This window comes from Pseudomonas sp. D1-1 (assembly GCF_051132225.1).
Classification (GTDB): domain Bacteria; phylum Pseudomonadota; class Gammaproteobacteria; order Pseudomonadales; family Pseudomonadaceae; genus Aquipseudomonas.
The window spans coordinates 1,867,817-1,925,487 of sequence record NZ_CP071676.1 but is presented as its reverse complement, the minus strand read 5'-3'; the positions used below and the strand labels follow the sequence as shown (position 1 = coordinate 1,925,487).

28 protein-coding genes, 2 tRNA genes and 3 rRNA genes (2 of these 33 running past the window's edge) are annotated in these 57,671 nt (G+C 62.2%); 14 read left to right on the top strand and 19 right to left on the bottom strand.

Translation table 11 applies throughout. The annotated features are described in order from the left end of the window. The 5 genes from J3P86_RS08715 to J3P86_RS08695 all read right to left on the bottom strand — a co-directional run. On the bottom strand, window positions 1–822 hold the 5' end (the start) of the coding sequence (locus J3P86_RS08715) for a TonB-dependent siderophore receptor (protein ID WP_434625004.1). It extends 1,641 nt beyond the left edge of the window; 822 of the gene's 2,463 nt are visible here — the first part of the coding sequence; the start codon lies at window positions 820–822; its stop codon lies off the left edge, out of view. A gap of 334 nt (window positions 823–1,156) precedes the next feature. Further along, window positions 1,157–4,348 (bottom strand): non-ribosomal peptide synthetase, encoded by a 3,192-nt coding sequence (locus J3P86_RS08710; protein WP_434699956.1) that lies wholly within the window; start codon window positions 4,346–4,348, stop codon window positions 1,157–1,159. After that, window positions 4,345–17,937 (bottom strand): non-ribosomal peptide synthase/polyketide synthase, encoded by a 13,593-nt coding sequence (locus J3P86_RS08705; protein ID WP_434699955.1) that lies wholly within the window; start codon window positions 17,935–17,937, stop codon window positions 4,345–4,347. The genes J3P86_RS08710 and J3P86_RS08705 overlap by 4 nt, the downstream gene beginning before the upstream one ends. Next, window positions 17,937–30,386 (bottom strand): non-ribosomal peptide synthase/polyketide synthase, encoded by a 12,450-nt coding sequence (locus tag J3P86_RS08700; protein WP_434699954.1) that lies wholly within the window; start codon window positions 30,384–30,386, stop codon window positions 17,937–17,939. The genes J3P86_RS08705 and J3P86_RS08700 overlap by 1 nt, the downstream gene beginning before the upstream one ends. A 536-nt stretch (window positions 30,387–30,922) precedes the next feature. Continuing rightward, window positions 30,923–31,657 (bottom strand): thioesterase II family protein, encoded by a 735-nt coding sequence (locus tag J3P86_RS08695; RefSeq protein ID WP_434699953.1) that lies wholly within the window; start codon window positions 31,655–31,657, stop codon window positions 30,923–30,925. Window positions 31,658–31,789: 132 nt separating this feature from the next. Between J3P86_RS08695 and tam the strand changes: the two genes are divergently transcribed. After that, the gene (gene tam / locus J3P86_RS08690; RefSeq protein ID WP_434699952.1) at window positions 31,790–32,560 is read left to right on the top strand and encodes a trans-aconitate 2-methyltransferase; all 771 of its coding nucleotides are present in this window, start codon (window positions 31,790–31,792) and stop codon (window positions 32,558–32,560) included. 82 nt (window positions 32,561–32,642) lie between these two features. Further along, window positions 32,643–33,776 (top strand): cupin-like domain-containing protein, encoded by a 1,134-nt coding sequence (locus J3P86_RS08685; RefSeq protein ID WP_434699951.1) that lies wholly within the window; start codon window positions 32,643–32,645, stop codon window positions 33,774–33,776. Between the two features lie 169 nt (window positions 33,777–33,945). Here the strand turns inward: J3P86_RS08685 and J3P86_RS08680 are convergent, their stop codons facing one another. Beyond that, window positions 33,946–35,118, bottom strand: coding sequence for an MFS transporter (locus J3P86_RS08680; RefSeq protein ID WP_434603390.1), 1,173 nt, complete (start codon window positions 35,116–35,118; stop codon window positions 33,946–33,948). 158 nt (window positions 35,119–35,276) lie between these two features. Between J3P86_RS08680 and J3P86_RS08675 the strand changes: the two genes are divergently transcribed. Together J3P86_RS08675 and J3P86_RS08670 are read left to right on the top strand one after the other, a co-directional pair. Further along, window positions 35,277–36,077, top strand: a complete 801-nt coding sequence (locus J3P86_RS08675) for an SDR family oxidoreductase (RefSeq protein ID WP_434695433.1) — start codon at window positions 35,277–35,279, stop codon at window positions 36,075–36,077. Beyond that, complete coding sequence (locus J3P86_RS08670; protein ID WP_434699950.1) at window positions 36,070–37,893, top strand: glycoside hydrolase family 15 protein; 1,824 nt, start codon at window positions 36,070–36,072, stop codon at window positions 37,891–37,893. The genes J3P86_RS08675 and J3P86_RS08670 overlap by 8 nt, the downstream gene beginning before the upstream one ends. A 66-nt stretch (window positions 37,894–37,959) precedes the next feature. On the opposite strand, the gene J3P86_RS08665 is transcribed toward J3P86_RS08670, so the two are convergent. Beyond that, complete coding sequence (locus J3P86_RS08665; protein WP_434699948.1) at window positions 37,960–38,256, bottom strand: DUF6124 family protein; 297 nt, start codon at window positions 38,254–38,256, stop codon at window positions 37,960–37,962. Between the two features lie 582 nt (window positions 38,257–38,838). Between J3P86_RS08665 and J3P86_RS08660 the strand changes: the two genes are divergently transcribed. Together J3P86_RS08660 and J3P86_RS08655 are read left to right on the top strand one after the other, a co-directional pair. Beyond that, on the top strand, window positions 38,839–39,216 hold the full coding sequence (locus J3P86_RS08660; protein WP_434699946.1) for a hypothetical protein: 378 nt from the start codon (window positions 38,839–38,841) through the stop codon (window positions 39,214–39,216). Window positions 39,217–39,244: 28 nt separating this feature from the next. Further along, the gene (locus tag J3P86_RS08655) at window positions 39,245–40,147 is read left to right on the top strand and encodes an alpha/beta fold hydrolase (protein WP_434699945.1); all 903 of its coding nucleotides are present in this window, start codon (window positions 39,245–39,247) and stop codon (window positions 40,145–40,147) included. Here the strand turns inward: J3P86_RS08655 and J3P86_RS08650 are convergent. Next, window positions 40,116–41,108: a GlxA family transcriptional regulator gene (locus J3P86_RS08650; protein WP_434699944.1), complete on the bottom strand. Its 993-nt coding sequence runs from the start codon at window positions 41,106–41,108 to the stop codon at window positions 40,116–40,118. The genes J3P86_RS08655 and J3P86_RS08650 overlap by 32 nt on opposite strands. A 101-nt stretch (window positions 41,109–41,209) precedes the next feature. Between J3P86_RS08650 and inhA the strand changes: the two genes are divergently transcribed. After that, window positions 41,210–41,896, top strand: a complete 687-nt coding sequence (gene inhA / locus J3P86_RS08645) for an isonitrile hydratase (protein WP_434699943.1) — start codon at window positions 41,210–41,212, stop codon at window positions 41,894–41,896. 47 nt (window positions 41,897–41,943) lie between these two features. Here the strand turns inward: inhA and J3P86_RS08640 are convergent, their stop codons facing one another. Next, window positions 41,944–42,201 (bottom strand): Atu4866 domain-containing protein, encoded by a 258-nt coding sequence (locus J3P86_RS08640; RefSeq protein ID WP_434569274.1) that lies wholly within the window; start codon window positions 42,199–42,201, stop codon window positions 41,944–41,946. Window positions 42,202–42,228: 27 nt separating this feature from the next. Beyond that, entirely contained in the window at window positions 42,229–42,966 is a 738-nt protein-coding gene (locus J3P86_RS08635; protein WP_434699942.1) for an SDR family oxidoreductase, read from the bottom strand. Window positions 42,967–43,165: 199 nt separating this feature from the next. On the opposite strand from J3P86_RS08635, the gene J3P86_RS08630 reads away from it, so the two are divergent. Then, window positions 43,166–44,113, top strand: a complete 948-nt coding sequence (locus tag J3P86_RS08630) for an AraC family transcriptional regulator (protein WP_305495957.1) — start codon at window positions 43,166–43,168, stop codon at window positions 44,111–44,113. 179 nt (window positions 44,114–44,292) lie between these two features. Next, window positions 44,293–44,502, top strand: a complete 210-nt coding sequence (locus J3P86_RS08625) for a hypothetical protein (protein ID WP_434699941.1) — start codon at window positions 44,293–44,295, stop codon at window positions 44,500–44,502. A 476-nt stretch (window positions 44,503–44,978) separates the two neighbouring features. On the opposite strand, the gene J3P86_RS08620 is transcribed toward J3P86_RS08625, so the two are convergent. After that, window positions 44,979–45,437, bottom strand: coding sequence for an SRPBCC family protein (locus J3P86_RS08620; RefSeq protein ID WP_434603372.1), 459 nt, complete (start codon window positions 45,435–45,437; stop codon window positions 44,979–44,981). 124 nt (window positions 45,438–45,561) lie between these two features. Between J3P86_RS08620 and J3P86_RS08615 the strand changes: the two genes are divergently transcribed. Beyond that, window positions 45,562–45,963, top strand: a complete 402-nt coding sequence (locus J3P86_RS08615; RefSeq protein ID WP_434574251.1) for a lysozyme inhibitor LprI family protein — start codon at window positions 45,562–45,564, stop codon at window positions 45,961–45,963. A gap of 94 nt (window positions 45,964–46,057) precedes the next feature. Here the strand turns inward: J3P86_RS08615 and rrf are convergent. From rrf to J3P86_RS08590, 5 genes are all read right to left on the bottom strand, one after another. After that, window positions 46,058–46,173, bottom strand: a 5S ribosomal RNA gene (gene rrf / locus J3P86_RS08610). Window positions 46,174–46,322: 149 nt separating this feature from the next. Then, window positions 46,323–49,214 (bottom strand): 23S ribosomal RNA (locus J3P86_RS08605). Window positions 49,215–49,465: 251 nt separating this feature from the next. Continuing rightward, window positions 49,466–49,541: transfer RNA gene (locus J3P86_RS08600), tRNA-Ala, on the bottom strand. A gap of 27 nt (window positions 49,542–49,568) precedes the next feature. Next, window positions 49,569–49,645, bottom strand: a tRNA-Ile gene (locus J3P86_RS08595). 65 nt (window positions 49,646–49,710) lie between these two features. Beyond that, window positions 49,711–51,249: ribosomal RNA gene (locus J3P86_RS08590) — 16S ribosomal RNA — on the bottom strand. The 16S, 23S and 5S rRNA genes sit together here with 2 tRNA genes alongside, the layout of an rRNA operon. A 678-nt stretch (window positions 51,250–51,927) precedes the next feature. On the opposite strand from J3P86_RS08590, the gene rhtA reads away from it, so the two are divergent. Together rhtA and J3P86_RS08580 are read left to right on the top strand one after the other, a co-directional pair. After that, window positions 51,928–52,815: a threonine/homoserine exporter RhtA gene (gene rhtA, locus J3P86_RS08585; RefSeq protein ID WP_434699939.1), complete on the top strand. Its 888-nt coding sequence runs from the start codon at window positions 51,928–51,930 to the stop codon at window positions 52,813–52,815. Between the two features lie 167 nt (window positions 52,816–52,982). Next, window positions 52,983–53,264 (top strand): hypothetical protein, encoded by a 282-nt coding sequence (locus tag J3P86_RS08580; protein ID WP_434699937.1) that lies wholly within the window; start codon window positions 52,983–52,985, stop codon window positions 53,262–53,264. An 8-nt stretch (window positions 53,265–53,272) separates the two neighbouring features. On the opposite strand, the gene J3P86_RS08575 is transcribed toward J3P86_RS08580, so the two are convergent. Next, window positions 53,273–53,842 carry a TetR/AcrR family transcriptional regulator gene (locus tag J3P86_RS08575; protein ID WP_434625039.1) on the bottom strand — a complete coding sequence of 190 codons (570 nt, stop codon included), beginning with the start codon at window positions 53,840–53,842 and terminating at the stop codon, window positions 53,273–53,275. A gap of 89 nt (window positions 53,843–53,931) precedes the next feature. On the opposite strand from J3P86_RS08575, the gene J3P86_RS08570 reads away from it, so the two are divergent. After that, entirely contained in the window at window positions 53,932–54,660 is a 729-nt protein-coding gene (locus J3P86_RS08570) for an SDR family oxidoreductase (RefSeq protein WP_434699936.1), read from the top strand. A 32-nt stretch (window positions 54,661–54,692) separates the two neighbouring features. Next, window positions 54,693–55,283, top strand: coding sequence for a 2-hydroxychromene-2-carboxylate isomerase (locus J3P86_RS08565; protein ID WP_434603360.1), 591 nt, complete (start codon window positions 54,693–54,695; stop codon window positions 55,281–55,283). Between the two features lie 9 nt (window positions 55,284–55,292). Here the strand turns inward: J3P86_RS08565 and J3P86_RS08560 are convergent, their stop codons facing one another. Both J3P86_RS08560 and J3P86_RS08555 read right to left on the bottom strand, forming a co-directional pair. After that, window positions 55,293–57,101, bottom strand: coding sequence for an aminopeptidase P family protein (locus J3P86_RS08560; RefSeq protein ID WP_434699934.1), 1,809 nt, complete (start codon window positions 57,099–57,101; stop codon window positions 55,293–55,295). A gap of 49 nt (window positions 57,102–57,150) precedes the next feature. Next, window positions 57,151–57,671: the 3' end of an aminotransferase class V-fold PLP-dependent enzyme gene (locus tag J3P86_RS08555; RefSeq protein ID WP_434699932.1), read on the bottom strand. The gene runs 646 nt beyond the window's last position; 521 of the gene's 1,167 nt are visible here — the last part of the coding sequence; its start codon lies beyond the right edge, outside the window; its stop codon occupies window positions 57,151–57,153.

The window sequence follows — 57,671 nt, the reverse complement described above, 5'->3', positions numbered from 1 at the left end:
GGTCGGGGCGCTCTGGCCACGCTTGCGCACCAGGTTGACGGCGCCACCCGGGCTGCCGGTGCCTTGCAGCAGGCCGGATGCGCCACGGAGAATTTCCAGGCGGTCGAAGAAGATCAGGTCCTGGGTCGCCCAGTTGCCCAGCGAGTAGGTGTTACGCGGGATCGGCACACCGTCGTACTGCCAGTCGTCAATCTGGAAACCGCGCGACGAGAGGATCATGCCCTGACCAACGCCCTGCAGGCCGACGACGCCGGTGGTCTGGTTGACGGCGTCCTTGAGGCTGACCAGGTTCTGGTCATCCATCTGCTTGCGCGTCATCACCGTGATCGATTGCGGAATCTCCTTCAGGGTATGAGTGCCCTTGCCGATGGTCACCGCATTACTGGTGTACGAGTTGCTGCCTTCGGTGGTGGCCTCCGGCTGCTTCGCGTTGATGGTGGTCGCGCCCAATTCCAGGCCTGCGCCGGAGCCCTTTACCAGCATCAGGGTATTGCCCTCGAGGCTGTGGCGCACGCCGGTGCCCTTGAGCAATTCGGCGATGGCCGCTTGCGGGCTCATCTTGCCGCTGACGCGATTACTTTTCAGGCCGGCCAGTTCGTCGGCGTTATAGATCACTTGTTGGTTGGTCTGCTCGCCGAACGCTTTTAATGCCTGCGGCAGCGGTTGCGCAGGGATGTTGATGCTGACGTTTTCAGCCATCACCTGGGTGCTCAATGGCAACACGCAGACCAGACCCAGGCCCGTCAACACCCGGCGCGAACGCAGGCCGCGGGACATGACCAATGCCTTGAACAGCGGTTTCAACTCATGAATTGCCGACATCGTGCTCTCTATTATTGGTAGAAGTTAAAAGTCCATGGCGGCCGAAGGGCCTGCCGCTCGCCAGCACGGTGTACCTGCTGACCGACCCCTCCCCGGGTACGGTCATCCGGCTGGACGACAGCTAAATTTTTCCTGGACACAACCGGCGCCTGGGCAGCCCTGCCCGAGCCGATTTGCCCGCATACCTTAGTAAGACGCAGCAACTGGGAAAAACCGGAATGAGTTTATTTATCATTCGCGCAAAAGCTCAAAAAAAAGCCGATGCGAACGGGCACCGGCCTCTTGTTGATTGAAGCGATCGTTCCTACGCTCCCGCGTGGGAACGATCAAAACCTCACTTGGCCGCTTGCAGTTGCCGAGCCTGCTCGGTCAGCCGGGCCTTTTCCTCGGGACTCAGCGCTTCCATGCGCAAACGCACCTGAGCGATTTTTTCCAGTTGCCCCGGACTGCCCTCCACCGCTCGCAAGGCCATGGCCAGGGACGCCACGGTCGGATGATCGAAGACCAGCCCAGGATGGATGTCGCACTGCAACAACTTGCGAATGCCGGCCACCAGCTTGATCACCAGCAGCGAATGGCCGCCGGCGGCGAAGAAGTCGCGCTCGATGCCCAATCGTTCAAGCCCAAGCAATTGAGCCATGCGCGCGGCCAGCAGCTGCTCCAGCGCATCGCGGGGCGCGGCATCCTCCTCATCGCTGATCGCGACCGCCAACTGCTGCAGCGCCTTGCGATCGATCTTGCCGTTGGCCAGCCGAGGGAAACGTTCGATCAGTTGCAGCTGCTGCGGCACCATCACGCCGGGCAGGCGCGCGCTCAGTTCGGCGCGCACGGCGTCGAGCACGCCCGAAGACAGGCCTTGCCGGGGCACGACAAATGCCAACAAGCCCTGCTCGCCGGGCAATACCAGCGCTTCGGCCACCTGCGGTACACGTAGTAGCTCGGCCTCGATTTCCGCCAGTTCGATGCGGAACCCGCGCACCTTGACCTGTTGATCGCGGCGACCGTGCAACTGGATCCCACCGTCCGGGCGATAACGCGCCAGGTCGCCAGTGCGGTACAGGCGCTGCGCCGGGTCGAACGGGCTCGGGATGAACGTCTGCTCGTCCGCCTTGGCATTCACGTAACCCCGGCACAACTGCGCACCACCCAGGTACACCTCGCCCAGCACACCCACCGGCGCCAGGCGCCTGTCAGCGTCCAGCACGTAGACCTGGTTATTGCCCAGCACCTGGGTCAGCGCCGAACAATCATCGGCAGCACCGTCCAGCGCCAACCGATGGATCATCACTCCGACCGTGGCTTCGGTCGGCCCATAGTGGTTGAACACCCGGCAATCGCTGCGCAACCGGGCGATACGCTCGACCAGCGTTGGCGCAATCGGCTCGCCGCCAAGTACCAGGATATGCGGCAGCGTCGCCTGCTCACTGTCGAGCAACGCCGCGAGGTGCGACGGCACGATTTTCAGGCAGTCGATCTGTTGTTCTCGCAGGAGCCCGGCAAAGAGCGCGCCGTCCTGCATCTGTTCATCACTGGCCACATGCAAGGTCGCGCCATTGAACAACGCGCCAAACAGCGCCGTATTGCCCAGGTCCGCCGCCACGGTAGAGCTCAAAGCGACGTGTTTGCACTGGCTCAGCCCCAACGCCTGGCTGGCCTGGGCGGTGTAGTTGAGCAATTGCCGATGCTCGATCACCACGCCCTTGGGCACGCCGGTGGAGCCTGAGGTGAACAACACATAGGCAATGTCATTGCCCTTGGTCGTGAGGGCCGGCAACGGCGTGCTTGAAGGACGATCAAGCTCGGCGATTGCCAGCGCCTTGAAAGGCTGCGCCTGCCAGGCAGGAAAATGCGTTGCATCGGTGAGCAACACAGCGGCGCCGGCCTGCTCCAGCATCAACGCCTGACGGGCCTGGGGCCACTGGATATCCAGCGGCAGATAAGCCGCGCCGATGCGCCAGCTCGCCAGCATCGCGGTCACCAGTTCCGCCGAGCGCGGCAAGGCCAGGGCGACAATCGACCCTTCGCCCAGGCCTTGGTCCAGGAGGCCCTGGGCGACGCGCTCGACCTGATCTTTCAGTTGACCGTAGCTCAGCGATTGACCAGCCTCGCTCAGGGCGATGGCGTCCGGCGTCTGCAGCGCCAGCTCGGCGATGCGCTGCGGCAGGTAGCGGTTATCCTCCAATGCCTGCATCGCCGGGTTGATCGCCCGCAAACGCTGCTCCTCGGTGTCGCCGAGCAAGTTGAGCTGCGCCAGTGGCGTGTGCGCAGCCGCGAGGATCGAGGCCAGCAGCACCTCGTATTGTTCGAGCACGCTGCGAACCGCGGCTTGCGAATAACCCGAGCGGGCATAGCAGAGGTCGACCGCAACCAGTTGTTGGGTGTCGTCCAGTTGAATCTGCAGCAACAGTTCGGACGCATCCCGTCCAGGCAAGGGCTCAGTCGCCCACGTCAGGCCAGCGCTGCTGCGAACAGAATTCGCCGGGGCAATCGCGAAGCCATAGGCCGGATACGCCGCCTCCGACGCCAGTTCCGGCGTCCAGTATTCCTGCCAGGTGCGATGAGTTTCGAGCCGCGTCGCCAGCTCCGCCAGCCACTCGCCGAACGGCGCGTCGGCGGGCAATGGAACACAAAGCGGCAGGTTCTTTTCGAACACGCCGAAGGCATTGGCGAAGTAGTCATAGTCGCCACGGCTGTCGTGGCGCACGCCGACCAGCGCTTGCTCAAGGCCACCCAGGCGTCCCAGCAGCACCCACCATGCGCCTTGCAGCAACGTCGCCAGCGGTTGGCCGAGCTGCTCGGCCAACCGTTGCAAGGCGTCGCGTCGGGCCGGCTCGAAGATCAGCGAAATCTGCGCATCGGCTGTTCCACCACCAGTGCGACGCGCAGCCAGCCACGGCGTGTCGATCGCCGTCTGCAGGCCGTGCAAATGCTGCTGCCAGTAATTTCTTGCAGTGCCGGCATCTTCATCCAGCACCACTTCGCTGCGCCACTCCAGGTACTGGGCAAACTCGCCGGGCGCCTCTTCCTCCGCCACATCGCCGGCGTAAGCCTGCCGTAGCTGTTCAAGCAGCAGGTTCATCGACGGCGCATCCGCGCTGTGGCGGGCGACGCCCAGCAGCAGTTGCCATTGCCGAGACGCCAGACGATAAAGCACCGCCTGGACACTGGCCGATTCGCCGAGCACAAAAGCCCGGCCGAGCGTCTCGCTGATCTGCGCCCGGACTTCCTCGGCCGGTTGTTCGCTGGCTTGTATCGTCAGTGGGAAGCGTCCCGCATGGGCCACCTGACGCAAACCGTGGAAACCGCCGACCTTGGTCAGTCGCGCCAGCAACATCGGCTGCTGCGCCACCAGCGTGTCGAAGGCGACCTGCAATCGCTGCGGGTCGAGATCACCGTCGATGACCACGTTCAGCCAACGCAAGGCCTCGCCACAGGTCACCGTGCCCGACAGTTGCTCAAGTGCCCGTTGCTGTTCGGGCGTCAGGGCGAAACCCGCTTCCTGCGTGTCCATCGTCACCTCGTTCATGCTCCGCTTTCCTCGGTATTGAATGCGCCACGGACCGATCGCCCGGCGCCCGATGGACGCTCCAGGCTGGCGTGGTCGTACATATCGCCCATGGCGACGACGATCTTGCGCGGTCCCTCGTACGGGTCGCGGGCGTGGGCCACGAGCATGTTGTCCAACAGGATCACGTCACCTTTCTGCCAGTCGAAACGCACCGCGCAGGCTTCGTACAACTCACCGATACGCGCCATCACCTCGTCTTCGATCGGCGTGCCGTCGCCGTAGTACACATGCCGGGGCATGCGCTCCAGGCCGTACATCGACAACAGGTCCTGGCGCACGTCCGGCTCCAGCCAATGGATGTGATGCAGCTGCACCTGGTTGAAGAAGGATTTTTCCCCGGTGATCGGGTGCGTGATGATCGCCGGCCCCGGCGTGCGGGTCTGCAGTTCATCGTTATCGAGCCAGCGCCACTGGATGCCGCCAGCCCGGCAGCGGGCCTCCACTTCAAGGCGATCCTCGGTCTTGAAGAAGTGCTGCCACGACACGTCGAGTTTGTCGGTGAAGGTGCGCACGTACAGCAAACCCTTGTCTTCGAACTTCTCGCGAAGGTCCGTCGGCAGCTTTTCGTACATCAGGCGGCAATCCACCACCGGGGTCGCGCCGCCCACGGGTGCGGCCTGCTCGCAATAGAACATCTGCTTGCGCGGCCAGCGGTCCTGGTGGGAGCTCTCGTTGTGAAACAGGATCATCTTGCGTTCCGGGTACGGCGTGGACCGGTAGGTGTTCTTGCCGCCTTCCTTCTTCGGCAGGTCGCCGTACTGGCCGTACAGCCCCGGCTGGATCGCTTCGGCGAACGCTTCGAAGCCCTGGATACCGTCCAGTTCGAAGCCACGGAAGAGGATGCCGGCGTGTTCGGCCAGCTTCTGCTCGATCAATGGCCGGTTCTGGCGGATCCACTCGATGACGTCCAGGTGCGGCTCGCCGGGCTCCAGCATCAGCGGGAAACGCTGGGGCGTCGCCACCAGCGATTCGCGCACCAACGCCGGACGAGGCCGCGCGGCCGGGGTCGCCGAACGCTTGAGAAACTTGCCCAGTTTGTCGGCCTTGGGCCCCGGGACGTTGGCAGGCGTGGCGGCTGTCGCCACGTTGTCGACTGGCATGCTGATAGCTCCCAATTGAATGTCCTGATCAGCGACGATCTGTTCCAACAGGGCCGTCCAGGCCCGGATCAGGTACTGGATGCGCTCTTGTCCGAACAAGCTTGTGGCGAATTGCCAATTACCGCGCAATTGCCCTTCTTCTTCGTCAACGAACAATGCCATGTCGAATTTAGAATGGTTCTGCAGCGCCGGCAGGAACTCCACGCTCAAGCCGGCCATGGAACGCGTGCGCACCGGCACGTTGTTCATCACGAACAACACCTGCAGCAATGGGTTCATGCCCTTGTGCCGCGGCACGCCCGCGGCCTCGACGATCTGGTCGAACGGCAGGTCCTGATGTTCCAGCGCGCCGAGCAGATGGTCCTGGGTCTGCGCCAGGAACCGGTTGAAGCCGACATCGGCGGCAAAGTGCGAACGCAACGGCAGGACGTTGACGAAGAAGCCGATCAAGCGCTCCAGCTCGGGTTGTTCGCGCCCGGCCACGTCAGCGCCGACGACAAGATCCTGGGCGTCGCAGAGGCGATGCAACAACACCTGGAACGACGCCAGCAACGTGCTGTACAGCGTGACGCCGGCCGCGCTCGACACCCGGCGCAACGCCGCGCTCAGCCCGGCAGGCAGCTCGAACTGCAGCGCATCGCCCTCATAAGAGGCCGTCTGGCCGCGTGGATTGTCCAAAGGCAAATCAAGACGCCCGTGGTAACCGTCGAGCCGCTGCTTCCAATAATCGCCCTGGCGCGCCAGCACGCCTTGGTCTTCCAGCGCCTGCTGCCACAAGGCGAAGTCGTGGTACTGGACCTCCAGCGGCGCCAGCGGCATGGGCTCGCCGCGCAGGGACGCTTCGTAGATCTGCACCAGTTCATTGATCAACAGCCCCATCGACCAGCCATCGGAAATGATGTGGTGCATGGCGTACAACAACACGTGCTCGGTCGGCCCCAGGCGCAGGATCCGCCCGCGCAGCAATGGCGCCTGTTCCAGGTCAATCGGGGTACTGGCATTGTCCAGGATCGCCTGGGCCACTTGCTCTTGCCGGGTGCCGGGGGACAGGTCGGACAGATCGACCAGCGGGAAATCCAGCCGGACCTCATCGGCGATCAGCGCCAGCGGATCGCCTTCGTCATCCTGGACATACGCGGTGCGCAGCACGGCGTGACGGCGTGTCACTTCGGCAAAGCTGCTCATCAGCCGCTCGACGGACAACTCGCCGCACAACCGCAGCGCCATGGGCATGCCATAGGCGGAGGTGCCGCCGGCCAGCTGCTCGGCGATCCACAACCGTCGCTGCACCAGCGACAGCGGTGCCGATTGCCGTGGCCCATGGGCCTTGAGTCGGACCTGGCTGGAATCGCCGGCCCGCGCCGCGCCGTCGCCGGTCTCGCTCATCAGCGCCGCCAGTGCCTTGAGTTGCGGATGGTCGAACAAGTCGCGCAGGCTCAGCGGATGACGCGTGAGCTTGCGCAACCGGGAGATGGCCTGCGTCGCCAGCAAGGAGTGACCGCCGCGCTCGAAGAAATGGTCGTTGCGCCCGACCTGTTGCACTTCCAGCACTTCTTGCCAGATACCGGCGATCCGGTGCTCCAGCTCGCTGGCCGGCGCCTCGTAACCGCCCTGCGAAGACCCGGTTTCGATGCTCGGCAAGGCCTTGCGGTCGAGCTTGCCGTTGGGGGTCAGTGGCAGGTGATCGAGGAACAGCCAGTGGGCCGGGATCATGTGGTCGGGCAGGTGTGCCTTGAGATTGGCCTTGAGTTGATCGCGCAGAGTATTCGCGTCGGTCGAAGCAACCACGTAAGCCACCAACTGCTGCCCGCCCGGCCCTTCCTGGGCCAGCACGGCGACGTCGCTTACCTCGGCTTGCTGCAACAGCCGCGCCTCGATTTCCCCCAGCTCGATGCGGAAGCCGCGGATCTTCACCTGATGGTCGAGTCGGCCCTGGTATTCGAGCACGCCATCGGCGCGATAGCGGCACAGGTCACCGGTGCGATACAGGCGTTCGCCGGTGGTCGAGAACGGGTTCGGCACGTACTTTTCGGCGGTCATCGCCGCGCGCCCGAGATAACCCCGGGTGATGCCCGCGCCGCTCAGGTACAGCTCCGCCGAGACGCCTTGCGGCACCGGTTGCAGGTTGGCGTCGAGCAGGTAACTGGCGGTGTGCTTGAGCGGGCGACCAATGTTCGCCGTGCCGCCGGCGGTGCGGCGGGTCCAGGTGGAATAGGTGGTGTCTTCCGAGGGGCCATACAGATCATAAACATGCTCAACCCCACCGACCTGTTCACCCACCACCTGTGGGAGCGAGCTTGCTCGCGATGGCGTCCTGGCAGTTAGCCCCTCATCGACTGACCCACCGCTATCGCGAGCAAGCTCGCTCCCACAGGTTTGGGGTGTCGGGTAGAGGGCATCCACCAGACTCTGCTTCAGCGGCTCACCGGCCAGATTAATGATGCGCACGCTGTCCGGGATCTCGCCGCTGCGCTGCAACGCGGCGATCGCCGAAGGCACGCTGTTGATCAGGCGCACCTGATCGCGGGCCGGCAGGTGCGGCAGTTCCAGGGCGTTGCGGGCGATGATCAGCGAGCCGCCGTTGGCGAGGGTGACAAACAGCTCCCACACCGACAGGTCGAAGCACACCGAGGTGGAAGCAAGCACGCCCTGGATGTCGTCGCGGCTGTAGACGGTTCTGGACCAGTCGATCAGCGCCAAGACGTTGCGGTGGGCGATGGCCACGCCCTTGGGTTTGCCGGTGGAACCGGAGGTGTAGATGACGTAGGCGAGGTTGTCTGGGGTGACCGTTGTGCCCGGTGCGTTGAAGGGATATGAGCTCAACTCAATCCGGTCCAGCATCAGCACTTCGGTGCCAGCCGGAACCGTCAGCGTCTGCGCCACCGCCTGCTCGGTCAACAACACCCGCGCACGGCTGTCCTCAATCATGTAGGCCACGCGCTCGGCCGGGTAATCCGGGTCCAGCGGCACGTACGCGCCACCGGCCTTGAGCACCGCCAGCAAGGCGATCAGCAACTGCTCGGAGCGCGGCATCGCCACGCCCACCCGCACTTCCGGGCCGACGCCCAGTTCGATGAGCTTGTGGGCCAGGCGATTGGCGCGGCCGTCGAGTTCGCTGTAGCTCAGGCGCGTGTTGGCGAAGGTGACCGCCAATGCGTCAGGAGTGGATTGCGCTTGGCGGGCGATCAGTTGGTGGATGCGCAGGTCCTGTTCGAACGGCGCATCGACCGGGTTCCAGTCATGGGTCAAACGTTGATGCTCATCGAATTCCAGCATCGACAGTTCACCGAGGCAGCGCTCGCCATTGGCGCTCATCTGCCCGAGCAACTGCGCCAGATGCGCCGCCAGCCGTTCAACCGTATCCGGCGCAAAGCTCGCCCGTTGATAACTCATGTGCACCGACAACTGCCGCTCCAACCCCACCAGCAGCGTCAACGGATAGTTGGTCTGCTCCTGAGTCACTGGCGAACCAAAACGCAAACCGTCCGGCGCGCCCTGCTCCAGCGCCTGGGCAATTGGGTAGTTCTCGAACACCAGCAGGTTGTCGAACAGCGCGTCGCCGCCCTGCCCGGCCCAGCGCTGGATGTCGAGCAACGCGGTGTGCTCGAACTCGCGCAAGGCCAGGTTCTGCGCCTGCACCGCTTGCAGCCAGCTGTCCAACGTCTGCTCGGCCCGAGGACTGGCGATCACTGGCAAGGTGTTGATGAACAGACCGATCTGCTGCTCGATGCCGGGCAAGTCCGCCGGACGCCCGGCCACGGTTGCGCCGAAAGCCACGGTGGTTTTGCCGGTGTAGCGCTGCAACAGCAGCAGCCACGCGGCTTGCACCAGTGTGTTGACGGTGACTTTCGAGGCGCGGGCGAAAGCTTCCAGGCGACGGGTCGACGCTTCGTCCAGCACGTGGATATGATCGCCGTAACCACTGCCCATGTCGGCCGGTTTGGCCACCGCATCGGCCAATCGTGTCGGCGCCTCCAGCTGTTGCAGCGCCGGTTTCCAGAACGCTTCGCTGGCCGCCGCGTCCTGGCGTTGCAGCCAGGCGATGTAGTCGCGGTAGCGGCTGCCGGACACGGCAACGGGTTGACCGCTGTAGCGTTGCAGCACTTCGCCGAGCAACTGCGAATTGCTCCAGCCGTCCATCAGGATGTGATGGCTGGTATAGATCAAGTGATAACGCTCCTGCGCCACGCGCACCACCACCAACCGCAACAACGGCGCCGCATCGAGGGCAAAACCTTGCTCGCGCTGGGCCGTTGCGAGGGTGTTCAGGTGCTCAGGCAGGTCAGCCTGCGTACGTGCGTCATGCAGCTGTAACGCGACCGCTACGCGCTTGTGCACCACCTGCAATGCACGCTTGAAATCACCCTCCCAGACAAAACCGCTGCGCAGCACGTCGTGGGCGTCGGTCGCCGCTTGCCAGGCCTGGCGGAAGCGCTCGACGTCCAGCCCTTCGACATCCACGCGCATCTGGTTGATGTAGTGGCCGGCCTGCTGCTCGTACAGCGTGTGGAACAGCATGCCCTGCTGCATCGGCGACAGCGGATAGATGTCTTCCACGTCGCGCGCCACCAGCGGCAAGGCGTCCAACTGTTGCTGTTGCAATTCGGCCAGGGGGAAGTCCGACGGCGTGAACCCGTGGTGCCGCGGCTCGCAACAGTGGTCGATCAATGCCTGCAATTCCCCAGCGTAATCCTCGGCCAGCGCCTGGATCGTCGCTTCATCGAACATTTGCGAGCTGAACGTCCAGTCGATGCTCAACTCGCCGGCATAGACGCTGCCGTTGAGCGTCAGCCAGTTGTCCAGCGGCGCCAACGGACTCTGCGCCGCGCCCGCCGATTCGCTGGCCGGGACAAACAGGCCGTCGGCGTCGTCGGCAAAGCCGCTGTCGAACTGGCCCAGGTAGTTGAATGTGATGCGCGGCACCGGCAGCGCCGCGAGGGTGCGCCGCGTCGGTTCATCGCCCAGGTAACGCAACACGCCGAAGCCGAGCCCTTTGTCTGGGATCGCCCGCAGTTGCTCCTTGATGACCTTGATCGAGCCTTCGGTGGTGGCCGTCGGGCTCAAGCGCACCGGGAACAGGCTGGTGAACCAACCGACGCTGCGGCTCAGGTCAATGTGGTCATCGAACAGCGCCTCGCGGCCATGGCCCTCCAGCTGAATCAAGGTCGAGGCCTGGGAAGTCCAGCGGCCGATCACCCGGGCCAGCGCGGTCAGCAGCAGGTCGTTGACCTGGGTGCGATAAGCCGCCGGCGCTTGCTGCAGCAGGCGTCGCGTCTGGTCCTTGTCCAGCCGCGTCTGAACCTGGGTCGCGTAGCACCTGCGCAAATCGCCCCCTGGGCGGTCGCAAGGCAAGTCATGACCGGCGCCTTGCAGTTGCTCTTGCCAATACTTCAGCTGGGACTGCAACGTCGCGCTGCCGGCATGCGCCTGCAACCGTTGCGCCCAGGTCTGCGCAGCCGTGGTCTTGGCCGGCAACGCTGGCGTCTGGCCGGCCTGCAACTGCTCGTACGCCTGTTGCAGGTCCTCCAGCAGTACACGCCAGGACACGCCGTCCACCACCAGGTGATGGATCACCAGCAACAGCCGCTGGCTGCCGTCGGCCAGGCTCGCCAGCACTCCGCGCAGCAGCGCGCCATCTTGCAGGTCGAGGCTGCGTTGGGCTTGTTCGGCCAGGCGTTCAAGGGCCGGCGCATCGGCCACCTCGGCGGTCCACAACAGCGGCGAGCGCTGCCAGAGCGTGCGCTGTTCGGCCAAGGTATTGTGGCGAGCGGTCCAGGTGCCTGCCTCGCAGACGAAGGCCAGGCGCAACGCATCGTGATGCTCGACCAGAGCCTGCAACGCCTGCTCCAGATGCGCGGCATCCACGGCGCGCAAGCTCTTGAGCAACACCGACTGGTTCCAATGATGAGGCTCGGCCATGGCCTGTTCGAAGAACAACTGCTGGAACGGCAGCAATACCGTCTGCCCGACCACCGGGCCCTGATCGATGACCGGCCCGTTGTCTCCGGTCGTTGCCACCCCGGCGAGGCCCTGGATGGTCTGGTGCAGGAACAGGTCCTTGGGACTGAAATGAATCCCGGCCTGACGGGCGCGACTCACCACCTGGATGGAAATGATCGAATCGCCACCCAGCTCGAAGAAATTGTCGGTCCGCCCTACGCGTTCGCGCCCGAGCACGCTTTGCCAGATCGCGGCCAAAGTGTTTTCCACGGCGGTGACCGGGGCACTGTAGCCCTTGTGGCTGGCGCTCGGATCGGCCTTCGGCAGAGCCTTGCGCTCAAGCTTGCCGTTGGGGCTGACCGGCATTTTCTCCAGCCACACCCAGTGTTGCGGCACCATGTAGTCGGGCAGGGATTGGCTCAGATGTTCCCTGAGGCGCACTTGCAGCGCCTGGCGGACGGCGTCATCGGCGACCATCAGCTCGGCGCGCGCCGGCACCACGTAGGCCACCAGCAACGTGCCGTCCTGGGCCAGGACCACGGTTTCGCGTACCGCCTCGTGTTCGGCCAGACGCGCTTCGATTTCGCCCAACTCGATGCGCAAGCCACGGATTTTCACTTGATGGTCCATTCGGCCGGCGTATTCGATCACGCCATCAGCCCGATAACGCGCCAGGTCGCCGGTGCGATACAAGCGCTGGCCAGCGCCGAACGGCGCGGTGACGAACCGTTCGGCGGTCAACGCCGCGCGCCGATGGTAACCGCGCGCCAGCCCTTCGCCCGCCAGGTACAGCTCGCCGATCACCCCGACCGGCACCGGCGACAGCTCATCGTCGAGAATGTAGGTGCCGAGGTTGGCGATCGGCTGTCCGATCGGCACGCTGTCGCGGCCCTCCTCGACGCAGGTCCAGTGGGTCACGTCGATGGCCGCCTCGGTCGGGCCGTAGAGGTTGTACAGGCTGGCATCCGGCAGTTTGGCGAACACCTGCTGCTGGGCATCCACCGGCAGCGCTTCACCGCTGCAGACGATCCGCTTGAGGCTGGTACATTCGGCCACGCGCGGGTCCTGCACGAACGCCTGGAGCATCGACGGTACGAAGTGCAGCGTGGTGATGCGCTGCGCGGTGATCAGCTCGATCAGTTGCGCCGGGTCGCGATGGGCCCCCGGCGCGGCCACCACCAGCGTCGAGCCGGTCAGCAGCGGCCAGAAAAATTCCCACACCGACACGTCGAAACTGAACGGCGTTTTCTGCAACACACTGTCAGTCGCATCGAGGCCATAGGCCTGCTGCATCCAGCACAGCCGGTTGACCAGGGCGCAATGGCGATTGCCCGCACCCTTGGGCTTGCCGGTGGAACCGGAGGTATAAATGACATAGGCCAGGTTTTCGCCGTGCACCTTGACGTCGGGATTCTCCTCACGACTGGCATGCGACCCCTCAGCGGGCAGGTCCAGTACCAGACTGCGCAGCCCTTGCGGAATCGGCAAAGCATCAAGCAGGTGTTGCTGGGTCAGCAGCAAACCGATGCCGCTGTCTTCGAACATATAGGCCAGGCGATCCTGCGGGTACTCAGGGTCCAACGGCACGTAGGCACCGCCGGCCTTGAGGATCGCCAACAGCCCGAGCACCATCTCCACCGAACGTTCGACGGCGATGCCCACCAGCACATCGGGACCGACGCCCAGGTCGATCAAGCGATGGGCCAGGCGGTTGGCCCGGGCGTTGAGTTCGCGGTAGCTCAGGCGCTGCCCGCCAAAGACCAATGCAGGCGCATCCGGGGTCCGGCGCACCTGTTCCTCGATCAGCGCCTGGACGCTGCGGTCGAGCGGGTATTGCCGGGCCGTCGCGTTCCAGTCGATGAGCATGTGTCGACGCTCGTCCTCGTCCAGCAGCGACCATTGCGCCACCGGGCGGTGCAGGTCCTGCACCAGGCTGCGCAACAGGTTGAGCCAATGCCCGGCCATGCGTTCGATGGTCGCCGGCTCGAACAGGTCGGTGGCGTAGGTCAGGGCAGCGTACAGGCCCTGGGGACTTTCGACGGTGTCCAGGCTCAGGTCGAATTGCGCGGTGCGCTGCGTCCAGCCTACGGGTTCGACGTCGAGCCCCGGCAAGGCCTTGGCAAACACCGAGGCGGTTTCGTTGCGGTGGTTGAACATCGCCTGGAACAGCGGGCTGTGGCTCAGGTTGCGCTGCGGCTGCAGGGCATCTACCAGTTGCTCGAAGGGCAGGTCCTGGTGCATCTGCGCGGCCATGGCCGTCTGCTTGAGCTGTTGCAGCAACGCGGCGCCGGTCAGGTCGCCGGAGAACTCGCTGCGCAGGACCTGGGTATTGACGAAGAACCCGATCAAGCGCTCGGTTTCCAGCCGCTGGCGGTTGGCGATCGGCACGCCGACGCGGATGTCGGCCTGGCCGCTGTAGCGATGCAGCAATGCCTGGAACGAGCCGAGCAACAGCACGAACAGCGTGACGTTTTCTTGCCGGGCCAGGGCCTTGAGGTCATCGCTCAAGGCGCGATCCAGCACGATCGGCAGGCGTGCCCCGCGCAGGCTTTGTTGCGCTGGGCGCGGGTGGTCGGTGGGCAGTTCCAGCAGCGGCTGTTCGCCGCCCAGTTGCGCCGACCAGTAGGCGAGTTGGCGGTCGCGCTCGCCGGCCGCCATCCATTGCCGCTGCCAGACCGCGTAGTCGGCGTATTGCACCGCCAATGGCGGCAGTTGTGCCGGTTGACCCTGGATGAAAGCCGAGTACAGGCTCATCAGGTCATCGACCATCACCTGTAACGACCAGCCGTCGGAGACGATGTGATGCAGCGTCAGCACCAGCAGATGATCCTCCTCGGCCACTTCCAACAGCGCCACGCGCAGCAGCGCGTCATTCAGCAGATCGAACGGGCGTTGCGTCTGCTGTTCAAGGAAGGCCTGGATATCACGCCCTTCCAGACGCTCCTCGATATAGTCGACTTCGCCCTGCTCACAAATCACCTGGCCAGTGCGTCCATCCTCTTCCACGAATGCGGTGCGCAAGCTTTCGTGGCGCTGGACCAGTGCGGCAAAGCTCTTGCGCAGCGCGTCCTTGTCCAATGCGCCGCGCATCCGCAACGCGGTCGGTATGTTGTAGGCGGCGCCGTCGGGGTCCATTTTCCAGAGGAACCACTGGCGCTCCTGGGCAAAGGACAACGGCAGCGGCGCGTCGCGAGGCACCGGCGTCATGGCCGGGGCCTGTTCGCCTGTCGTGGTATCGAAGGCGGCGACGAACGCCTGCAACGTGCTGTGTTCAAACAGGCTGCGCAGCGGCACTTCGATGCCAAGCACCCGACGGACCCGCGAGACCACCTGGGTCACCAGCAGCGAATGCCCGCCCAGTTCGAAGAAATTGTCTTCCAGCCCCACGCGTTCAAGCTTGAGCACGTCCTGCCAGATTGCCGCGACCTGTTGCTCGACCTCGCTGCGCGGCGCCACGTAGGCCTGCTGCAAATCGCTGGCCTCGGGCGCCGGCAAGGCCTTGCGATCGATCTTGCCGTTGGGCGTCAGCGGCAGTTGCGCCAGGAACAACAGGTGCGCCGGCACCATGTATTCCGGCAACTGCGCCTTGAGGGCCGCCTTGAGTGCGGTGCGCAACGGCGCGTCCGGCTCCGGCACTGCGCCGCTGGCGGGCACCACGTAGGCAACCAATTGCGCGCCGGTCGGGCCTTGGTGGGCCACCACCACGGTTTCGCGCACGCGGTCCTGGGCCAGCAGCGCGGCTTCGATTTCCCCCAGCTCGATACGCAGGCCGCGGATCTTCACCTGATGGTCGATCCGGCCGAGGTACTCGACCACGCCTTCGGCGCGATAACGGCACAGGTCGCCGGTGCGGTACAGGCGCTCGCCCGTGGCGGAAAACGGGTCCGGCACGAAGCGTTCGGCGGTCAGCGCCGGGCGCTGGAAATAACCACGGGCCAGGCCGGCGCCCCCGATCAGCAGCTCTCCCGGCGCACCGGGCGGGTTGAGGGTCAGGTCGCCGCCAACGATGTACAGCGCGGTGTTGTCCAGCGGTTTACCGAGGAACGGACGGTCGCGCTCCAGGCTCAACGGATGCAGCGCCGACCAGATGGTGGTTTCGGTCGGGCCGTAGAGGTTCCAGACGTTCGGCGAGAGCGCCAGCAAGCGCTGCGCCAGTTCCAGCGGCAACGCTTCGCCGCCGCAGAGGAAGGTCCGCCCGGCCAGCAGCGAAGCCTGCTCATGATCGAGCAACATGCGCCAGCTCGACGGTGTGGCTTGCAGCACGCTGACAGCGTGTTGTTCGATCAGCGCCAGCACCGCTTGCGGGTCCTGGTGCACGTTCTGGCCGGTCAGCACCACGCTGGCCCCGGCTGACAGAGGTCCGTAGATTTCCAGGCCGAAAATATCGAAAGAGAACGTCGTCAATGACAGCATGCGGTCGCCGGGCGCGAGGCCCGGCTCGGCGATCATGCTGTGGATGAAATTGCTCAGGGCGCCATGGCGCACCATTACGCCCTTGGGCTTGCCGGTGGAACCGGAGGTGTAGATGACGTAGGCCAGGTGTTCGCCAGTCAGCGGCACCACCGGGCAGGTTTGCGGGGCTGCTTGCAATGCGGCGTCCGGCTGGTCCAGCAACAGAGTCCGAAGACTTGGCGGGATCGGCAAGCGCGCCTGCAAACGGGCCTGGGTCAGCAGCAGTCCGATGCCGCTGTCCTCGATCATGTAGGCCAGGCGATCCTCGGGGTACGCCGGATCCAGCGGCACATAGGCGGCGCCGGCCTTGAGGATCGCCAGCAGGCCGACAATCATCTCGACGCTGCGCTCGACCGCGATGCCCACCAACTGGCCGGGCATCACGCCCAGGTCGATCAGGCGATGGGCCAGTTGGTTGGCGCGCGCGTCCAGTTGTGCGTAGCTCAGGGCCTGGTCGTCGATGGTCAGCGCCAGCGCCTCGGGGTTGCGGCGCACCTGTTGGGCGATGCGCTGGTGCACGCAAACGGCTTCGTCAGTGTGGTCGGCCACCCGCAGCCATTGCTGCTGCGTGAGTTGCTGTTGCGCCGGGTCGAGCAGCGGCAGTTCGCCGATACGCTGGCGTGGCACATCGACGATGCCGTGCAGCAGGTTCTGCCAGTGCCCGGCCAGGCGCTCGATGGTCTGCGCATCGAACAGGTCGGTGGCGTAGGTCAGTTCCGCAGCGATGCCCTGCTCGGTTTCATAGGTGCCCAGGGTCAAGTCGAACTGGGCAGTACGCCCTTCCCATACCAGATCCTCGACCCGCAGCTGCGGCAGGTGCATCTGCCGGCTTCGAGTGGCGTCGGCGTTCTGGTGGTTGAACATGACCTGGAAAATCGGGCTGTGGCTCAGGCTGCGCTCCGGTTGCAGGGCCTCGATCAATTGCTCGAATGGCAAGTCCTGATGGGCCTGGGCCGCCATCGCCGATTGCTTGACCTGGGCGAGCAACTGATCAAACGGCAGTTGCCCATCAACGTCGGCACTGAGTACCTGGGTGTTGACGAAAAAACCGATCAGCCCTTCGGTCTCGACCCGGTTGCGGTTGGCCGTCGGCACGCCCACGCGGATCTGCGGTTGCCCGCTGTAGCGGTGCAGGAGCGCCTGGAACGAGGCCAGCAAGACCATGAACAGGCTGGCGCCTTCACGCTGGGCCAGCTGCTTGAGCGCGGTGGCCAGTTCCGCGCTCAGGGTCAAATCCAGGCGCGCGCCACGAAAGCTCTGCACCGGGGGGCGCGGATGATCGAACGGCAGTTCCAGCACCGGTTGCTCGTCACCGAGGGTCTGGACCCAATAGGCCAGTTGCCGCTCACGCTCCCCCGCCTCCAGCCAGTGCCGTTGCCAGATCGCATAATCAGCGTATTGCACCGGCAGGTCCGGCAAGGCCAGCGGCTGGCCGCCAATGTCGGCGGCGTAGTGCCGGACCAGTTCATCCACCAGCACCTGCATCGACCAGCCATCGGCAATGATGTGGTGCTGGATGAGCACCAGGACATGGTCGTCTTCGGCAATTTTCAACAGCGAAACCCGCAGCAACGGCCCTTGGCGCAGATCGAACGGACGCGCGGTTTCACCTTCGACGAAGGCCTTGATACGTTCGTCCTGGCTGACCGTAGAACCGGCGGGCAGCGCCTCGACCGCGATGCTCAAGGGCATATGTTGATGAATGATCTGCTCGGTTTGCTCGCCGTGCTCGGCGAACGTGGTGCGCAAGCTTTCGTGGCGCTCGACCACGGCATTGAAGCTGCGCTCCAGCGCCGGCACGTCCAGTTGCCCTTTGAGGCGCAAGGCGCTGGGGATGTGGTAAGCCGAGCTGTGGCGGTCCATCTGCCAGAGGAACCACTGGCGCTCCTGGGCGTAGGACAGCGGGACCTGTTCAAACCCGGAACGCACCTTGGGGATCGGCAGGTTGGCCGGCGAGACGCCCTCTTCGAGCATCTTTTCCAGGTACAGCCGGCGTTTGTCCAGCGGCAGAGTGATAAAGCGCTTGGCAACCCTCAAAGCAACACTCTTGTCCATCAGACTTCCTCCATTTCATCAAGCAGGGCGTCCAGCTTGTTCAGTTTCTGTTCGTTGATCGGCCCGTCGCCGCTGTCGAGTCGGGCGACAAAATCCTTCAGGACGGGGTGCTGGAATAACAGCTGCGGGGTCAGGCTCAACCCCAGTTCGAGAGCCATGCGCGAAACGGCGGTGACCGCCAGCAACGAGTGGCCGCCCAGCTCGAAGAAGTGATCGTGCAGGCCCACGCGCTCGACGGTGAGCACCTGGGCCCAGATCGCTGCGACTTGCTGTTCAAGGTCGCTGACCGGTGCTTCGTAAGCGTTTTCTGAGCGCCCGGCCTCGATGCTCGGCAAGGCCTTGCGGTCGAGCTTGCCATTGGGGGTCAGTGGCAGGTGGTCGAGGAACAGCCAGTGCGCCGGGATCATGTAGTCGGGCAGGTGCGCCTTGAGATTGGCCTTGAGTTGATCGCGCAGAGTATTCGCGTCGGTCGAAGCAACCACGTAAGCCACCAACTGCTGCCCGCCCGGCCCTTCCTGGGCCAGCACGGCGACGTCATTTACCTCGGCTTGCTGCAACAGCCGCGCCTCGATTTCGCCCAGCTCGATGCGAAAGCCGCGGATCTTCACCTGATGGTCGAGCCGGCCCTGGTATTCGAGCACGCCATCGGCGCGATAGCGGCACAGGTCGCCGGTGCGATACAGGCGTTCGCCGGTGGTCGAGAACGGGTTCGGCACGTACTTTTCGGCGGTCATCGCCGCGCGCCCGAGGTAACCCCGGGTGATGCCCGCGCCGCTCAGGTACAGCTCCGCCGAGACGCCTTGCGGCACCGGTTGCAGGTTGGCGTCGAGCAGGTAGCTGGCGGTGTGCTTGAGCGGGCGACCGATGTTTGCCGTGCCGCCGGCGGTGCGGCGGGTCCAGGTGGAATAGGTGGTGTCTTCCGAGGGGCCATACAGATCATAAACATGCTCAACCCCACCGACCTGTTCACCCACCACCTGTGGGAGCGAGCTTGCTCGCGATGGCGTCCTGGCAGTTAGCCCCTCATCGACTGACCCACCGCTATCGCGAGCAAGCTCGCTCCCACAGGTGATGTGTGATGGGTAGAGGGCATCCACCAGGCTCTGCTTCAGCGGCTCACCGGCCAGATTGATGATGCGCACGCTGTCCGGGATCTCGCCGCTGCGCTGCAACGCGGCGATCGCCGAAGGCACGGTGTTGATCAGGCGCACCTGATCGCGGGCCGGCAGGTGCGGCAGTTCCAGGGCGTTGCGGGCGATGATCAGCGAACCGCCGTTGGCGAGGGTGACAAACAGCTCCCACACCGACAGGTCGAAACACACCGAGGTCGATGCCAGGACGCCCTGGATGTCGTCGCGGCTGTAGACGGTTCTGGACCAGTCGATCAGCGCCAAGACGTTTCGGTGGGCGATCGCCACGCCCTTGGGTTTGCCGGTGGAACCGGAGGTGTAGATGACGTAGGCGAGGTTGTCTGGGGTGACGTCTGTAACGGGCGAGCTCAGTTGATAACGTGAAAGGTCGAGCTGATCGAGCATCAGCATTTGCGTCTCGGCCGGAACCGTCAGCGTCTGCGCCACCGCCTGCTCGGTCAGCAACACCCGCGCGCGGCTGTCCTCAAGCATGTAGGCCACGCGCTCGGCCGGGTAATCCGGGTCCAGCGGCACGTACGCGCCACCGGCCTTGAGCACCGCCAGCAAGGCGATCAGCAACTGCTCGGAACGCGGCATCGCCACGCCGACACGCACTTCCGGGCCGACGCCCAGTTCGATGAGTTTGTGGGCCAGGCGATTGGCGCGGCCGTCCAGTTCGCTGTAGCTCAGGCGCGTGTTGGCAAAAGTCACTGCCAGGGCATCCGGCGAAGCGTCGGCCTGGCGCGCAATGACTTCATGAATGCACAGGTCCTGTTCGAACGGCGCATCGACCGGGTTCCAGTCATGGGTCAAACGTTGATGCTCATCGAATTCCAGCATCGACAGTTCACCGAGGCAGCGCTCGCCATTGGCGCTCATCTGCCCGAGCAACTGCGCCAGATGCGCCGCCAGCCGTTCAACCGTATCCGGCGCAAAGCTCGCCCGCTGATAACTCATGTGTACCGACAACTGCCGCTCCAACCCCACCAGCAGCGTCAACGGATAATTGGTCTGCTCCTGAGTGACCGGCGAACCAAAACGCAAACCGTCCGGCGCGCCCTGTTCCAACGCCTGGGCGATCGGGTAGTTCTCGAACACCAGCAGGCTGTCGAACAGCGCGTCGCCGCCCTGCCCGGCCCAGCGCTGGATGTCCAGCAACGCGGTGTGCTCGAAATCGCGCAGGGCGAGGTTCTGCGCCTGCACCGCTTGCAGCCAGCTGTCCAAGGTCTGCCCGGCCCGTGGGCTGGCGATCACTGGCAAGGTGTTGATGAACAGACCGATCTGCTGCTCGATGCCGGGCAAGTCCGCCGGACGCCCGGCCACGGTCGCCCCGAAGGCCACCGTTTCTCGACCGGTGTAGCGCTGCAACAGCAGCAGCCACGCCGCTTGCACCAGGGTGTTCACCGTGACTTTCGAGGCGCGGGCGAAAGCTTCCAGGCGACGGGTCGACGCTTCGTCCAGCACGTGGACATGATCGCCGTAACCACTGCCCATGTCGGCCGGTTTGGCCACCGCATCGGCCAATCGTGTCGGCGTCTCCAGCTGTTGCAGCGCCGGTTTCCAGAACGCTTCGCTGGCCGCCGCGTCCTGGCGTTGCAGCCAGGCGATGTAGTCGCGGTAGCGGCTGCCGGACACCGCAACGGATTGACCGCTGTAGCGTTGCAGCACTTCGCCGAGCAGCTGCGAATTGCTCCAGCCGTCCATGAGGATGTGGTGGTGGCTGTAGATCAGGTGATAACGCTGTTCGTCGAGGCGCACGATCATCAGGCGTATCAGTGCCGACGCGCTCAGGTCCAGTTGCTCGCGTTCGGCATCGGCCAGGGCCTGCAAGGCCTGGTCAGGCAACGGATCGCTGCGCAGATCCTGCACGCTGTAAGGCAGCTCCAGGTATTTGCTGACCACCTGCACCGGCGCCGGCAAATCCCCTTGCCAGACGAACCGCGTGCGCAGGATGTCGTGGGCGTCCACCGCCGCTTGCCAGGCCTGGCGGAAACGCTGCGGGTCCAGCCCTTCCACGTCCAGGCGCAATTGGTTGATGTAGTCGCCGGTGGCGTCGCCATACACGCCGTGGAACAGCATGCCTTGCTGCATCGGCGACAACGGATACAGGTCGACGATCTGCGCCATCGGCAGCGCCAGCCCGTCCAGTTGCTGCTGGCTCAGGCTCGCCAGCGGGAAGTCCGATGGCGTCACACCGTGATGTCCGCCCTGGCAGCAATGCTCGATGAGCTGCTGTAACTCAAGCGCATACTCATCGGCCAAGGCCTGGATGGTCGCCTCGTTGAACTGCTCGCGGCTGAAGGTCCAGCCCAGGTCCAGTTCGCCATTGAACACCTGGCCGTTCAACGCCAGCACATTCGACAACGGTGCTTCAGCGTCCAGCTCATCGCCGGCCGCTTCGTTGGCCGGCACGAACAAGGCGCCGTCGGCTGCGTCGAAGCTGGCGTCGAACTGGCCCAGGTAGTTGAAGGTCAGGCCTGGCGTCGGCAGCCGCGCCAGACTTGCCCGCGTAGCGTCATCCGCCAGATGCGCCAAGGCACCAAAACCGAGGCCTTTGTCCGGGATCGCCCGCAGTTGTTCCTTGATCTGCTTGAGGCTATCCCCAAGATCGGCCTGCGGCGTGAGTCGGGCCGGGTACAGGCTGGTAAACCAGCCGACGGTGCGGGTCAGGTCGACGTCGTCGAACAGCGCTTCGCGGCCGTGGCCTTCGAGCTGGATCAGCGCACTGTCGGCGCCGGTCCAGCGCACCATGACCCGCGCCAAAGCCGTCAGCAGCAAGTCGTTGACCTGGGTGCGATAGGCCTTGGGCGCGTCTTGCAGCAGCTGTCGGGTCAGTGCGGCGTTCAGTCGCGTACGCACGGTCAGCGCGAGGCGGTTCTGCTGGCCGCCCTGTGGATGATCCATCGGCAAGCGCGCATCGATGTCTTCGAGCTGGGCCTGCCAGAAGGCCAATTGTTGCTGCAGCGCCGGGCTGTGGGCATGGTCTTGCAAGCGCTCGGCCCAGACCTGCGCTGAGGTGGTTTTGTCCGGTAGCTGCAACGCTGCGCCGCTGGACAGCTGTCGGTAGGCCCGTTGCAGATCCTCGAACAGGATGCGCCACGACACGCCATCGACCACCAGGTGATGCACCGCCAACAACAGACGTTGGCTGCCATCGCCCAAGGTCGCCAGTACCGCCCGCAGCAGCGGACCGTCTTGCAGACCGAGGCTGCGTTGGGCTTCGTTGGCGATGCTGTGCAAGGCCGAGGCGTCAGGCGCGTCCACGGTCCAGAGCAGGTCTTCGCAGTGAACGTCCGCAGGACGGTAGGCCGCCTTCCAGCCTTCGCCCTGCTCCGTGAAGCTCAAGCGCAGGCCATCGTGATGCAGCACCAGCGCGCTCAGCGCCTGATACAGAGTCGACGCCTCCAGAGGCTCGGTCGGCTTGAGCAGCACCGCCTGATTCCAGTGATGACGTTGCGGTATCGCTTGCTCGAAGAACAAGCGTTGCACTGGCAGCAGCGCCAGCTCACCCGTCACCGGGCCCTGATCGATGACTTGCGCAGCTTCGCCCTGGCGGGCCACGGTCGCCAGCATCTCAAGCGTCTGGTGCTGGAACAGGTCCTTGGGCGTCAAGTGAATCCCGGCCTGACGGGCGCGGCTGACCACCTGGATCGAGACGATGGAATCGCCGCCCAGTTCGAAGAAGTTATCGCGCAGGCCCACCCGCTCAAGCTTGAGCACGTCCTGCCAGACCGCCGCGAGTTGCTGTTCCAACGGGCTGCGCGGTGCCCTGTAGCTTTGCTGCAATTGGCTGGCGTCGGGCTTGGGCAGGTTCTTGCGATCGAGCTTGCCGTTGGGGGTCAGCGGCAGCCGTTCGAGCAACAGCAGATAGGCCGGGACCATGTGCGCCGGCAAGGTCGCCTTGAGTTGTTCGCGCAGATTCTCTGCGAAGTCATCCGGCACCCATTGATCAGCCACGACGTAGGCCACCAGGCGCTTGCCGCTGCCGGCAGCACCCTCCTGGGCCGCGACCACCGCTTCGCGCACGCCGTCGAGGGCTTGCAGGCTGGCTTCGATTTCCCCCAGCTCGATGCGGAAACCACGGATCTTCACCTGGTTGTCGATACGGTCGAGGTAATCGAAGGTGCCGTCGGCGCGCTGGCGCACCAGGTCGCCGGTGCGGTAGAGCAAGCCGCCGGCGCTGAACGGGTCGGCGACAAAACGCTCGGCGGTCAGCCCCGGACGGTTCAGGTAACCGCGGGCCAGGCCGCTGCCGCCCAGGTACAGCTCACCGGGCATGCCCTGTGGCAGCAGGTTCAGGTCGGCATCGAGCACGTAGGCGCTGCGGTCGCCGATGCGGCTGCCGATCGGCGCATAGGCCGCGCCACAAGCCACCTCGCGACCGGCCTTCCAGATCAGCGGGGTGACCACGGTTTCGGTCGGGCCGTAGCCGTTGATGATGTACTCAGGCTGCAAGGCGCGCTTGACCCGTTCGAAGCTGGCGTTGGCCACCGCGTCGCCGCCGAAGCAGTAGATGCGCACTTTCGGCGGGTTGCCTTCACGCTCGGCGTGCTCGGCCAGTTGTTGCAGGTACACCGGCGGGAACGCCACCACCGTCACGCCGTGCTCGCGCATGGCGTTGTAGGTTTGCTCCGGGGTCCACAGGCTGTCATCGCGAACCAGCAGCGAGGCGCCGTGGGTCAGGCTGGTGAGCCAGCGCTCATGGGCACCGTCGAAAGCGAACGACATGAAATGGAACTCGCAATCGCTGTCGCGCATTTCATAACGCTCGCCGATGGCCTGGCAGTGCATCGCCAGCGGACCGTGCGCCACGCTGACGCCCTTGGGGTTGCCGGTGGAGCCGGAGGTGTAGATGACGTAGGCAAGGTTCTGCGGATCGAGTCGCACCTGCGGCGCACTGACCGGCAGTTCGCGCAGATCGACCCGATCCAGCTCCAGCAGCGGTAGCGATTCGGCCACTGGCAATTGCGCCGCCACCGAGGTGTCACTGATCAACAAGGCCAGTCCGGCGTCTTCCATCAGGTACGCCAGGCGTTCCCGGGGATAACTGATGTCCAACGGCACGTAGGCGCCTCCGGCCTTGAGCACCGCCAGCAGCGCGACGATCACGCTTTCGCTGCGCGGCAGGGCCACGCCAACCCGGGTTTCGGCGCCGACACCACGGGCGATCAGGGCATGGGCCAACTGGTTCGCGCGCTGGTCGATTTCGCCATAGCTGAAGTGCCGGCCATCGAAGATCACCGCCGTGCGCTGCGGGCGCTCGTTCGCCAACGCGGCGATCCGCTGATGCACGGCGATGTCCACCGGATAAGGCTGCGGGTGGTTGCCGGCCTGTTGCCGCGCGTGTTCCGCGGCGCTGGCCAAGGCGATTTCGCCCAGGCTGCGTTCGGCGTCCTGGCTGAATTGCTCAAGCAGGTGCAGCAGGTGAGCGCTGATCTGGTTGATGACCTCGTCGGCGAACTGTCGACGCTCGTAGCTGTAATGCAACGCCAGTTGTTCACCGAGGGTGACCGCCACGCTCAGGGCATAGTGGGTCTGCTCAAGATTGGCCACGTCGCCAAAGGTGACATCGCTGTCGGTTCCCTGCTGCAAGGCTTGGGCGATCGGGTAGTTCTCGAACACCAGGAGGTTGTCGAACAGCGCCTCCCCGCCCTGCCCGGCCCAACGCTGGATGTCCGCTAACGGCGTGTGCTCGAAATCCCGCAGGCTCAGGTTCTGCGCCTGCACCGCTTGCAGCCACTGGCCGACCGTCTGGTCGGGGCGCGGCGTGCCGATCACCGGCAAGGTGTTGATGAACAGGCCGACCTGCTGTTCGATGCCGGGCAGATCCGCCGGCCGCCCGGCGACGGTCGCGCCAAATGCCACGGTCTGGTGCCCGGTATAGCGTTGCAGCAACAGCAGCCACGCCGCTTGTACCAGCGTGTTGACAGTGACTTTCTGCCGGCGGGCGAAGGTCTCCAGTGCCTTGGTGCGTGGCGCATCCAGCGTCAGGAAGTGATCGCCATGGCCGCTCTGGCCAGCATCACCCAAAGCCGCGCGGGCGAGCCGGGTCGGTTCTTGCAGCGCGGCCAGTTGCTCGCTCCAGAAGTCCTGGCTGAGCTGGCCGTCCTGGCGTTGCAGCCAGGCGATGTAATCGCGATAACGTCCGGCGATGCGGCCCGGCGCGTGGCCGTTGTAGCGTTGCATGACCTCGCCGAGCAATTGCGAATTGCTCCAGCCGTCCATCAGGATGTGGTGATGGGTGTAGATCAGATGCCATTGTTCAGCGCCGGTCTGCACCAGCACCAGGCGCAACAGCGGTGCCTGGCTCAGATCGAAACCTTGCGCGCGTTCTGCGTCAGCCAGCGCGGCAAGGGCCCGGGCCTGAGCCTGGCTCTGCTCGGCACGCTCGCGCCAGTCGAGCACCGTGAACGGCAACTGCACCTGCTTGTGGACAATCTGCAGCGGCTGCGGCAATTCGCCCTGCCAGACGAAGCCGCTGCGCAGGATGTCTTGCGCAGCGACGGTGGCCTGCCACGCCGCACGGAATCGCTCGGCATCCAGGCCTTGCACGTCCACCCGCAGCTGGTTGACGTACTCGCCCGCCGCCTGCTCGTACAGCGTGTGGAACAACAGGCCCTGCTGCATCGGTGACAGCGGGTAGATATCGTCGAGTTGGCCAGCCGCCACCGGCAGATGGTCGAGCTGCGCCTGGCTGATTTGCGCCAGCGGGAAGTCCGACGGCGTCGCTTGCGGCGTCGCCAGACTGACGCAATGTCGAATCAGCGCCTTGAGCGCGAGGGCGTATTGATCGGCCAGTTGCTGCACGGTCGCGCTGTCGAACATTTCACGGCTGAACCCCCAGCTCAGCGCCAGCTCGCCGCCATGCACCTGGCCTTCCACGGTCAGCCAGTTGGCCAGCGGCGCGGTCGGGTCCTGGGCGACCCCACTGCCTTCGCCGGATGGCAGCAACAGCGCCGTTTCGTCGAACTGACGGTCGAACTGGCCGAGGTAATTGAAGGTGATGCGCGGTTGCGCCAGACCGGCCAATGTCGCTTGTACCGAAGGCGCCGCCAGATGCCGCAGCACGCCATACCCCAGGCCTTTGTCCGGCACGCCGCGCAGTTGCTCCTTGACGGTCTTGATCGAACCGTCGAGGTCGTCGGTAACGGTGAGCTTCACCGGGAACAGGCTGGTCAGCCAACCGACCGTGCGGGTCAGGTCGATGTCGTCGAACAGCTCTTCGCGGCCATGGCCTTCCAGTTCCACCAGCGTGCCCGGCTGCCCGCTCCAGTGGCTGATGGTGCGGGCCAGCGCGGTCAGCAACAGGTCGTTGACCTGGGTGCGATAGGCCGCTGGGGCCTGTTGCAGCAACTGCCGGGTCAGCTCGGCGTCCAGGCGCCATTCGATCTTCGCGCCGTGGATATTTTGCAGGCTGCCCTGCGGACGATCACAAGGAATGTCCGCCGCGCCCTGGTGCTGGGCTTGCCAGTAGGCCAACTGATCGTCGAAGCGCGACGCTTCGGCACTCAGCCGCGCGGTCCAGCTCTGGAACGCGCTGGTCTTGGCCGGCAACGTGGCCGCGCCGCCCGCCGCCAGTTGTTCGTAGGCTTGCTGCAAGTCTTCCAGCAACACGCGCCACGACACACCGTCCACTACCAGGTGATGAATGATCAGCGCCAGCCGCTGGCTCCCGTCGGCCAGGTCCACCAGCATGGCGCGCAGCAGCGGACCGTCCTGCAGCTTCAGGCTGCGCTGCGCCTCGTCGCACAGTGCAGCGAGGTCTTCGATGGATCGGGCTTCGCGTTGCCAAAGATCGGCGTTTTGCACAAGCGGCCCGTGGCCCTGCCGCCAACCGTCGGCGTCTTCGACAAAGCGCAGACGCAAGGCGTCGTGGTGGTTGATGACGCAGGTCAGCGCCGCGTCGAGCCGCTGTGCATCCAGCGGCTCGCGGGCGGTCAGCAACAGCGACTGGTTCCAGTGGTCACGGGCCTGCATCGCCTGGGAGAAGAACTGCCGCTGGATCGGCCCGAGCACAGCATCGCCGGTAACTGTCGCCTGATCCACAGCACTGTGGCTGTCGCGAGTGGCGACCAGCGCCAGGCTGCGCACGGTCTGGTACTGGAACAGATCGCGGGGATGAATGCGGATACCGGCCTGCCGCGCGCGGCTCACCACCTGGATGGAAATGATCGAGTCGCCGCCCAGCTCGAAGAAGTTGTCTTCGAGGCCGACGCGCTCCACGCCGAGTACGTCCTGCCATATTTCGGCCAGGGCAACTTGCAGCGCATCCTGCGGGGCGACGAATGTTTGTCGGGGCGCGGCGTCCGGTTGTGGCAGGGCCTTGCGGTCGAGCTTGCCGTTGGCGGTGACGGGCAATCTGGCCAGCGGCATCAGATAGGTCGGCACCATGTATTCCGGCAGGCTCGCCAGCAGCCAAGCCCTGAGGTCCTGCTGCCACTGCTCGTGCGGCTCGCTGTTTTCCAGCACCAGGTAGCCCACCAGGTGCTTGCCGTCCTGGACCAGCACCACGGCCTCGCGCACCAGCGGGTGCTGCATGAGGCGGGTTTCGATTTCGCCGAGCTCGATGCGCAGGCCGCGTAGCTTGACCTGGTGATCGAGGCGGCCGAGGTATTCGATCACACCGTCGGCGCGCTGGCGCACGCGGTCACCGGTGCGGTACAGGCGTGCGCCGGCATGGAACGGGCACGGCACGAAACGCTCGGCGGTCAGCGCCGGACGCTGGTGATAACTGCGCGCCAGCCCCGTCCCGCCCAGGTACAACTCGCCCGCCACGCCCCACGGCACCGGCGACAGATCGGCGTCGAGCACATGGGTGCGCAGGTTGGCGATGGGGACACCGATCGGCACGCAATCGGCGCCTTCATCGACACAGGTCCAGTGGGTCACGTCGATGGCCGCTTCGGTCGGGCCGTAGAGGTTGTAGAGCGCGGCGTTCGGCAGCTTGGCGAAGACCTGGTGTTGCGCGTCCAACGGCAGCGCTTCACCGCTGCACACGATGCGCTTGAGACCTTCGCAGCTTTCCACGCCCGGCTCATGAATGAACGCTTGCAGCATCGACGGCACGAAGTGCAGCGTGCTGATGCGATGGCGCTTGATGGTCTCGATCAGTTGCAGCGGATCGCGGTGCACGCCCGGCGCGGCGACTACCAGCCGGGCTCCGGTCATCAGCGGCCAGAAGAATTCCCACACCGACACGTCGAAGCTGAACGGAGTTTTCTGCAACACCGCGTCGCTGCCATCCAAGGCATAGGCCTGTTGCATCCAGCACAAGCGATTGACCAGCGCCGCATGACTGTTGCCAGCGCCCTTGGGTTTGCCGGTGGAGCCAGAGGTGTAGATCACGTAGGCCAGGTTCAGCGGATCAAGCGTGATGTCGGGACGATGGTCGCTGTAGCCGTCGAGCCAGCCGGCCGCCTGGTCGAGTTCGATCACCTCGACGCCGTCGGTTGGCAGCGCCGCCGACAGCGAGCGCTGGGTCAGCAGCAAGCCGATGGCGCTGTCCTCGATCATGTAGGCCAGGCGCTCCTGCGGGTACTCAGGATCCAGCGGCACATAGGCGCCGCCGGCCTTGTGAATCGCCAGCAGGCCCACCACCATTTCCAGCGAGCGCTCGACGCAGATCCCCACCAGGCTGTCCGGCCGCACGCCGCGCTCCCGCAGCAGGTGAGCCAGTCGGTTGGCGCGGGCATCGAGCTCGGCATAGCTCAGGGTTTGCTCAGCAAACACCAGCGCCGGTGCGTCCGGGGTGCGCGCCACCTGGGCTTCAATCAGTTGATGCATGCACTGCGCGGTCGGGTAGCGTTGCGCCGTGGCGTTCCAACCGTGGACCAGGGTGGCGTGTTCGTCAGCGTCGAGCAGCGGCAGTTCGCCGATGCGCCGGGACGGATCAGCGATCATCGCGGTGAGCAGTCGCAGCCAATGCCGGGCCATGCGCGCGATGCTCGGCGCCTCGAACAGGTCGTTGGCGTAGGTCAGCGCCGCGTGCAGCGTGCCGGCCTTTTCATAAGTGTCCAGGGTCAGGTCGAACTGAGTGGTGCGCGCCTGCCATTCGATCATGCCCAGTTCCAGCCCGGACGCCGTGCGGATCGTGGTGACGTCCGCCACGTGCGGCTGATGGTTGTACATCACCTGGAACAACGGCGTATGGCTGAGGCTGCGCTCCAGCTTGAGCGCTTCGACCAGGCGTTCGAACGGCAGGTCCTGATGGGCCTGGGCGCCGAGCGCGGTTTCTTTGACCCGCCGCAGCAACTCGTCGACACGGAGCTGGCCGTCCAGTTCGGTACGCAGTACCTGGGTGTTGACGAAGAAGCCGATCAGCCCTTCGACCTCATCCCGGTTACGGTTGGCGATCGGCACGCCGACGCGGATATCGGACTGGCCGCTGTAGCGATGCAGCAGCACATTGAACGCGCCGAGCAGCAGCATGAACAGCGTGACGCCCTGCTGCTGGGCTGTGCTGCGCAGTTGCTCCGCCAATGCGGCGTCGATGGCGAATTCATAACGGCTGCCGCGATAGCTGGGCATCGCCGGGCGCGAATGGTCGGTGGGCAACTCCAGCACCGGATGTTCATCGCCCAGTTGTGCCTGCCAGTACGCCAGCTGCCGCGCCTGCTCGCCGGCCTCCAGCCAGCGACGCTGCCACAGGGCATAGTCGCTGTACTGGATCGGCAGGTCGGCCAATTGCGGGGCCACGCCTGCCTCGTGGGCGTCGTAGCAGCGGATGAACTCGTCGATCAGCACGTTCATCGACCAGCCGTCGGAGACGATGTGATGCAAGGTCAGCAGCAACACGTGCTCCTGCTGATCAAGCTTGAGCAGTTCGACCCGCAGCAAAGGGCCGCGCGACAAGTCGAAGGGGCGCATCGATTGTGCTTCGGCGGCTTGACGTACTGCCTGCTCGCGTTCGCCTGCGGGCAATGCGCTGAGGTCCTGTTGCTCGATCACCAGCGGCGCATCGGTAGGTACTTGCACCAGGCTGTCGTCGGCCTGGCGCTGGAACACTGTGCGCAGGGTTTCATGGCGGGCCACCAGGCTGGCGAAGGCCTGCTCCAGCGCCGACAGGCTCAGCGCGCCCTTGAGCCGCACCGCGCCGGGCAAGTTGTAGGCACCGCTGTCGGGGTCCAGTTGCCAGAGAAACCACATGCGGCGCTGGGCATAGGACAGGGCCTGGCGGTCGTCGGCTTCGACGCCTTGGGGAATGGGGAAACGGCTGAAATCCACGCCCTCCTTGTCCAGCGCTGCCAGGAACATCTGGCGCTTGTCCAGGGGCAACCCGATAAACCGGCGAGCAAGTTTCAAGGCGTCTTCAGCATTCATTTCTGGGGTATCCGGAATCAGTGGGCACAGAGGCACAAAGGCAAGTCGTCCCTATGAAACGAATGCAAACCGGAAAAATTAGCGATTGGGAATTTGTGTCGAGTAGCGAGGTGGAACAGGGATTTGGAGAATAATCAGCTACCCATGTGGGAGCGAGCCTGCTCGCGAAAGCGCTGGGTCAGCTGGCTGGGATGTTGAAGGTGACGACCCCTTCGCGAGCAGGCTCGCTCCCACAGGGGCTGGTGTCGGACTCGATATTTGTGTTCACCACAGATCACTTGTGGGAGCGAGCCTGCTCGCGAAAGCGCTGGGTCAGCTGGCTGGGATGTTGAAGGTGACGACCCCTTCGCGAGCAGGCTCGCTCCCACATGGGGTCTGGGGTTGGGCTCGATATTTGTATGCACCACAAATCACCTGTGGGAGCGAGCTTGCTCGCGATGGCGGCGGATCAGTCATGCATAGGCAAGCTGACAAACCGCTATCGCGAGCAAGCTCGCTCCCACAAGGGCCTGTATTGCGTGCGCTTGGAAATCGAGTCAGGCGCTGATCGCCAACCCGTGTCGCCGGTGATGCACGCTCAGCTGATCCTTGATCAGCCGCAGCACCCTGGCCTCGTGTTCATGAATGAAGAAGTGCCCGCCCGCCAGCATATCCACGGAGAAGCTGCCGCTGGTTTCGCGGCTCCAGCCGATCAACTGTTCGGTGGTGGCCTTGTCGGCGGTGCCGCCGAGCACGTGCACGGGGCAGTTGAGCGGTGACCGAAGCCTTGACTGGTAGCGGCCACAGAGCAGGAAGTCCGCGCGCAGCACCGGCAAGGTCAAAGCCATCAGCTCTTCATTGGCCAGCACCTCTTCGCTGGTACCGTTGAGGGTGCGCAACTGGTCGATCAGTTCAGCATCGGTTTTCGGCTCGGCGAAACCCCGGTCATAGTCGGCGCGCATCGTCGGCGCCGCGGTGCCCGAGGCAAACAGCGCCACCGGTTCCGGGCAGCCCAGCTCACGCAAGGCGTGGACGATTTCACAGGCCAGCAGCGCGCCCAGGCTGTGGCCGAACAGGGCGTAAGGGGCCTGGAGGGTCGGGGCCAGCTCCCGCGCCAATTGCTTGGCCAAGGGCCCCATGTCGGTGTGCAGCGGCTCGGCGAAACGCGCCCCACGCCCCGGCAACTCCACCGGCTGCACCGTCAACCACTGCGGCACCTTGCGCCGCCAGCGGCTGTAAACCATCGCGCTGGCGCCGGAATACGGCAGACACAGCAGGGTCAGTTGGGTCACTGCGGTTTTCTCCGATCGTTTGTATAAAAGGAATAACGAGGCCGGGCCGTGAAGAATTAGTCACCGGCCCGTCGCCCGGATGCATCTTATACTGCACGCCCGATGGCCTGGTCTGCCCTTAAGGAGAACACAATGAGCTGGTCCGCCCAACAATATGTCGCGTTCGAACAGGAACGCACCCGCCCGTCCCGCGATCTGCTGGCGGCCATCCCGCCGGTACAGGCGCGTCAGGTCATCGACCTGGGCTGCGGCCCCGGCAACTCCACCGAACTGCTGGTCGATCACTTTCCCGACGCAACGGTGCGTGGCCTGGACAGTTCCGCCGACATGGTCGAAGCCGCCCGTAAGCGCTTGCCCGGCGTGACATTCGACACCGCCGATATCGGGCGCTGGAACGAAAGCGGCCCCTTCGACGTGATCTTCGCCAACGCCGTGCTGCAATGGCTTCCCGACCACGCCACCCTGCTGCCGTCGCTGGTGGACAAACTCGCCGCTGGCGGCAGCCTGGCCGTCCAGATGCCTGACACTCTGCACCAACCGTCCCATCGCTTGATGCGTGACATTGCTGCCAGCGGCCCCTGGGCCAGCCAACTGGCCGGCGCGGCGGATTCGCGGATCGAGGTGGAGGATGCCAGCACTTATTACTCGATCCTCAAACCCCACTGCACCCGCGTCGATGTGTGGCGCACCACCTACCATCACCCGCTGGCCGGTGGCGCCTCGGGGGTCGTGGAGTGGTTCAAGGGCAGCGGCCTGCGGCCATTCCTCGAGCCGCTGGACGAAGCGCAGCGCGAGGACTATCTGCAGCAATACCTAAAGGCCATCGAACAGGCCTATCCGGCCCTGGACGATGGGTCGGTCCTGCTGCCGTTCCCGAGGGTGTTCATCGTCGCGACACGCTAGGGCGATGGTCAGGCGCGAGGGCTAAATTTCTGATCCAGGCCCTCGTTACCTGCTAAGACCAAAACCCACAAGAGTGACCGCCGTGGACCTGCAAACCATCCTGGGTAAACTGTTCGCCAACGCCGGCGCCGTTGGTATCGACGGCGTTTTCCAATTCGTGTTCGGCCCGCATCAGGCGTACTGGTCCGAGGTCAAAGCCAGCAGCCACACCCAGGCTGGTCGGCACAGCAGCCCCGACGTGACCATCGAAATCGCGGAAAAGGACTTTCTCGGGATCATGGCCGGCCTGGCCAATGTCGAGGAACTGTTCGCCAGCGGCCGCCTGAAGATCGATGGCAACATGGGCTTGGCGACGTTGCTGCCGCAGATCATCGATCACGCCCGCAATGGCAGCCGCCCGGCGGAAAAGGTCGACATGAACAAACGCTACCCGACCCCGCCGCGCTTCAGCGAAACCCTCACCGCGAGCCTGCCGACCCAACGCAGCGTCGAGCGGCGGCCGCGCAGCGAACTGTCGGTGAGGGATTTCCAGGCACGCTACCTGCCCCATGGCATTCCGCTGGTGATCAGCGACGCGCTGCAGGACTGGCCCTTGTTCAAGCTCACTCGGGAAGAATCCCTGGTGCATTTTGCCCAGCTGCAAGGCATCACCCGCCACGGCGACTACGTGAAAAAAACCTTTTCCACGGAGCGGGATTTTCGCTCGACCTCCATGGCCGATTTCATCGCGTCCCTCGACAACCCGGCCGCCAAGGGTGCGGACGGCGAGCCGCCAGCCTACATGGGCAACAATATCTTGCCGGCGCAACTGATGGAGCTGATCAAGTACCCGCCCTACTTCGATCCATCGCTGTTCATTCCGCCGCGCATCTGGATCGGCCCCAAGGGCACCCTCACACCGCTGCACCGCGACGACACCGACAACCTGTTCGCCCAGGTCTGGGGCCAGAAAACCTTCACCCTCGCCGCCCCCCACCACCGCGAGGCCCTGGGCACCTGGTCGACCGCGCCCCAGGGCGGGCTGGACGGTTGCGACTTCAACCCGGACGCGCCGGACTACGAGCATTTCCCCCACGCCCGCAACGTGACATTCCTGCGGGTGACGCTGGAGGCTGGGGATTTGCTGTTTTTGCCGGAGGGCTGGTTTCATCAGGTGGAATCGGTGGCCACTTCGCTGTCAGTGAATTTCTGGGTGAATTCGGGGCGGGGTTGGTGAAGACAGGACTGAAGGGCACAGTACTGTGGCGAGGGGATTTATCCCCGCTGGACTGCGAAGCAGTCCTTCAATAGGACAACGCGTTTAGCTTGATATACCGAGTTGGAGGGATTGGGACTGCTGCGCAGTCCAGCGGGGATAAATCCCCTCGCCACAGGAAGGTGTGCGTTTATTTTTGCTGGCGATAACTCTGCACCGCCGCTCCCAGCACCACTGCCCCAGCTGCAATCGCCAGCCAGAAACCACTGCGCGCGCCATACGTATCCACCAGCCAACCCGAGCCCGCCGCGCCAATGGCGACTCCGATACTCAGGCCGGTCACCAGCCAGGTCAGGCCTTCGGTGAGCCGCGCCGGCGGCACGATGCGTTCCACCAGGGCCATGGCGACGATCAGCGTCGGCGCGAAGAACAACCCCGCGACAAATACCGCCAGCGACAGCCCGAGGATATTGCTCGCCAACAACAGTGGCAGCGTGGTTAGCGCCGTCGCCACGCCGCCGTACAGAAACAATCGCGGCAACGGCAGTTTCGAGCGCAGCGCGCCGAACGCCAGGCCGGCCAGGCACGAGCCGATGGCATAGACCGACAGCACGATGCTCGCCGCCGCCGGTTGCCCCTGATGCTGGGCGAACGCCACGCTGACCACGTCCACCACCCCGACGATGACGCCCATGGCGACCATCAACAGCAGCAGCAAAAGCACGTCGCTTGAGCTGATGATCGAGCCTTGGTGATGCGCCTGATGCGGGTGCACCGGCGGCTCGGTGCCGCGCTGCAGGACAAACGCCGTCACGCCGATCGCCAGCAGCAACACCGAGGCCAGCGGCCCGGCCTCCGGGAAAGCGACCACGCACAACCCCACCGACAGCGGCGGTCCGACGATGAAGCAGACCTCGTCCAACACTGACTCCAGCGCATAGGCAGTGCGCAGCTGCGGCTGGCCGCGATACACCTCGGTCCAGCGCGCCCGCACCATGGCCGACATGCTGGGCATGCAACCGGCCAGGGCGGCGAACAGGAACAGCGTCCACTGGGGCGCCTGCAAGCGCGTGCACAACAGCAGCATCAGCAACGCCCCGCCACCCAGCAGCGCCGCTAATGGCAAGACCCGCCCCTGGCCAAAACGGTCGACCAGCCGCGACACCTGCGGCGCGCAGAACGCCGTCGCCAGGGCAAACGTCGCCGCCACCGCGCCGGCCAATCCGTAGCCGCCCTTGAGCTGCGCAAGCATGGTGATCACGCCGATCCCGGTCATCGATATCGGCATGCGCGCGATCATTCCCGCCAGCACGAAGCCACGGCTGCCAGGTGCGCTGAACAGTTCACGATAAGGATTTGCCATGGGATGCCGCCTCAACAAGGGCCTGCAACTTGCCACAAAGGACGGTGCCGGGGAAAGCGCAAAACTGTCGGTGAAATGTGAAGACTGCCGCCCGCAAATGAACTCTGCGCACCTGTCGTCAGTCAGCAAGTAAGGCCCTCAGTTCAAGGTGCTATCCCATGCAGATTTCTCTTGCCCGACAAGTTGCTCTGGTTACCGGCGCCAGCTCCGGCATTGGCGCAGGTTCGGCCCGGGCACTGGCGGCGGCCGGTGCCGCCGTGGTGCTCAATTACCATTCCAGCGCCGGCCCCGCCGAAGACCTGGCCCGCGAAATCAACGACAGCGGCGGCAGAGCCATCGCCATTGGTGCCGATGTGTCGAAGGAACAGGACGTCGAGCGGCTATTTGCCCAGACCGTGGACGCGTTCGGCGCGCTGGACATCCTGGTCGCCAACTCCGGCCTGCAAAAAGATGCCGCCGCCGTCGACATGAGCCTGGACGACTGGAACGCCGTCATCGGCGTCAATCTCACCGGCCAGTTCCTTTGCGCCCGCGCGGCCTTGCGCATTTTCAACCGCCAGGGCATTCGCCAGGGTGTGTCCCGGGCCGCCGGCAAGATCATCCACATGAGTTCGGTGCACCAGCGCATCCCCTGGGCCGGCCACGTCAATTACGCGGCGTCCAAGGGCGGCATCGATCAGCTCATGCAGACCCTGGCCCAGGAAACCAGTCACCAGCGCATCCGCATCAACAGCATCGCCCCCGGCGCCATCCGCACAGCCATCAACCGTGAGGCCATGGAGGGCGACAAGGAACAGGAGCTGTTGCAGCTGATTCCCTACGGCCGGGTCGGCAATGTGGAGGATGTCGCCAACGCGGTGGTCTGGCTGGCGTCGGACCTGTCCGATTATGTGGTGGGCACCACGCTGTTCATCGATGGCGGGATGAGCCTCTATCCGGGGTTCCGCGGCAATGGCTGATCGTGACGAACCGCAGAGCCCGATCGAGAACCACGGCATCATCGGTGACATGCGCACGGCGGCGCTGGTCAACGATCGGGGCAGCGTGGATTTTTTCTGCTGGCCGGAATTCGACAGCCCGTCGATCTTCTGTTCACTGCTCGACACCCCTGAGGCGGGCATCTTTCAGCTTGCTCCGGATTTGCCGGATGCCCGTCGCCAGCAAATCTACCTGCCCGACACCAATGTCTTGCAGACCCGCTGGCTGAGCGATGGCGTGGTGGTGGAAATCACCGATCTGCTGCCCATTGGCGACAGCGAGGATGATTTGCCGGTCTTGATGCGCCGAGTGCGCATGACAGTCGGCAGCGCGACGTTTCGCATGCGCTGCGCGGTGCGCCATGATTATTCACGCGCCGCGACTACCGCGCGCCAGGACGGCGACCACGTCATCTTCGAGGCCCCGCAGCAACCGAGCCTGCGCCTGTGCGCCGACCAGCCCATGACCCTGGATGGCCAGGCGGCGGTGGCCGGGTTCACCCTGGGCCAAGGCCAGACCGCCGAATTTCTCCTGGGGGGCATCGACGACCCGCGCCTGGTGGACGACACCAGTGCCCTGTGCCTGGAACGAACCCTGGCGTTCTGGCGCGGCTGGATCGGCCAATCCAACTACCGTGGCCGCTGGCGGGAAATGGTCAACCGCTCGGCGTTGGCGCTGAAGCTGCTGACCTCGCGCAAACAGGGCGCGATCCTCGCCGCCGCCACCTTCGGCCTGCCGGAAACACGCGGCGGCGAACGCAACTGGGATTACCGCTACACCTGGATCCGCGACGCCTCGTTCACCGTCTACGCGTTCATGCGCCTGGGCTTTGTCGACGAAGCCAACGCCTATATGCGCTGGCTGCGCGGCCGGGTCAGCGACTGCCGCGAACAACCGACCAAGCTCAACATCCTCTACGGCCTGGACGGCCGGCTCGAACTACCGGAAACCGAGCTGACGCACCTGAGCGGCTACGGCAACGCGCGTCCGGTGCGCATCGGCAACCTCGCCTACCAGCAGGTTCAGTTGGACATCTTCGGCGAGTTGATGGATGCGGTGTACCTGGTCAACAAATACGGCGAAGCCATCTCCCACCAAGGCTGGAAACACACGGTCGATGTGGTCGACCAAGTATGCGAAATCTGGCGGGACAAGGACGTGGGTATCTGGGAAATGCGCGGCGAGGAGCAGCATTTCCTGCATTCGCGGCTGATGTGCTGGGTGGCGGTGGACCGTGCCATCCGCCTGGCGAGCAAACGTTCCCTGCCCGCCCCGTTCGCGCGTTGGGACGAGACTCGACAGGCCATCTATGAAGACATCTGGACGAATTTCTGGAACGACGAACACCAGCACTTCGTCCAGCGCCTGGGCAGCACCGCCCTTGACGGCTCGATGCTGTTGATGCCGCTGGTTCGCTTCGTCAGTGCCCGCGACCCGCGCTGGCTGTCAACGCTGGACGCCATCGAGAAAGATTTGGTGCGCGACGGCATGGTCTATCGCTACCGCACCGACGACGGCTCGATCGACGGCCTCAGCGGCACCGAAGGTTCGTTCGTCGCCTGCTCGTTCTGGTACGTCGAGTGCCTGGCCCGCGCCGGCCGCGTGGAGAAAGCCCAACTGGAATTCGAACAATTGCTGCGCTACGCCAATCCGCTTGGGCTGTATGCCGAGGAATTCGACAGCCATGGTTATCACCTGGGCAACCTGCCCCAGGCGCTGAGCCATCTGGCGCTGATCAGCGCGGCGAGTTTCCTGGACCGCAGGTTGAGCGGGGAGAAAAATCATTGGCAGCCGTGAGGGATTTTGATTATCCCTTGTGGTGAGGGCATTTATCCCCTCACCACAAGGCCTGCAGTGCTCCGGCTAGCGCGGTGGCTCCGCCAGTTCGATGTTATCCAGCGCTCGGTTGGCCAGCAGCGTTCCCAACTCGATCAACTGCTGAAGCCCCAGCGCGACATGCCGTCGGGAGCCTTCCAGATCGAACGCCAGGTCGCTGGCCATGGCGTTGGCCGAGGCCAGGGTTTCGCTGAGGGTGGTCAGTATGGATTCGGTGTTGATGTCCGCGACGGCGGAAAATATCTGGCCGTCCTGGGTGTCAGGGTTGGGATGGCCGGACAGGTTTTCGGCTTTTTCTGGGGGATTGGGGGTGATCTTGACCATTGTGAAACTCCTGACTTGATATTGAGCTCACCCCACCTCGTGACCAAACGAGGGTGGTGGGCTATACGCAGGTTGGTCAACCGGGAAGTCAGGCACCCGGCGCACTCAAGAGTGCCCCGCGCACAGCCCGCCGCAAAGCATACCGACAAAAACGCCTAGATGCTCAGTTGCGCAAAGTGCGCCTGACATTTAACAGGTGACCAAGCCCGGTCGCTGATTTTGCAGCGACGAACAAAGCCTATCCCCACAACTTCCGAACCACCAACCGCCACGACTCGTCGGAAAATTCTGATTCGCCAAATTTTTTGTAGGACCACATCACCCTTGTGGCGAGGGGATTTATCCCCGCTGGGCTGCGTAGCAGCCCCTCGAGAATTTTATGCTTTTAGCCTGGTACACCGAGATGCAGACTTGGGGCTGCTGCGCAGCCCAACGGGGATAAATCCCCTCGCCACAAAAGCTGTACCGATTTGATGGTCACTCCCCACTTCAGGTTGCCAGCCCCGCCCCCCTCTCCTAAGATCGACGCACTCACGGGTGCAGCGGAGCTGCCCGATAAGAACCCGACTCAAGGACCCGACCATGACGCATATAAAACGCCCCATCACCACCGAACCCCGAACCGGGCTGAGCCGCGAAGAACTCTGGGACGGCCCGGACAAGGGCTTGATCAAATGCTGGGAAGTCGGCCGCGACCGGGCGCAGAGGTTCCCTGAACTGGCGCAACGTTGTCTCGCCGGAGAGCTGCCGGTGCTGGGCTGGAAAGGCGGGGTCAGCCGCAGCCTGAAGAAGACCGCCAAGTTCGGTTGCCTCAAGTACCTGGCCCAATGGCAGGGCCTGCGCGGCGAAGACCTGGACATCGACCTGGCCGAGGAACGTACCCTGACCTGCTCCAACACGAGCATGATCGTGACATTCACGCCAGACCGGGCCAAATATGTGAACCAGGAACCCGCCTGACCCCAACCGAGTGAAGCCGGAGACCGACATGACATCTGCGCCCAGGATCAATTTTGCGGTAACGCCGCTGCTGCGCATCGCCTATGAGGAGCACGGCCCCGCCAGCGGCGAGCCGATTATCCTGCTGCACGGATTTCCCTATGACCCGCGGGCCTTTGACGAGGTTGCCCCGCCCTTGGCCCAACGCGGTTATCGAGTCATCGTGCCGTACCTGCGCGGCTACGGCCCGACCCGTTTCAACAATCCCGCGATTGCCCTCTCCGGCCAGCAAGCGGCACTGGCCCAGGACCTGCTGGACCTGATGCACACACTCGGCATTCCCCAGGCTGCGCTGTGCGGCTATGACTGGGGTGGCCGCGCCGCATGCATTGTCGCCGCGTTGTGGCCCGAGCGCGTTCGCTGCCTGGTCACCGGCGATGGCTACAACCTGCAGAATATTCCTCGATCAACCCAGCCACTGGACCCGGAAACCGAATACCGCTTGTGGTATCAGTATTACTTCCACACCGACCGAGGCGTCGAAGGCCTGAAGCAGAACCGACGCGAGCTGTGCCAATTGCTCTGGCGCCTGTGGTCGCCGACCTGGGCGCGCGGTGCGGAGCTGTATCCGCTGAGCGCGCCTTCGTTTGATAATCCGGATTTTGTCGAGGTGGTGATTCATTCCTATCGCCATCGCTTCATGTACGCGCCGGGAGATCCGACGCTTGAATGGATGGAGGAACAGTTGGCGGCGCAACCGGCCATCAGCGTGCCGAGTATTTCCCTGTGCGGCGCAGATGACGGCGTGGGACCCGCGCCCGAGCACGACGAAGATGCCGCGTATTTCACCGGACGCTACGAGCGCCGCGTGCTGGCCGGCGTCGGCCATAACATTCCTCAGGAAGCACCTGAAGCCACGCTCAGGGCATTGCTGGATTTGCTTGAGGGCTGAGCGCAAACCGCTCGCGATAAGCCTGGGGCGTCACGCCCATGCCCCGGAGAAAACTGCGACGCAAGGTTTCTTCGCTGCCGAAGCCGCATTGCAGGGCGACGCGCTTGATCGGCACCGCACTGTCGCAGAGCAGCCGCCGGGCAGTTTCCACGCGGATCAGTTCCACCGCACGGGCCGGGGTCTGGCCGGTCTCGGCGCGGTAATGACGGACAAAGCTGCGCTCGCTCATACCGGCCTCGGCGGCCAGGCTCGACAAGCCCAGGTCGCGGGTGAGGTTTTCGGCGATCCAGGCGTGCAGTTTATCGAAGCGACCACCCCGCTCCTGTAACGCCAAGGTAGCGCTGAACTGCGACTGTCCCCCGGGGCGCTTGAGGAACACCACCAGATGCCGCGCCACCTCCAGCGCCATCGCCCGGCCCAGGTCCTCTTCGACCAGCGCCAACGCCAGGTCAATGCCGGCCGTGACTCCAGCCGAGGTCCAGACCGAACCATCCTTGATGAAAATCGGATTGGGTTCGACCTGCAGTTCTGGATGTTGCCGGGCCAGCTGTTCGCAGCGGGTCCAATGGGTCGCCACCCGTCGTCCGTCCAGCCAGCCACTGGCCGCCAGCAGAAACGCCCCGGTACACACCGATGCGACTCTTCGCGAACACGCTCCCTGATCCTTGACCCAGGCCACCAGCGCAGGATCTTTCGCGGCTTCGTACACGCCCCAACCGCCGGCAATCAACAAGGTGTCACTGCCCTCGCTGGGCAGTGGTTCGGCCATCAGCGCCAACCCCGCCGACGACATCACCGCCCCGCCACCCGCAGCAATAACAGTCGGCGCATACGGCGCCGGCAAGCCTTGTCCACGAACCAGGTCATTGGCCGACGCGAAGACCTGCAGAGGCCCGGTGACATCCAGCACTTGTACGTTGGCGAAGGCCAGCACATGAACGGTTTTTGCTGTGTTTGGCATATTGGCGTGATTCGAGGGCTTATTGGCGAATACGCCAGATCCTACGAGTCTAAAGTCAAACCGTCCACCCTCTCGGGCAATCATCCAAAGGAGCAAGCGACATGACGTTGCAGATCGGTTTTCTGTTATTCCCCCAGGTTCAGCAGTTGGACCTCACCGGGCCTTATGACGTGCTGGCTTCGCTGCCAGATGTGAAAGTGCATCTGATCTGGAAAGACCTGGCGCCGGTTACCTCCAGCACGGGCTTGGTCCTGCTGCCAACCACCACATTCGAGGACTGTCCGAAGCTCGACGTCATTTGTGTCCCCGGTGGTAGCGGCGTCGGTCCGTTGATGGAAGATGAGCAGACCCTGGCCTTCATCAAACGCCAGGCCACTCACGCCAAATACATCACCTCGGTGTGCACCGGTGCGCTGGTACTCGGCGCGGCGGGATTGTTGCGCGGCAAGCGCGCCACCACCCACTGGGCCTTCCACAGTTTGTTGCAGCCGCTGGGGGCGACGCCGGTCAAGGACCGTGTGGTCCGCGACGGCAACCTGCTTACCGGTGGCGGCATCACCGCGGGAATCGATTTTGCCTTGACCCTGGCGGCCGAGCTGTTCGACCGGGACACCGCCGAGCTGGTCCAATTGCAGCTTGAATACGCACCGGCTCCGCCGTTCGCCGCAGGTTCCCCGGACACCGCGCCGACGCTGGTGCTCGAAGAGGCCAACCGGCGTTCGGCGGAATCGTTCCGCGTGCGCTCGCAGATCACCCAGCGGGCTGCGGCACGCTTGGAAACAGCGTAGCGGCAGGTTCAGCCAGGCACAGCAATCCGGTGCCTGGCTTGGATGGCCTATTCTTCCTGGCGATACAGGACCATTCCGGCGTGATACAGCACGCCATCGCGGAAATCCCCGTCGGCGGTGAAACCCGTATCGTCGTGGTATTCGATATGGTCGTCCTGCAGCCAATAGTCGCCCTCATAGGCACTCTCCCGAGTGCCCCGCGCTTCGTCGTAGCGCCCGCCCGGAAGCAACCGATGGCGAATCACGCCATCGGCCGTCACCCACAGGCCGACGAATTTGTCCTGATCTCCAAATGCCTTTCTCACGGGACGTCTCCTAGTGGTCGCCAGGTTTTAAAATGGGCTGGCCGTCGGCCGCACCACCAATTCGCTGACGTCCACGTCTGCCGGTTGCTCGATCGCATAGGCAATTGCCCGAGCGATGGCCTCTGCGGGGATGGCGATCCTGCGGAACTCGCGCATCTCGGCCCGTCCGCCTTCGTCGGAAATGCTTTCCGCCAGTTCCGACTCGGTCACGCCGGGGGAAATCACCGTCACCCGGACATCCCCACCCACCTCCTGGCGCAGGCCTTCGGAAATCGCCCGTACGGCAAACTTGGTCGCGCAGTACACAGCGGCAGTCGGGCTGACGGTGTACGCACCGATGGAGGCAATATTGATGAACTGTCCGCTGCGCTGGCGCTGCATCAACGGCAGGCCGGCGGCGATGCCGTGGAGCACGCCACGGATGTTGACGTCGATCATGCGGCCCCATTCCTCGACCTTCAGCGCCTCAAGCTTGGAGAGCGGCATGACGCCGGCGTTATTGATGATCACGTCAAGCCCGCCGAATTTCTCGACGGCGAAATCGATCAGGCTCTGGACATCGTCGCGACGGGTCACGTCCACGACTTTGCAGGCAGCCCGGTGACCGGCGGCTTCAAGTTCCTGCACCAGCGCTTGCAAGCGCTCCACGCGCCGGGCGCCAAGCACCACGCAAGCCCCGCGGGCCGCCAACAACCGTGCTGCCGCCTCACCAATCCCGCTGCTGGCGCCAGTGATGACCACTACCTTGTTTTGAATATCGGACATGATGGTTTCCTCGTCTGGATGCGTTGGCTCCCGGTGGGAGCGTTTTGACAGGTCCAGATTAGGAGGGTGTCAGGCGCTTCGGTTAGCCGGATTCTCCTGCGCATTTGCACGATCCTGTAACGATAACGCCTCTGGTCGTTACGGCTGCAATCAGTTTTACTAGCGCGATCCATTAAATTGGCCAGGGAGATTGATCGGCATGTCGGTATCCACGTCCATCACCATCACGCCCATTAACGGCGTAGATCAGCGTCGCGCCGAGCTGGCGAACCTGATGAAGCGCTTCGCACCGGAATATGGTGTCCACGCAACGGCCATCGAGGCCTTGCACCTGATCCGCAGCGATCAACCCACCGAGGCCTTGCACGTTGTGCACAAGCCCGGGCTGTGCGTGATTGTCCAGGGGCGCAAGGAAGTCACGCTGTCTGACGAGCGCTATGTTTACGATCCGCTCAATTACCTGGTGGTCTCGGTGACGCTGCCGCTGGCCGGCCAGGTGATCGAGGCCAGCCCCGAGCAACCGTACTTGTGCATACGCCTGGACATCGACCCGGCACAGATCTGCCAGTTGATCGCCGATGCCAGCCCAATTGGCGTACCGAGCGAAAGAGCCGATCGCGGATTGTTCCTGGACCGCATCGACGAGCCGCTGCTCGACGCAATGCTGCGTTTGCTGCGACTGCTCGACAGCCCGGACGACATCGCCACCCTCGCGCCACTGGCCCAGAAAGAGATTTTCTATCGACTGTTGCGAGGCGCCCAAGGCAGGCGGCTGCACGAAATCGCTATTCCTGACACACAGACCCACCGCATCAGCCGCGCCATCGAGTGGCTTAACACCCATTACGCCGAACCATTGAGCATCGACAGCCTGGCGCAGATGATCAATCTGAGTCCCTCGGCACTGCATCATCGCTTCAAGGCCGTGACCGCCATGAGCCCGTTGCAATACCAGAAACAGTTACGCCTGCAGGAAGCCCGACGACTGCTGCTGGCGGAGAACAGCGATGTTTCGTCAATCGGCTACAAGATGGGCTACGAGAGCCCCTCGCAGTTCAGCCGTGAATACAGCCGTCTATTCGGCGCCTCACCGAGCAAGGACGTCGCTCGCCTTCGCGCCCAGGCGTTGCAAGCGAGCAGCGCCTGATTCTGCATACAAACAGGATCAGGCAAACCGAGGGCAGTATCCGACTAACGACCCTAGCCACCTCGCCCCTACTCTGAACCCATGCAGCAAGACAACCGTCCGGGCTGCAACGGGTTCAGCAGATTTCGACGTCTGAACGACCCGGCACTCAACCCTTTGATACGACCGGAGTCATTGCCATGAAAACTTTCAATTCCTTGATCGCCGTTACCAGCCTTGTCCTGAGCGCCAGCGCTTTCGCATTGCCAAGCCAGCAACAGGATCGATTCTTTACCCAGTCGCCTGAGCCTTCGCAGTCAGTAGCAGCAGACGGCGCCGATCGCACTCCTGGCGGCCAGACTCTCGCTGCTGATGGCGCTGACCGCACCATCGGACGGCGCCTGGCATGACGGGGCTATCCTTTGGACGAAAAAAAACCCGCCTAGGCGGGTTTTTCAAGGACCAGATTGACTTCCTGTCAGGCACTCCATGCCGGGTCCCATCATCCATGACCCCAAGCACTCCCTGTACTCAGTGGATGGATATAGATTAGAGGGGATCAATAGGCAGAAAAAGACGAGAAAGCAGCGTCGCAACGTAAGCGTTTCGCTATGCGCCACTGTTACTTTTCTACAGGCGAAAAAAAACCCGCCGAAGCGGGTTTTTCCAAGACCATTACGACTCCCTGTCGGTAGCCATCCTTGCAAGGTCGATCGTCCCTGATCCTGAGCACTTCCTGTGCTTCAGTGGATGAGGCTAGATTACGCGTCGGATCCAAAGTGAAACAGAGGACATAGCTACCAAGCCGTGTAAGACATTCGCCATATCACCCCTTCCGGAAACCCTTAGCCCGGTCAGGTAACCGGCGTTTGGTCCTTGGGATCCATCATGGCTTGTTCAGATACTCTTCAATATTGGCCATCTGTTCATCCCAACCACGACTGTCCATTCGGAAAGCCTTGAGTCGACGCGCCTCGGGAATGTCATTGAACCCCGACTCCACTACCTTCAGCAGAGTGCCACCGCCCATGTCTTCAAGCTCGAATAGCACACGCGTCTCGGACTCTTGGGAATAGTCGGTCTGCGGCTCCACTGCGTAAGGATGCCAGCGAAACGAGAACACTCGCTCGGGTTCGACACGCTCCACCAGGACATCCCACACAAGATGCTCATAACCCGGATAGGTAATCTGCCCTTGGGTGCGCTCACCGGCGACAAACCGCTTGCCCGCGAGATCCACGCCAAACCATTGGCCGAAGGCTTCAGCATTGGCCATGGCTCGCCAGACCTGCGAACGCGGCGCCTTCAACAAGATCTTTCTTTCGATACGATCAGATAGATGCATGGGTCGTCACCTCCTGTGTTCAACATTAGGCCTGTAAGACCACAAGGCCAACCGTAAAGTTGTATCAACGCCTTGTTTGGTTACACTCCTCCAGCAGTTTTTACCCCTCATGGAGCGATTGATGATGTACACCCGTTTGTTGCTGCCCCTGATTCCGCTGTTGTTCATTGGCGCTGTCCAGGCTGACGTTTGTACCAACGCCACGACCCAAGGCGACATAAACCAGTGTGCAGCCCAAGAGACAAAGGCCGCCGACAAGGAACTGAACAGCCTGTACAAACAGATCACAGCGCGTTTGAAAGACAATGCCGAGGCCAAGCAATTGCTGGTCAAGGCACAGCGAGCCTGGATTGACTTCCGTGACGCCGAATGCAGCTTTTCTGCTTCTGGTGCCGAAGGGGGGAGCGTCTATCCGATGATTCAGAATGACTGCATTACAGCCCTGACGAAGGCGCGAGTAGAGGCGTTCAAGACGTACCTTAACTGCGAAGAAGGAGACCTGAGCTGCCCGGTACCTGGGGCTTGATTGATGGTGTCGAAGAGGATGTCCTCAGGGCAATTTTCTTGCGGGCAAAACAAAACCCCTACCTGCGTCAGCAGATAGGGGTTTCGGAATTTAATCTTGACGATGACCTACTCTCACATGGGGAAACCCCACACTACCATCGGCGATGCATCGTTTCACTTCTGAGTTCGGGATGGGATCAGGTGGTTCCAATGCTCTATGGTCGTCAAGAAATTCGGTAGCCAGCGCGTGCCTTGCGGTCACGTTCCAGCGAATGGGTATGCGATAGTTTGTGGGTTTTGACTCGAACTTTCGGTTCATTGCGTCTTCACACACCGCAATCTGGCCTCTTTCGAGTCTACAGATTGCTTGGGTGTTATATGGTCAAGCCTCACGGGCAATTAGTACAGGTTAGCTCAACGCCTCACAGCGCTTACACACCCTGCCTATCAACGTCGTAGTCTTCGACGGCCCTTCAGGGGACTCAAGGTCCCAGTGAGATCTCATCTTGAGGCAAGTTTCCCGCTTAGATGCTTTCAGCGGTTATCTTTTCCGAACATAGCTACCCGGCAATGCCACTGGCGTGACAACCGGAACACCAGAGGTTCGTCCACTCCGGTCCTCTCGTACTAGGAGCAGCCCCTCTCAAATCTCAAACGTCCACGGCAGATAGGGACCGAACTGTCTCACGACGTTCTAAACCCAGCTCGCGTACCACTTTAAATGGCGAACAGCCATACCCTTGGGACCGGCTTCAGCCCCAGGATGTGATGAGCCGACATCGAGGTGCCAAACACCGCCGTCGATATGAACTCTTGGGCGGTATCAGCCTGTTATCCCCGGAGTACCTTTTATCCGTTGAGCGATGGCCCTTCCATACAGAACCACCGGATCACTAAGACCTACTTTCGTACCTGCTCGACGTGTCTGTCTCGCAGTCAAGCGCGCTTTTGCCTTTATACTCTACGACCGATTTCCGACCGGTCTGAGCGCACCTTCGTACTCCTCCGTTACTCTTTAGGAGGAGACCGCCCCAGTCAAACTACCCACCATACACTGTCCTCGATCCGGATAACGGACCTGAGTTAGAACCTCAAAGTTGCCAGGGTGGTATTTCAAGGATGGCTCCACGCAGACTGGCGTCCACGCTTCAAAGCCTCCCACCTATCCTACACAAGCAAATTCAAAGTCCAGTGCAAAGCTATAGTAAAGGTTCACGGGGTCTTTCCGTCTAGCCGCGGATACACTGCATCTTCACAGCGATTTCAATTTCACTGAGTCTCGGGTGGAGACAGCGCCGCCATCGTTACGCCATTCGTGCAGGTCGGAACTTACCCGACAAGGAATTTCGCTACCTTAGGACCGTTATAGTTACGGCCGCCGTTTACCGGGGCTTCGATCAAGAGCTTCGCGTTAGCTAACCCCATCAATTAACCTTCCGGCACCGGGCAGGCGTCACACCCTATACGTCCACTTTCGTGTTTGCAGAGTGCTGTGTTTTTAATAAACAGTCGCAGCGGCCTGGTATCTTCGACCGGCGTGGGCTTACGCAGCAAGTGCTTCACCCTCACCGGCGCACCTTCTCCCGAAGTTACGGTGCCATTTTGCCTAGTTCCTTCACCCGAGTTCTCTCAAGCGCCTTGGTATTCTCTACCCAACCACCTGTGTCGGTTTGGGGTACGGTTCCTGGTTACCTGAAGCTTAGAAGCTTTTCTTGGAAGCATGGCATCAACCACTTCGTCACCCAAAGGGTAACTCGTCATCAGCTCTCGGCCTTAAGATCCCGGATTTACCTAAGATCTCAGCCTACCACCTTAAACTTGGACAACCAACGCCAAGCTGGCCTAGCCTTCTCCGTCCCTCCATCGCAATAACCAGAAGTACAGGAATATTAACCTGTTTTCCATCGACTACGCTTTTCAGCCTCGCCTTAGGGACCGACTAACCCTGCGTCGATTAACGTTGCGCAGGAAACCTTGGTCTTTCGGCGTGGGTGTTTTTCACACCCATTGTCGTTACTCATGTCAGCATTCGCACTTCTGATACCTCCAGCAAGCTTCTCAACTCACCTTCACAGGCTTACAGAACGCTCCTCTACCGCATCACTTACGTGATACCCGTAGCTTCGGTGTATGGTTTGAGCCCCGTTACATCTTCCGCGCAGGCCGACTCGACTAGTGAGCTATTACGCTTTCTTTAAAGGGTGGCTGCTTCTAAGCCAACCTCCTAGCTGTCTAAGCCTTCCCACATCGTTTCCCACTTAACCATAACTTTGGGACCTTAGCTGACGGTCTGGGTTGTTTCCCTTTTCACGACGGACGTTAGCACCCGCCGTGTGTCTCCCATGCTCGGCACTTGTAGGTATTCGGAGTTTGCATCGGTTTGGTAAGTCGGGATGACCCCCTAGCCGAAACAGTGCTCTACCCCCTACAGTGATACATGAGGCGCTACCTAAATAGCTTTCGAGGAGAACCAGCTATCTCCGAGCTTGATTAGCCTTTCACTCCGATCCACAGGTCATCCGCTAACTTTTCAACGGTAGTCGGTTCGGTCCTCCAGTCAGTGTTACCTAACCTTCAACCTGCCCATGGATAGATCGCCCGGTTTCGGGTCTATTCCCAGCGACTAGACGCCCTATTAAGACTCGCTTTCGCTACGCCTCCCCTATTCGGTTAAGCTCGCCACTGAAAATAAGTCGCTGACCCATTATACAAAAGGTACGCAGTCACCCAACAAAGTGGGCTCCCACTGCTTGTACGCATACGGTTTCAGGATCTATTTCACTCCCCTCTCCGGGGTTCTTTTCGCCTTTCCCTCACGGTACTAGTTCACTATCGGTCAGTCAGTAGTATTTAGCCTTGGAGGATGGTCCCCCCATATTCAGACAAAGTTTCTCGTGCTCCGTCCTACTCGATTTCACTTCTAAGATCCTTTCGCGTACAGGGCTATCACCCACTATGGCCGCACTTTCCAGAGCGTTCCGCTAAAATCAAAGAAGCTTAAGGGCTAGTCCCCGTTCGCTCGCCACTACTAAGGGAATCTCGGTTGATTTCTTTTCCTCAGGGTACTTAGATGTTTCAGTTCCCCTGGTTCGCCTCTTGCACCTATGTATTCAGTACAAGATAACCATCTTATGATGGCTGGGTTCCCCCATTCAGACATCTCCGGATCACAGTCTGTTTGCCGACTCCCCGAAGCTTTTCGCAGGCTACCACGTCTTTCATCGCCTCTGACTGCCAAGGCATCCACCGTATGCGCTTCTTCACTTGACCATATAACCCCAAGCAATCTGGTTATACTGTGAAGACGACATTCGCCGAAAATTCGAATTTCTCAACTAAGAGAACTCACAAATTTTACCTTAGCCTGAGCCGTTACCAGTGAAAGTAACGTCCAGTCTATCTTTCTATCACATACCCAAATTTTTAAAGAACGATCTAATCAAAAGACTAGAAATCAACATTCAGGCACCGTACGGTGGAATGCTCATTTCTAAGCTTTAAACGTTGGTACCAATCTGTAATGGTGGAGCCAAGCGGGATCGAACCGCTGACCTCCTGCGTGCAAGGCAGGCGCTCTCCCAGCTGAGCTATGGCCCCGTATCGCTACAGGGGACACCATGAAATTGGTGGGTCTGGGCAGATTCGAACTGCCGACCTCACCCTTATCAGGGGTGCGCTCTAACCAACTGAGCTACAGACCCAATCGTCTTCTTCAATGAATCAAGCAATTCGTGTGGGAGCTCATGGAGCCGCTGCGGTCGTCGATTAAGGAGGTGATCCAGCCGCAGGTTCCCCTACGGCTACCTTGTTACGACTTCACCCCAGTCATGAATCACACCGTGGTAACCGTCCTCCCGAAGGTTAGACTAGCTACTTCTGGTGCAACCCACTCCCATGGTGTGACGGGCGGTGTGTACAAGGCCCGGGAACGTATTCACCGCGACATTCTGATTCGCGATTACTAGCGATTCCGACTTCACGCAGTCGAGTTGCAGACTGCGATCCGGACTACGATCGGTTTTGTGGGATTAGCTCCACCTCGCGGCTTGGCAACCCTCTGTACCGACCATTGTAGCACGTGTGTAGCCCAGGCCGTAAGGGCCATGATGACTTGACGTCATCCCCACCTTCCTCCGGTTTGTCACCGGCAGTCTCCTTAGAGTGCCCACCATAACGTGCTGGTAACTAAGGACAAGGGTTGCGCTCGTTACGGGACTTAACCCAACATCTCACGACACGAGCTGACGACAGCCATGCAGCACCTGTCTCAATGTTCCCGAAGGCACCAATCCATCTCTGGAAAGTTCATTGGATGTCAAGGCCTGGTAAGGTTCTTCGCGTTGCTTCGAATTAAACCACATGCTCCACCGCTTGTGCGGGCCCCCGTCAATTCATTTGAGTTTTAACCTTGCGGCCGTACTCCCCAGGCGGTCAACTTAATGCGTTAGCTGCGCCACTAAGAGCTCAAGGCTCCCAACGGCTAGTTGACATCGTTTACGGCGTGGACTACCAGGGTATCTAATCCTGTTTGCTCCCCACGCTTTCGCACCTCAGTGTCAGTATCAGTCCAGGTGGTCGCCTTCGCCACTGGTGTTCCTTCCTATATCTACGCATTTCACCGCTACACAGGAAATTCCACCACCCTCTACCATACTCTAGCTCGACAGTTTTGAATGCAGTTCCCAGGTTGAGCCCGGGGATTTCACATCCAACTTAACGAACCACCTACGCGCGCTTTACGCCCAGTAATTCCGATTAACGCTTGCACCCTCTGTATTACCGCGGCTGCTGGCACAGAGTTAGCCGGTGCTTATTCTGTCGGTAACGTCAAAACAATTACGTATTAGGTAACTGCCCTTCCTCCCAACTTAAAGTGCTTTACAATCCGAAGACCTTCTTCACACACGCGGCATGGCTGGATCAGGCTTTCGCCCATTGTCCAATATTCCCCACTGCTGCCTCCCGTAGGAGTCTGGACCGTGTCTCAGTTCCAGTGTGACTGATCATCCTCTCAGACCAGTTACGGATCGTCGCCTTGGTGAGCCATTACCTCACCAACTAGCTAATCCGACCTAGGCTCATCTGATAGCGCAAGGCCCGAAGGTCCCCTGCTTTCTCCCGTAGGACGTATGCGGTATTAGCGTCCGTTTCCGAGCGTTATCCCCCACTACCAGGCAGATTCCTAGGCATTACTCACCCGTCCGCCGCTCGCCACCAGGTACAAGTACCCGTGCTGCCGCTCGACTTGCATGTGTTAGGCCTGCCGCCAGCGTTCAATCTGAGCCATGATCAAACTCTTCAGTTCAAACATCTTTGGGTTTTGAGAAAACCCTAAACTTGGCTCAGCAATCGTTGGTTACATCTTTGATTTCTCGCGGAGTAACTTGTGATGCTGATAATCTGTTGACTAGCAGTCTGACCCCACAAGCACCCACACGAATTGCTTGATTCAGTTGTTAAAGAGCGGTGGGTTGAGCCTTTCGTCTCAACCGAGGCGCGCATTCTACAGCGCCCCGTGTATCTGTCAAGCGGTTATTTTAAGAAGTTTTCAAAGTTTCGCTTGGAAATCCTTAACAACTTCAACCACTTGCGCTTCCGATCTCTCGTTAGCGGGAGGCGAATTCTACAGCGTTAGTCGCTGCTGTCAACACCTCTTTTTTACCGCTTTCGATCGAGAGGATCGAACCGTCGACAGCGCCCATCAAGCCGGCCTGCCCACTCCTTCCGCGCTTCGATGACCTGAAGCCGCACACTTTCGAAACCCACTTAACTCATTGAAACTCAAGGAGTTTTCCGTTTCGACTGCGCCGGAAGCGGGGCGAATTATAGACATCCAGAATTTGCCGTCAACCATTATTTTCAGTTTTCAGCTGTATATGCACAACTGAACCCCGAGCCGTCATGTATGTAGACTGCGCCGATTGAAATGCGCACTATATTGCTCACCTTGTTTCCCTGCCCTACTTCTGGATGACACTCCGCAATGACTTCACCACATCGCAGCCTGGCAACCACCTTGTATCCGGTTGCCCTGCTACTAATAGCCATGGCATCCATCCAGTCTGGAGCCTCTCTTGCCAAAAGCATGTTCCCTGTAGTCGGTGCGCAAGGCACCACGACGCTACGGCTCATTTTCGCAAGCCTTATCATGTTGATACTGCTGCGGCCGTGGCGAGCCAAACTTACCGCCCAATCCTTGCGCACGGTGATTGTCTATGGGCTGGCGCTCGGCGGCATGAACTTTCTCTTCTATATGTCGCTTCGTACCGTTCCACTGGGCATTGCAGTGGCTCTGGAATTCACCGGCCCCTTGGCAGTCGCTATCTATGCCTCGCGCCGGGCGATTGATTTTCTCTGGATCGCCCTGGCGGTGGTTGGCTTGCTCCTGCTAATACCCACCGGAGCCACCAGCGCGGGCATCGACCTGATCGGAGCCGGCTATGCATTGGGGGCGGGGGTCTGTTGGGCCCTGTATATCCTGTTTGGCCAGAAGGCCGGGGCGGACAATGGTGTGCAGACCGCTGCGCTCGGCGTCATGATCGCAGCCTTGTTCGTAGCCCCCATCGGCATCGTGCATGCCGGGACCGCTTTGCTGACCCCGAGCCTCATCCCTGTCGCCATTGGCGTCGCCATTCTGTCAACCGCCCTGCCCTACACGTTGGAAATGATCTCACTCACCCGCATACCAGCCCGCACCTTCGGCACACTGATGAGCGTCGAGCCTGCGGTCGGCGCGCTATCGGGGCTGCTGTTTCTCCAGGAGTATCTATCCCTGGCCCAATGGGCAGCCATAACCTGCATCATCCTCGCGTCGATCGGCGCTACGTTGACCATGGGCGACTCTGCCAAGCCCGCCATTGCCGCAGATTGATAACGTTCTAACGCAGGTCTGGTATTTATCGCGCATTTAGGCCATGTTTAGCCCCGTAACCTAATGTCAGACATGGATTTTTTCGTACAGGATGTCATGAACGCTTGAAGCGAAAGCGAACGCAGCCGTACGTAGGCATAAGATCCGCGGCGGCATTAAGGACGGGAATGAAACGAATCTTGATACTGATCGCCGTACTAGCGGTTACGGGCTGCGCGGCGACGTCGAAAATCGAAGTCAAACGCGGAAAAAAAGGCCTGCATATCAACTGCTCCGGCCTGTCCTCTTCCTGGGACCAGTGCAGGGCCAGCGCCGCCAACTCATGCGCGCCCAAGGGTTACAAAATCATCGCCAAATCAGGTGACGCCGTTGAGGAGCCTGGGGACTATCCTTTCGGGCTCAATCCAGCCGGATACACCAGCCGCAGCATGATCGTCATCTGCAAATAGGCGGCGCTTCAGCTGGACTGTCGTTCGGCCAGGCGATGGCTGATCTCGTCATGGCTGGACCTGAGAACCTCCTGCTGGAGCTCAGGCGCTGCCAGCATTCGCGCAACAACCAGCGCACCCACGCATTGAGACAGGATCGCCCAAGCCAGGCTATCGCTCTCAAGTATCCGCGCCCAGCTTTCGTGCAGGCGGCAGATCCAGCTTTGCGCGGCCTCACGCACCGACATATCCGAACGCGCAATCTCAGCCCCCAGAACCGGCAAGGCGCAACCAGCCTCGGGTTGCTCCACATGGCTCATGCTCAGGTACTGCTTGAGGCAACGCTCCAGTTTCATCGAGTCCATGACGCCGTTACCACTCAAGCGCTCCAGGCTCTGGCTCAACTCGCGCTCGACGATCGCCTTGAAAAGCTCATCCTTGGATGAGAAATGGCTGTAGAACGCCCCGCCGCTAAGACCGATCGCCTTCATCAGGCCATCTACCCCGACCGTCGAAAATCCTGATTTCTTGGCCGACATGGCACTGCTGGTCAGCAGTTTCTCTCGGGTTTCCATCTTGTGATTGGCTGAATAACGCATGTGCTTGCCTCTGGATGCTCATCTTGACGCTCGGCGAATCTTAGCATAACGTCCGTTTAGCTAACGACCGTTTACCAATGAGGCCAATCATGAATAACAAGAAGGTGGTACTGGTAGTGGGAGCTGGCGATGCTACTGGTGGCGCGATAGCCCGGCGTTTCGCTCGGGAAGGCTTCGTGGCCTGCGTCACTCGCCGCAACGCTGACAAGCTCGAAGCTTTGGTCGATGAAATCCGTACCCAGGGCTGTGAAGCCCACGGTTTTGCCTGCGACGCACGCAAGGAAGATGATGTGATCGCACTGATCGAGCAAATCGAGGAGCAGGTTGGCCCGATCGAAGCCTTCGTATTCAACATCGGCGCCAACGTGCCTTGCAGCATTCTCGAAGAGACGGCTCGCAAATATTTCAAGATTTGGGAAATGGCCTGCTTTTCAGGTTTCCTCAATGCTCGAGAAGTAGCCAGGCGCATGGTCAAACGTCAGCGCGGCACGATCCTGTTTACTGGCGCCACGGCAGGCTTGCGCGGGGCATCAGGGTTCGCCGCATTTGCGGGGGCCAAGCATGGCATCCGGGCCTTGGCCCAGAGCATGGCGCGAGAATTGGGGCCGATGAATATTCATGTAGCCCATGTTGTGGTGGATGGCGCCATCGACACTGACTTCATCCGCGATAATTTCCCGGAAAAGTACGCAACCAGGGCAGAAGACGGCATCCTCGGCCCGGAGCACATCGCCGAAAACTATTGGTACTTGCATACCCAGCCGCGGGATGCCTGGACCTTCGAACTGGATCTGCGCCCCTGGAACGAACGCTGGTAAGTCTCCCTCACAACAATAAGAGAAGCGTAGCCATGAACAGATCCGTCGAGTTTTTTTTCGACCTGGGCAGCCCGACCACCTACCTGGCCTATACCCAATTGCCCGCGCTCTGCGCTGAAACCCATAGCGAGCTCATCTATCGCCCCATGCTTCTGGGCGGCGTATTCAAGGCAACGGGCAACGCGTCGCCCGTTACCGTGCCGGCCAAGGGGCCTTATCTGTTCCAGGACTTGAACCGTTTCGCCAAGCGCTACGGTGTCGACTTCAAGCTCAACCCGCATTTTCCAATAAACACATTGCTATTGATGCGCGCCGTCACGGGCATGCAACTGCGTCATCCGGATCGTTTCGAGACTTTCACGAGCTGTCTGTTCCGGGCGCTCTGGGTGAATGCCCGCAACCTCAACGACCCGGCAACAGTCGCGGCCGTGCTGGACGAAGGGGGTTTCGACCCTGCCTATGTGCTTGCCCTTACAGCCGACGAGCAGGTCAAGGAAACATTAAGGAGCACAACCGAAGAGGCCGTGCGCCGAGGTGTGTTCGGTGCGCCGAGCATGTTTGTCGGCAACGAGATGTTCTTTGGCCAGGATCGCCTGGACTTCGTCCGTGAAGCCCTCGGCTGACCCTATGCTTCAGATTGCCGCTGTCCGTGTGTTCAGCCATTGCAGCGCAGCGCCATCGAGCAGCGGACTCAAGCGACGCTGAACCTCGCCGTGGTAGGCGTTGAGCCAGTCCTTTTCGTCCTGGTTCAGCAACGACGGCTCAAGGCAGCGGGTGTCGATCGGGCACAACGTCAGGGTTTCGAATGCGAGGAATTCGCCGAACTCGCTGCTGCCCGCCTCCCGGTTCAACACCAGGTTCTCGATACGAACACCCCAGCGACCCGGGCGATAAGTACCCGGCTCGATGGACGTGATCATGCCCGGCTGCATGGCGGTCTGGGGTGCAGCGGCAGCCTGATAGGCAATCACTTGCGGGCCCTCGTGGACGTTGAGGAAATAGCCGACACCGTGGCCGGTGCCATGACCGTAATCCACCTGTTCAGCCCAGATCGGCGCCCTGGCGATGGCATCCAGCAGAGGCGACAGAATGCCCTTGGGGAATTTGGCCCTGGACAAGGCAATTACGCCTTTGAGCACGCGGGTACAGTCACGCTTCTGCTCCGACGTCGGTGTCCCGACCGGCACCATGCGGGTGATATCGGTCGTACCGCCAAGGTACTGGCCGCCCGAATCGATCAACAGCAAGCCATCTCCCTCAATGACCGCGTGCGCCTCTTCGGTGGCGTGATAGTGAGGCATCGCGCCATTGGCATTAAACGCCGCGATGGTATTGAAGCTCAAGGAGACGAACTCCGGCCGGCGCTTGCGCGCTGCGGTCAGGTGCTCATCGATGGTCAGTTCAGTGATGCGCTCATGGCCCCAGGCACTTTCCAGCCAGGCAAAAAATTCGCAGAGCGCCGCTCCGTCCTGCTCCATGGCTCGACGGATGTGCTCGGCATCGGCCGGGCTTTTGCGCGATTTGGCCAGTGTTGTGGGGTTGAGCACTTCGACGAGTTTCACGCCGCTGTCCAGATTGTCCAGCAAACCGACCGTGACCCGGGCCGGATCGACCTGCAGGCTCGCGCCGCTCGGCACTTCACGCAACGCAGTGGCCACTTCGCTGTAGTCGCGCAGCGTTACGCCGTCTTGCTCAAGAACAGAACGCAGCGCAGCGTCGACCTTGTTCAAATCCACAAACAGCGTCGCCTGTTGCTGGCTGATCAGGGCAAAGGAGACGAATACCGGATTGAATGACACATCCGCGCCGCGCAGGTTGAACAGCCAGGCGATGTCGTCCAGGGTGGCGATGAAATGCCAATCCGCAGCACGCTCCTTCAGGGCTTCGCGCAACTGGGCGATTTTCTCGACACGACCGATCGTGGCTTGCGGCGGCAAATGCGCGTAGACCGGTTGATCCGGCAGGCTCGGACGATCGGTCCAGGCTTGTGCGAGCAGATCGATGTCGGTACGCAACCGTGCGCCACGCTCTTGCAGCTTGCTGCTCAGGGTCCGCGCCGATGCCACCGCCATGACCGCACCATCGACCGCTACCGCCCCCCCTTCAGGCGTGTTTTCGGCCAGCCAGTCCAACGGCCCGGGCTTTCCGGGGATGAGTTTGACCAGCTCGATGCCGCTGCCTTCCAGTTCGCTGGTGGCTTGTTCCCAGTAACGACTGTCCGCCCAGACCCCGGCGAAATCCGCGGTCACGATCAATGTACCGACCGAGCCATGGAACCCGGACAACCATTGGCGCCCTTGCCAGTACCCAGGCAGATACTCCGAAAGATGCGGGTCGGCGGAAGGCACCAACAGCGCATGGATGTCCTCCTGGCTCATCAATTGGCGAATTCGGGCCAGGCGCTGGGGAACCTGTCCCGGGGTCGAAGGCTGGGTACTCATCATCACTCCTGCTAATCAATTTTATTGTTCGATGCCGAATGCGTTCGGCTCAGGGGGTTGCCGCCCAGAAGGCCGGCGCGGCAACACAGGCGGCCTTGATCAATCGCACCGCCTCATCAATGTCCTGTCCGCTGGTAAAGCGGCCCAGGCTCAAACGAATGGTCCGCCCGGCCGCGCGTGCATCATGCCCAAGGGCGAGCAACACGTGGGATGGAGTGTTTTGCGCCGAGTTGCAAGCCGAGGTCGCGGAGAATGCCATCGTTGCGCCCAGCGTCGCCAGGTTGAACTCACCTTCGTTGAACGTCAGGCTCACCGTATGGGGAATGCGACAGTTGGCACTGCCATTCATACACACACCGGGCAAGGCCAGCAAAGGTTCAAGCAAACGATTGCGCAGTCGGGCGATGTCGGCGAGTTCTTCCTCAAAGGCCTGCGCCGCCAGCTCGAATGCCGCGCCCATCGCGGCAATCTGATGGGTCGCCAAGGTCCCGGAGCGCAAGCCACCTTCATGACCGCCGCCATGGATCTGGGCCGACAGCCGCGGGCGCGCGCGATCACCAACATAAAGTG

What these genes read in the sequence shown, in the direction of transcription:
- J3P86_RS08650 (WP_434699944.1), bottom strand. Translation starts at nt 41,108, where the DNA reads ATGCCAAACACAGCAAAAACCGTTCATGTGCTGGCCTTCGCCAACGTA.
- J3P86_RS08580 (WP_434699937.1), top strand. Translation starts at nt 52,983, where the DNA reads ATGAAACGAATCTTGATACTGATCGCCGTACTAGCGGTTACGGGCTGC.
- inhA (WP_434699943.1), top strand. Translation starts at nt 41,210, where the DNA reads ATGACGTTGCAGATCGGTTTTCTGTTATTCCCCCAGGTTCAGCAGTTG.
- tam (WP_434699952.1), top strand. Translation starts at nt 31,790, where the DNA reads ATGAGCTGGTCCGCCCAACAATATGTCGCGTTCGAACAGGAACGCACC.
- J3P86_RS08660 (WP_434699946.1), top strand. Translation starts at nt 38,839, where the DNA reads ATGACGCATATAAAACGCCCCATCACCACCGAACCCCGAACCGGGCTG.
- J3P86_RS08710 (WP_434699956.1), bottom strand. Translation starts at nt 4,348, where the DNA reads ATGAACGAGGTGACGATGGACACGCAGGAAGCGGGTTTCGCCCTGACG.
- J3P86_RS08655 (WP_434699945.1), top strand. Translation starts at nt 39,245, where the DNA reads ATGACATCTGCGCCCAGGATCAATTTTGCGGTAACGCCGCTGCTGCGC.
- J3P86_RS08565 (WP_434603360.1), top strand. Translation starts at nt 54,693, where the DNA reads ATGAACAGATCCGTCGAGTTTTTTTTCGACCTGGGCAGCCCGACCACC.
- J3P86_RS08630 (WP_305495957.1), top strand. Translation starts at nt 43,166, where the DNA reads ATGTCGGTATCCACGTCCATCACCATCACGCCCATTAACGGCGTAGAT.
- J3P86_RS08700 (WP_434699954.1), bottom strand. Translation starts at nt 30,386, where the DNA reads ATGAATGCTGAAGACGCCTTGAAACTTGCTCGCCGGTTTATCGGGTTG.
- J3P86_RS08575 (WP_434625039.1), bottom strand. Translation starts at nt 53,842, where the DNA reads ATGCGTTATTCAGCCAATCACAAGATGGAAACCCGAGAGAAACTGCTG.
- J3P86_RS08625 (WP_434699941.1), top strand. Translation starts at nt 44,293, where the DNA reads ATGAAAACTTTCAATTCCTTGATCGCCGTTACCAGCCTTGTCCTGAGC.
- J3P86_RS08570 (WP_434699936.1), top strand. Translation starts at nt 53,932, where the DNA reads ATGAATAACAAGAAGGTGGTACTGGTAGTGGGAGCTGGCGATGCTACT.
- J3P86_RS08620 (WP_434603372.1), bottom strand. Translation starts at nt 45,437, where the DNA reads ATGCATCTATCTGATCGTATCGAAAGAAAGATCTTGTTGAAGGCGCCG.
- J3P86_RS08680 (WP_434603390.1), bottom strand. Translation starts at nt 35,118, where the DNA reads ATGGCAAATCCTTATCGTGAACTGTTCAGCGCACCTGGCAGCCGTGGC.
- J3P86_RS08670 (WP_434699950.1), top strand. Translation starts at nt 36,070, where the DNA reads ATGGCTGATCGTGACGAACCGCAGAGCCCGATCGAGAACCACGGCATC.
- J3P86_RS08615 (WP_434574251.1), top strand. Translation starts at nt 45,562, where the DNA reads ATGTACACCCGTTTGTTGCTGCCCCTGATTCCGCTGTTGTTCATTGGC.
- J3P86_RS08560 (WP_434699934.1), bottom strand. Translation starts at nt 57,101, where the DNA reads ATGAGTACCCAGCCTTCGACCCCGGGACAGGTTCCCCAGCGCCTGGCC.
- J3P86_RS08675 (WP_434695433.1), top strand. Translation starts at nt 35,277, where the DNA reads ATGCAGATTTCTCTTGCCCGACAAGTTGCTCTGGTTACCGGCGCCAGC.
- rhtA (WP_434699939.1), top strand. Translation starts at nt 51,928, where the DNA reads ATGACTTCACCACATCGCAGCCTGGCAACCACCTTGTATCCGGTTGCC.
- J3P86_RS08705 (WP_434699955.1), bottom strand. Translation starts at nt 17,937, where the DNA reads ATGGACAAGAGTGTTGCTTTGAGGGTTGCCAAGCGCTTTATCACTCTG.
- J3P86_RS08635 (WP_434699942.1), bottom strand. Translation starts at nt 42,966, where the DNA reads ATGTCCGATATTCAAAACAAGGTAGTGGTCATCACTGGCGCCAGCAGC.
- J3P86_RS08665 (WP_434699948.1), bottom strand. Translation starts at nt 38,256, where the DNA reads ATGGTCAAGATCACCCCCAATCCCCCAGAAAAAGCCGAAAACCTGTCC.